Annotated in this window: 35 protein-coding genes and 1 pseudogene; 11 read left to right on the top strand and 25 right to left on the bottom strand. The window is 67.4% G+C overall.

The features are described from left to right. Positions 1 to 254 precede the first annotated feature (254 nt). From HYG95_RS21715 to HYG95_RS21700, 4 genes are all read left to right on the top strand, one after another. A complete protein-coding gene (locus HYG95_RS21715; protein ID WP_181700532.1) occupies positions 255 to 791 on the top strand; it encodes a hypothetical protein in 537 nt (178 codons plus the stop codon). 191 nt (positions 792 to 982) lie between these two features. Beyond that, entirely contained in the window at positions 983 to 1,492 is a 510-nt protein-coding gene (locus tag HYG95_RS21710; protein ID WP_181700530.1) for a hypothetical protein, read from the top strand. 48 nt (positions 1,493 to 1,540) lie between these two features. After that, positions 1,541 to 4,972, top strand: coding sequence for an arabinosyltransferase domain-containing protein (locus tag HYG95_RS21705; protein ID WP_370465876.1), 3,432 nt, complete (start codon positions 1,541 to 1,543; stop codon positions 4,970 to 4,972). A gap of 152 nt (positions 4,973 to 5,124) precedes the next feature. Beyond that, on the top strand, positions 5,125 to 5,286 hold the full coding sequence (locus HYG95_RS21700; RefSeq protein ID WP_157101793.1) for a hypothetical protein: 162 nt from the start codon (positions 5,125 to 5,127) through the stop codon (positions 5,284 to 5,286). Between the two features lie 71 nt (positions 5,287 to 5,357). Here the strand turns inward: HYG95_RS21700 and HYG95_RS21695 are convergent, their stop codons facing one another. Both HYG95_RS21695 and HYG95_RS24990 read right to left on the bottom strand, forming a co-directional pair. Further along, the gene (locus HYG95_RS21695; RefSeq protein ID WP_181700528.1) at positions 5,358 to 8,690 is read right to left on the bottom strand and encodes an arabinosyltransferase domain-containing protein; all 3,333 of its coding nucleotides are present in this window, start codon (positions 8,688 to 8,690) and stop codon (positions 5,358 to 5,360) included. Positions 8,691 to 9,161: 471 nt separating this feature from the next. After that, positions 9,162 to 9,464, bottom strand: a complete 303-nt coding sequence (locus tag HYG95_RS24990; protein WP_225281265.1) for a hypothetical protein — start codon at positions 9,462 to 9,464, stop codon at positions 9,162 to 9,164. Here HYG95_RS24990 and HYG95_RS24985 point away from each other — a divergent pair. The 4 genes from HYG95_RS24985 (at position 9,454) to HYG95_RS21675 (ending at position 12,592) form a co-directional block, all read left to right on the top strand. Then, a complete protein-coding gene (locus tag HYG95_RS24985; RefSeq protein ID WP_225281266.1) occupies positions 9,454 to 9,792 on the top strand; it encodes a hypothetical protein in 339 nt (112 codons plus the stop codon). The two genes, HYG95_RS24990 and HYG95_RS24985, sit on opposite strands and share 11 nt — an antisense overlap. 643 nt (positions 9,793 to 10,435) lie before the next feature. Then, positions 10,436 to 11,083 carry a hypothetical protein gene (locus tag HYG95_RS21685; RefSeq protein ID WP_181700524.1) on the top strand — a complete coding sequence of 216 codons (648 nt, stop codon included), beginning with the start codon at positions 10,436 to 10,438 and terminating at the stop codon, positions 11,081 to 11,083. A gap of 234 nt (positions 11,084 to 11,317) precedes the next feature. Then, positions 11,318 to 11,815: a peptidylprolyl isomerase gene (locus HYG95_RS21680; protein WP_181700522.1), complete on the top strand. Its 498-nt coding sequence runs from the start codon at positions 11,318 to 11,320 to the stop codon at positions 11,813 to 11,815. 213 nt (positions 11,816 to 12,028) lie between these two features. Then, positions 12,029 to 12,592 (top strand): Uma2 family endonuclease, encoded by a 564-nt coding sequence (locus HYG95_RS21675; protein WP_181700520.1) that lies wholly within the window; start codon positions 12,029 to 12,031, stop codon positions 12,590 to 12,592. A gap of 116 nt (positions 12,593 to 12,708) precedes the next feature. On the opposite strand, the gene HYG95_RS21670 is transcribed toward HYG95_RS21675, so the two are convergent. From HYG95_RS21670 to HYG95_RS21570, 21 genes are all read right to left on the bottom strand, one after another. Further along, positions 12,709 to 13,290 carry a Uma2 family endonuclease gene (locus HYG95_RS21670; RefSeq protein WP_181700518.1) on the bottom strand — a complete coding sequence of 194 codons (582 nt, stop codon included), beginning with the start codon at positions 13,288 to 13,290 and terminating at the stop codon, positions 12,709 to 12,711. Between the two features lie 112 nt (positions 13,291 to 13,402). Next, a complete protein-coding gene (locus HYG95_RS21665) occupies positions 13,403 to 14,947 on the bottom strand; it encodes an acyl-CoA carboxylase subunit beta (protein WP_067494870.1) in 1,545 nt (514 codons plus the stop codon). 5 nt (positions 14,948 to 14,952) lie between these two features. Continuing rightward, positions 14,953 to 20,157, bottom strand: coding sequence for a polyketide synthase Pks13 (pks13, locus tag HYG95_RS21660; RefSeq protein ID WP_181700516.1), 5,205 nt, complete (start codon positions 20,155 to 20,157; stop codon positions 14,953 to 14,955). A 94-nt stretch (positions 20,158 to 20,251) separates the two neighbouring features. Then, the gene (gene fadD32, locus HYG95_RS21655; protein WP_181700514.1) at positions 20,252 to 22,165 is read right to left on the bottom strand and encodes a long-chain-fatty-acid--AMP ligase FadD32; all 1,914 of its coding nucleotides are present in this window, start codon (positions 22,163 to 22,165) and stop codon (positions 20,252 to 20,254) included. Positions 22,166 to 22,378: 213 nt separating this feature from the next. Continuing rightward, positions 22,379 to 23,398 carry an LLM class F420-dependent oxidoreductase gene (locus tag HYG95_RS21650; protein WP_067494879.1) on the bottom strand — a complete coding sequence of 340 codons (1,020 nt, stop codon included), beginning with the start codon at positions 23,396 to 23,398 and terminating at the stop codon, positions 22,379 to 22,381. A gap of 153 nt (positions 23,399 to 23,551) precedes the next feature. Continuing rightward, on the bottom strand, positions 23,552 to 24,541 hold the full coding sequence (locus HYG95_RS21645; RefSeq protein ID WP_181700512.1) for a cutinase family protein: 990 nt from the start codon (positions 24,539 to 24,541) through the stop codon (positions 23,552 to 23,554). Further along, entirely contained in the window at positions 24,541 to 25,044 is a 504-nt protein-coding gene (locus HYG95_RS21640) for a DUF732 domain-containing protein (RefSeq protein WP_067494883.1), read from the bottom strand. Before HYG95_RS21640 ends, HYG95_RS21645 begins: the two co-directional genes overlap by 1 nt. Positions 25,045 to 25,157: 113 nt before the next feature. After that, positions 25,158 to 26,924 (bottom strand): alpha/beta hydrolase-fold protein, encoded by a 1,767-nt coding sequence (locus HYG95_RS21635; RefSeq protein ID WP_181700540.1) that lies wholly within the window; start codon positions 26,922 to 26,924, stop codon positions 25,158 to 25,160. A 216-nt stretch (positions 26,925 to 27,140) separates the two neighbouring features. Further along, on the bottom strand, positions 27,141 to 28,178 hold the full coding sequence (locus HYG95_RS21630) for an alpha/beta hydrolase family protein (protein ID WP_255495612.1): 1,038 nt from the start codon (positions 28,176 to 28,178) through the stop codon (positions 27,141 to 27,143). 333 nt (positions 28,179 to 28,511) lie between these two features. Continuing rightward, positions 28,512 to 29,570 (bottom strand): alpha/beta hydrolase family protein, encoded by a 1,059-nt coding sequence (locus HYG95_RS21625; RefSeq protein ID WP_181700510.1) that lies wholly within the window; start codon positions 29,568 to 29,570, stop codon positions 28,512 to 28,514. A 301-nt stretch (positions 29,571 to 29,871) separates the two neighbouring features. After that, positions 29,872 to 30,942, bottom strand: a complete 1,071-nt coding sequence (locus HYG95_RS21620; RefSeq protein WP_181700508.1) for an alpha/beta hydrolase family protein — start codon at positions 30,940 to 30,942, stop codon at positions 29,872 to 29,874. 157 nt (positions 30,943 to 31,099) lie between these two features. Further along, the gene (gene zomB / locus HYG95_RS21615) at positions 31,100 to 33,001 is read right to left on the bottom strand and encodes a flagellar motor control protein ZomB (protein ID WP_370465877.1); all 1,902 of its coding nucleotides are present in this window, start codon (positions 32,999 to 33,001) and stop codon (positions 31,100 to 31,102) included. A 4-nt stretch (positions 33,002 to 33,005) separates the two neighbouring features. Next, positions 33,006 to 33,938 (bottom strand): decaprenyl-phosphate phosphoribosyltransferase, encoded by a 933-nt coding sequence (locus HYG95_RS21610; RefSeq protein ID WP_067494894.1) that lies wholly within the window; start codon positions 33,936 to 33,938, stop codon positions 33,006 to 33,008. 26 nt (positions 33,939 to 33,964) lie between these two features. Beyond that, a complete protein-coding gene (locus HYG95_RS21605; RefSeq protein WP_181700534.1) occupies positions 33,965 to 34,477 on the bottom strand; it encodes a phosphatase PAP2 family protein in 513 nt (170 codons plus the stop codon). Positions 34,478 to 34,548: 71 nt separating this feature from the next. Then, positions 34,549 to 36,474: a glycosyltransferase gene (locus HYG95_RS21600; protein WP_181700506.1), complete on the bottom strand. Its 1,926-nt coding sequence runs from the start codon at positions 36,472 to 36,474 to the stop codon at positions 34,549 to 34,551. Further along, positions 36,471 to 37,709: a UDP-galactopyranose mutase gene (gene glf / locus HYG95_RS21595; protein ID WP_181700503.1), complete on the bottom strand. Its 1,239-nt coding sequence runs from the start codon at positions 37,707 to 37,709 to the stop codon at positions 36,471 to 36,473. The genes HYG95_RS21600 and glf overlap by 4 nt, the downstream gene beginning before the upstream one ends. Positions 37,710 to 37,869: 160 nt before the next feature. Continuing rightward, positions 37,870 to 38,490 (bottom strand): hypothetical protein, encoded by a 621-nt coding sequence (locus HYG95_RS21590; RefSeq protein WP_181700501.1) that lies wholly within the window; start codon positions 38,488 to 38,490, stop codon positions 37,870 to 37,872. A 48-nt stretch (positions 38,491 to 38,538) separates the two neighbouring features. After that, complete coding sequence (locus HYG95_RS21585; protein ID WP_181700498.1) at positions 38,539 to 39,084, bottom strand: hypothetical protein; 546 nt, start codon at positions 39,082 to 39,084, stop codon at positions 38,539 to 38,541. 24 nt (positions 39,085 to 39,108) lie between these two features. Then, positions 39,109 to 39,519 carry a hypothetical protein gene (locus HYG95_RS21580; protein WP_181700496.1) on the bottom strand — a complete coding sequence of 137 codons (411 nt, stop codon included), beginning with the start codon at positions 39,517 to 39,519 and terminating at the stop codon, positions 39,109 to 39,111. 557 nt (positions 39,520 to 40,076) lie between these two features. Further along, positions 40,077 to 40,835, bottom strand: a complete 759-nt coding sequence (locus HYG95_RS21575) for a MerR family transcriptional regulator (RefSeq protein ID WP_181700494.1) — start codon at positions 40,833 to 40,835, stop codon at positions 40,077 to 40,079. Between the two features lie 69 nt (positions 40,836 to 40,904). Continuing rightward, complete coding sequence (locus tag HYG95_RS21570) at positions 40,905 to 41,618, bottom strand: SDR family oxidoreductase (protein ID WP_181700492.1); 714 nt, start codon at positions 41,616 to 41,618, stop codon at positions 40,905 to 40,907. A gap of 106 nt (positions 41,619 to 41,724) precedes the next feature. On the opposite strand from HYG95_RS21570, the gene HYG95_RS21565 reads away from it, so the two are divergent. Continuing rightward, positions 41,725 to 42,351 carry a TetR/AcrR family transcriptional regulator gene (locus tag HYG95_RS21565; RefSeq protein ID WP_181700490.1) on the top strand — a complete coding sequence of 209 codons (627 nt, stop codon included), beginning with the start codon at positions 41,725 to 41,727 and terminating at the stop codon, positions 42,349 to 42,351. Between the two features lie 23 nt (positions 42,352 to 42,374). Here the strand turns inward: HYG95_RS21565 and HYG95_RS21560 are convergent, their stop codons facing one another. Beyond that, entirely contained in the window at positions 42,375 to 43,289 is a 915-nt protein-coding gene (locus HYG95_RS21560) for an EamA family transporter (RefSeq protein WP_181700488.1), read from the bottom strand. Positions 43,290 to 43,393: 104 nt separating this feature from the next. Between HYG95_RS21560 and HYG95_RS21555 the strand changes: the two genes are divergently transcribed. After that, the gene (locus HYG95_RS21555; RefSeq protein ID WP_181700486.1) at positions 43,394 to 43,894 is read left to right on the top strand and encodes a MarR family winged helix-turn-helix transcriptional regulator; all 501 of its coding nucleotides are present in this window, start codon (positions 43,394 to 43,396) and stop codon (positions 43,892 to 43,894) included. Between the two features lie 224 nt (positions 43,895 to 44,118). Here HYG95_RS21555 and HYG95_RS21550 read toward each other — a convergent pair whose 3' ends face one another. Beyond that, positions 44,119 to 45,732 (bottom strand): SpoIID/LytB domain-containing protein, encoded by a 1,614-nt coding sequence (locus tag HYG95_RS21550; protein WP_255495611.1) that lies wholly within the window; start codon positions 45,730 to 45,732, stop codon positions 44,119 to 44,121. Between the two features lie 269 nt (positions 45,733 to 46,001). Between HYG95_RS21550 and HYG95_RS21545 the strand changes: the two are divergent. Further along, positions 46,002 to 46,306: pseudogene (locus tag HYG95_RS21545) on the top strand (cold-shock protein); the annotation flags it as partial.

The following is a 46,306-nucleotide window of genomic DNA, read 5'->3' as shown; positions in this document are numbered from 1 at the left end:
AAGCGTCAGATACGTATAAGAGACAGCCCGTCGCCTCCCCCACCTTCACCACCACCGACATCGGCCCCTTCACTCTCATCACCGTCAACCGCTGATCCGCGAAAACGAGTTCGCGCAACCCTGTCTTCCGGGTGGGGCGGCGCACTACACTTGGCGGTGCGGAACGGTCGTCGTCGGTGGGGGTCGGCGGATGGCGAAGGTTATCGATCCTGCACGTTGTGGGTCCGGGTGGCCCGTTACCGGAGGAGGACTTCATGTCCGATCCGTTGCACACCAGGGTGTGCCTCACCGGAGTGAATTGCATCTGTCCGAGTATCAGTGTGTTCGTGGTGCCCGAGCCGCTGGTCAGGGGTGGGCAGATGCTGCATCTGCTGGAACAGGCGCCGGTGGCCGAACGGGGGCCCGAACCCGATCCCGACCTGATCGACCTCATCGAGGCGGTGCGTACGCCCTTGGATCTGCCCGGGCTCGCCCGGATGCAGCGCGTGGCGTTCACCGGCCCACGGCACGATCCCACCGCCGCGCGCACAGTTCTGCACGACCATCTGATCGAGGAATCGGCGCCGATCGGCCTCGATATGGACGATCCGGCGGAGCTCACCCGGCTCTCGATGCTGCCCGAACACCGGATCGGACCCCGGCGCATCGACGACTTCCAGGCGCACTCGGTGCGGCAGGCGATGGCGGCGGTGTACCAGTTTTTCGGCGTGGACCAGCGGGTACCCCTCGTCTACCACGGTTTCGCCGACCCCGGCGACGGCTGGTTCGCCCTGCGCGCATCGGCAGCCTGACCGGACATGTGTCCATAGACACCCGGTAGCTACTGGTGTGCGGAGCACCGATAGACAACAATATGTGCGGTTGCAGCGAACAAACCGCACAGTCCGTCGGACGGGGCGGGTACGCTGCGAAATGTTGACAAGTTCGGCCGACCGAAATCAGTTTTGGTAGCGCTGATCGGTACGGATGCAGAGGTATAGCTATGACGCTCAGCAGACCGGAGCGAATCGATTTCCTGATGCGGGAACATCGCCAGGACGCCGAACCTGCGCCACGGGAACAACTGCACTCACTCGGCGATATCGAGAAGTTCGTGGTCGATGCCGCGATCGCCATGCTCTCCCCCGGTCAGAAGTTCGCCTTGCTGTGGTCGCTGCAGGTCGGCGGGCATCTGGTGGCGGGCGTTCAGGTCAAGGAGCGCGACGGGTCGGTCACCAATATGGTGCCGCCGACCGAGGTCGTCGAATACCTGGCCGACCACAAACGCATGTCCTACGACCCGGCGGTCGGCGCGTGGCTGAGTGCGGAGATCTTCATCGCCGGACCCACCCGTTTCAAGGCCACCTACTCGGCGGGCACCGTCGCCGACTGGATGCCCGAGGTGTCGGTCGACGATCTGCGCGCCGAGTTCGTGGCCTACCCGCGTCCGGCCGCGGAGATTCCCGATTGGGCCCGCTCGCAGCTCGATTGGTCGAACAGGATGACCGGATAGGACGCGGCGCCCCCGCACGATCGGGTCGGGTGGCTAGCATCAACCCCCGTGCGACCGGACCGATCTGAACGAGCGTTCACCCGATACCGCCTGATCGCCCTCGTCTGTGGGCTGCTCGGGTTCGTGCTTGCCCTGCTCACACCGCTGTTGCCGGTGCGCCAGGACCGCGCGAGCCTCGACTGGCCGCAGGCAGGCGCGACGAGTGTGCAAGCACCACTCGTGTCGTACGTGCCCCAGCAGGTGAACGCGCAATTGCCGTGCCCGGTGCTGCGCGGACTGCCGGGCGGTGACGTGCGCGGTCCCGAGGGCGAGAACCCCACCCCGCAGCCGACGACCTTGCTCACCACGATCCCGGCCGAATCCGGGCAGATCACCAAGGGTCTGAGCGTCGTCGCGCGCGAGGGCGTGCTCACGGTGCAGGCCCGCGATGTGCCGATGCTGTCGGCGCCGATCGAGGAGATCGCGAACTGCGACCACATCGCGGTCGACTCCACCATCGCCGCGACGACCGTCGAGTTCGTCGGGGTGACCCGGGCCGACGGTAGCCCTTTCCGCAACACCGTCACCGTCGACAAGCGCCCGCAGATCGTCGGGGTGTACACCGATCTCGACGAGAACCAGCTCACCGGCGCCCGGTTCCACGCCGATATCGACTCCCGCTTCACCTCCACCCCGACGCCGCTGAAACTGGCCGTGATGATCGTGGCCGCGCTCGCCACCCTCGCCGCGCTGGTCGCCCTGCACCTGCTCGATCGCGCCGACGGCCGCCGCGCCCGCCACTTCCTGCCCCGGCACTGGTGGCGCATCACACCGACCGACGTGGTCTTGGTGGCGACGCTGCTCGGCTGGCATGTGATCGGCGCCAACACCTCCGACGACGGCTACATCCTGAACATGGCGCGCGCCTCCGGCCCGTCGGGCTACATGGCGAACTACTACCGCTGGTTCGGGGTGCCCGAGGCGCCGTTCGGATGGTCCTACGAGCTGCTGGCCTGGATGACGAAGATCTCCGACGCCAGCCCGTGGATGCGGCTGCCCGCCCTCGTCGCGGGCCTGGTGTGCTGGGCGGTGATCAGCCGGGAGGTGCTGCCCCGCCTCGGTGCCCGGGTGCGCCGCGACAAGGTGGCGCTGTGGACGGCGGGCCTGGTGTTCCTCGCCTTCTGGCTCCCCTACGACAACGGTCTTCGCCCCGAACCGCTCATCGCGGCCGGCGCCCTGCTCACCTGGTGCGCCATCGAACGCGCGATCGCCACCGCCCGCCTGCTCCCCGCCGCCCTCGCGATCCTCATCGCCGCGTTCTCCCTCGCCGCAGGACCGACCGGACTCATCTGCATCGCCGCGCTCATCGCAGGCACGCGACCGGTCATGCAGATCATCATCAAGCGCGCCCAAGGTCTACGTCCTCGCGAAATCGCGGCTGACAGAGACGGACTCGACGCTGCCGCCGAGGACAGCACAGCCGGCGCACCCGCCCCGACAGAAGCGCCGATCACCGATGGCAAGCTCGAGGCCCGGAGCACAGCCGACGGCGCCCACGCATCGGGTCGACTTTCCCTGGCCGCCAAGATCTTCCGCTACGCCGCCCTCCTGGCACCGGGCATAGCCGCAGGCACCCTGGTTCTCATCGTCGTCTTCGCCGACCAGACCCTGGCGACCGTCATGGAAGCCACTCGCGTGCGCACCCTGGTCGGCCCCAACGCCGCCTGGTTCGACGAACGCACCCGCTGGGATTCGCTGTTCATGCTCTCCCCCGACGGCTCGCTGGCCAGGCGTTTCGGTGTCCTCGTGATGCTGCTGTGCCTGCTGGTGTGCATCCTGCAGGTGTTGCGCAAGGGCCGCATCCCGGGCACCTCACGCGGCCCGTCGGTGCGCATTCTCGGCATCGTGTTCGGTGCGCTGCTGCTGATGATGTGGACGCCGACGAAGTGGACACACCACTTCGGCGTGTACGCGGGCCTGGCCGGGTCGCTTGCCGCACTGGCCGCTGTCGCAGTGGGCGCCAACGGTATTCGCGCACCTCGCAATCGCGCTCTGTTCACCGCGGCGGTCCTGTTCCTGCTCGCGCTCACGTTCACCGGCTCCAACGGTTGGTGGTACGTGTCGAGCTTCGGGGTGCCGTTCTGGGACAAGGCGCCGATGGTCGCGGGCAAGGGTGTGTCGACGCTGCTGCTCGGGCTCAGCGTGCTCGCCCTGCTCGTCGCCCTGTACTTCCACCTGCGCGACCCGTACCGCAAGCCTTCACGCCCAGCCCGTTTCGATCGTTTCGCCACCATGCCGTTGACGATCGCGGCCGCGCTGCTCGTGGCATTCGAGGTGGCCTCGATGCTGAAGGGCGCGGTCACGCAGTATCCGGCCTATTCGATCGCCAAGTCGAATATCGAGTCGCTGCAGGGCGATACGTGCGCCCTGGCCAACGACGTACTGGTGGAGACGAATACGGCCGATTCCTTGCTCACTCCCATCACCGGCGCTCCCGCCGACGGACTGAGCACCGAATCGGCGGCCTTCACCCCGAACGGTGTGGCCGCCGACCTCACCGCCGACGCCGACGAGACCGTGGTCGGCGGGGCCAACTCCGTCGACAAGGATTCGGCCAACAAGACGACCAACACCACCGGGGCGGGCACCGGCGGCGGCACGAGCACCGAGGCCGGTATCAACGGCAGCACCGTCGCCCTGCCGTTCGGCCTCGACCCGGCCCGCACGCCGGTACTCGGCTCCTACCAGGACGGCGTGCAGCAGCAGGCGAAGCTGACCTCGCAGTGGTACGGCGCCGATGTCGACGCCGTGCGCGACGATCCCGCCTACCAGGCGCTGGTCGTCACCGCCGCGGGCCGTATCCGCTACGTCGACAACGACGGCGTCGTGCACTACGGCCAGGACCTGGTGGTCGAGTACGGCACCCGGGCGGAGGACGGATCGGTGCAGGTCACCGGCTCGATCCAGCCCCTCGACATCGGTCCGTCGCCGTCGTGGCGCAACCTGCGTGTGCCGCTGGACCGCCTGCCCGCGGGCGTGAACGCGGTACGCCTGGTGGCCACCGACAACGACATCACCCAGAAGCAGTGGCTCGCGGTGACCCCGCCGCGCCTGCCGAAACTGGCCTCCCTCGACTCGGTGGTCGGGCACACCGATCCCGTGCTGCTGGACTGGCACGTCGGCCTGGCGTTCCCCTGTCAGCGCCCGTTCGAGCACCACGACGGTGTCGCCGAGGCGCCGAAGTGGCGGATCCTGCCCGACCGGGTGGGTTCGGACGCGGCCAACGCCTGGCAGGACGACATCGGCGGCGGCCCGCTCGGCTGGACAGGTCTGCTGATGAAGGCCGAGACTGTGCCCACCTATCTGGATAGTGATCTCGGTCGCGACTGGGGCTCGCTGGAGCGGTTCACCCCGTACGAACCGGCGCCGGCCGCCGACATCACAGTGCGGGTGGTAGACCAGTCCGGACGGGCGAAGGAGCCGGATATCCGCGCGCGGTAGAGACTGGGGCAGCGCATGGGCAGTGATCGGGCAGTTGCGCTGCTGTTTCACGAAAACCCTAGTGTCACTGGACATTTCGGTTCGGTGAAAGACCCGTTAAGGAGCGGCTCAACTTGGCCCGTTCTCAGGTTTGGGCACGTACCCTGGTGGGTATGACAGGAGCCTTCGATGACATGGACCTGCGGGATCTCGTCGACCTGCTCAGCGACGACGAGAAGAAGGAACTACGACCTGCCGTGATGCGGGTGCTGGAAAGACTGCCCTCCCAGGAGGTATTACGCCGCGATCTCAACCGTCGCTTGCTGAACGTCTGACTACCCGACCACGACATACAAACCGAAGGCGGGGACCACGATGGTGGTCCCCGCCTTCACGCTTTCCCGCCTCAGAACACCCGAAGCGGTCCCGGGCTCCAGAACCCGTCGCGACCGGTCGTCGCGGTCTCGAGCTGAGCCGGTTCGGCCTGGATGTGCTGGTCGTAACGTTCCAGCGAACCCCAGTCGCGGGCCCAGTCGTCCTTCAGATAGGTGGGGATGGTCACCCGGGCGGCCAGCATCTGCGTGAAGCCGAGCGGGCCACCGAACTCCTGGGCCTGCCAGGTGTCGGTCGAGGAGATGGCCAGCGGGCGGTCGGGCAGGATGCGGTAGTTGGGCACCTCGGCCACGCCGTTCTCGTGCGAGAACGGACGCTGGCACGGGAACTGCAGGCCGACGGCCCAGTCGAGCAGCACCGGCTGGGTGCGGCCGATGAAGCTGTCGAGGCTCTGCAGCTTGGGCACCCGCGGCGGGGTGAACGCCAGCCACTGGTCGCCGATCAGGATCGGGTCGTTGGCCAGGATGCGCACGGCGTCCGCCTCGGGCGCCAGCTCGGCCAGCGGCACCCGCAGGTTGCGCCACGACGGTGCCGGGCCGATATCGCGCGGCTGGTAGGTGCCGAGCGGGGTGACACTGCCGTCGGGGTTGCGCGTGCCGTACTCCACGAGCAGCGACTGACCGTACTTGTCGGCGCCGGTGTCGTCCTTGGAGGCGATGCGACCGGCCGCGCTGATGACGACCAGCGGCGACTCCTCGGTGCGCGGGGGCAGCCCGTACCAGGACGACTCGAGGCGGGCGCGCTGCTGCATGCCCTCCTGGTAGGAGCCGAGCACCGGCGTCTGCGCTGGATCGAGGCCGAACGGCAGGGCGACGGTCGACCCGTTGACACCACGCGCACCCTCACCACCGCCGGTGCCCGCGCTCTCACCTTCGGCGAAAGCGGCGCCGACCGACTGGTTGCTGGTGTTGCCGGTGCCCGGCTTCACCTCGACGGCATCGGCCGACAGGTCGCCCGGCACGCCGTTGGGGCTGAACCCTTCGGCCAGCGTGCCGCGTAGCGGGTCGGCGGGATCGACCAGCGGGCGCGACGGGTCGACGATCGGGTCGAGCCTGCCGCTGTTCGGGTCGGCTTCCACCAGCACGTCGCGGGCCAGGCCGCAGCTCTCGCCACCGAGCGCGTCGATGTTGGAGCGGGCAAGCGAGTACGCCGGGTACTGCTGGGTGGCGCCCTTCACCAGCGAGAGCACCTCGAACGCGACCATCAGCCCGACCACGACGGTGAGCGGGATAGCGGCGAACTTGCGGATCCGCCTGCCGCGCTTGGTCTTCGCCGACGGCTGCGGTTTCACATAGTCCTCGCGCAGCGCGTACCAGCCGACCAGCGCCAACCCGACACCGAACAGGATCAGCATCACGGTGTTGGAGTGCACCCCGCGCAGCGAGATGGTCTTGTCGAACCACGGCACGCCGTAGCTGGACACGTACCAGTACCCGTTGATGCCCGAGAACGACAGCGCGAGCACGAACAGCAGCCCGGCGAGGAAGATCGCCCGGTTCTTACGCGAACGCAACGCGCTCTGCGACACGGCCACGGCCGTCACCGCGGCCAGCGATCCGGCGATGCCCGCGTACGCGCCGAAGTGGTGGGTCCACTTCGTCGGGTTGAACATCATGAAGAAGATCGTGCCGAACACCACGGCCATCAAACGCCAGGTCGGACCCGACGCGATACCGGGCACCTGACGGCGGCGCAGCAGCACCAGCAGCGTGGTGAACAGGCACAGCAGCATCACCAGGAAGGCGAAGCGGCGGGCGAGCGAGCCGTCGACGGTCTCGACGAACATGTAGTAGTAGCGCAGGTAGTCCTCGTACCAGGCCAGGTTCGGTCCGGTGGCCTGGCGCACCCGGTTGGCCTCCTGGATACCGGCGAAGGTCTGGTCGCTGTAGACCACGGTGAGCACGAGCAGGCCCGCCGAGGCGATCGGCGCGAGCAGCGCGGCCGTGCCGAACTGGCGATGACGACGCACGATGATCCGCACCAGCGGCCGGATACCGGCGAGCAGCGCGGCCACACACATCAGGCCGGTCGGTGCCGCGGCCAGCGTGAACGCGGCGACGAGCACCGCGATCCCGGCGGGCAGCAGCCGGCCGGTGGCGATGGCGCGTTCGATCGAGACCCAGGTGAGCAGCGCGCCGAGGGCCACGATCGGCTCCGAGCGCAGGCCGTTGTCGAAGGGCAGCCAGAAGGCGAGGAACACCAGGCCACCGGTCCACAGCGCCACCTGGCTGCGCTTGACCGCGTTGCCGAGGCGGGGCACCACCTCGCGGCTGATGACCATCCAGCACAGGATCGCGCAGATCAGGGCCGGGACGCGCACCCACGGGCTGGCCGTGGAGACCTCGGCGAACACCTGGATGACGTAGTAATACCAGCCGAACGGCGCCTCCGGCACGCCGTACCAGCGGAAGTAGTTGGCCATGTAGCCCGCTTCGGGCGCCACCCGGACCATCGAGAGGATGTAGCCGTCGTCGGAGGTGTTGGCGCCGACGAAATGCCAGACGAGCAGCGTGCCGATCACCGCGCCGTCGGCCCAAGTTGGCTTGAGCCAGTTCTTCGGCAGGAACCGGCGGTGCCCACGCCCGTCGCTGCCGTCGAGCTGGGCGAGCGCACCGAGTGCCAGCAGGGTGCACAGCACGGCCGCGATGATCGCGATGAGCTTCACCGCCGACGGGCTCGACGAGAACCTGGTGTCGATGGTCGAGGTGAGCGAGAGACCCTGGGGTACTTCGCCTTCCAGATCGGAGAACACGCCGACGATCTGCGGGCGCAGGTCGCCACCGAGCTCGCCCTCCACCGGGACCAACACCGTCTCCGTCGCGCCCGGCTGACCGGGGATCGGCCGCTCGATCTCCGTCATCAGGCCGTCGAACGAGGCTCGGGTGCGGTGCTGGTCGGAGGCGATGGTGATGGTCGAGCAGCCGCCCATCTCCGAACGTGGCGCCGAGGCGACCACCGCGTTGCGGTCGACCACGTCGACGGCGGTGTCGGAGACGCGAACGAACAGCGCCTCGAGCGCTGCGCCGTCACCCTGGGGCGGTGCGGTGGCCAGCAGCATGCCGCCCTGGGCGGGCAACCGGTCGACCGCAGCGCACGGAATGGTGGCGTTCAGGTCGATCGGCACCTGCGACATCAGGGGCGCTTGCAGATTGCCGAGCTTGCCGTTCTGCGGCCAGTTCAGCTGCGCGGTGGTCTGGGTGACCGGCAGGAACGGCGTCGCCACCGCGAACACGGCTCCCAGGAGTCCGGCGATCAGCGCGATCCATCGCGCGATGCGGAAGTCCTTCGCGGAGGCCACCGGTTCTGCGGGTGGCTTGGAGAGAACAGCGGTTGCGGCGTCTGGCACGGTTCGACATGGTATCTGCTGGGTTGACTCAGCGTTGGTGCGCGCGAGTCAGCGGCCGTGAAGTCGTCGGAGTACCAGTGTGAAGTTCAAGTATTTCATTAGGTTTAACCTGGTAGAGCCCGTGCCGCTCCCGCCGGCCCCACTTGTTTCGCCATGATGCATATCGGCTATCGATCCAGGTCCGTTCCGCATGACAGGAAGTGACCGAAGAAGGCACAGGAGTTATCCGATGATATCAGCGCGAGTTCTTCGTGTTGATAAAAAATGCGGTAACTGTTACACGCGGTAACGTCGATGCATTCTAAGGCCGGAATCGGCGCAAACGCACCCTTTTCACGAAAGTTTCCGCACGAAATCGTCGCGATGAATCGAGCGCTGTAAACAATTCCCATTCGTACTCTTGAACGTGACAGCTTTCATCCCGAAAGTCTGTCGGCTTCACCTAGGAGTACGCATGAGCCATACCAATTTCTATACGCGTGCAGCCCTGGCTTCCGTGAGTTGTGCGGCAGCCGCAATTGCCTTCGGAATGGGGCCGGCGCACGCCGCCGGGTCCACCACCGTTTCGCCCGCCGGGGCGAATGTGTCGGCAACCAATTCGGGGACGGTGAAGTTCGTGGCGGGCAGCGTCACGGTGACCTGCACGACCTCGAGCACCACCGGCGCGGTACCCGCCGCGCCGAACAACTCGAACCCGAGCGGGCCGGTGACGGTTCCGATCGCGGCACCGAGCATTACCGGCTGCACCACGAGCATGTGGGGTGTGAGCGCCACCGTCACCACCAGCGGCAGCTGGGCGATCACCGGCCAGAACGGCTCGCCCATCACCGGCAGCCTGGTGATTCCCACCGGTGGCGCGGTGATCAAGACCTCCGGTCTTGCCACCTGCACCGCCGTTGTCGCCCCCACGGCACCGGCGAATGTGGCCGGTTCGTGGACCAACGGGTCACCCTCGACGGTGTCGCTGACCAACGCCTCGGCGCCCATCAAGGTGACCGGTGGATTCGGCTGCCCGACCAGCTCGACCACCGGAACGGTGACGGCCACCTACAAGGTGAACAACACCACCAACCCGTCGGTGCCGATTACCGTCGGCCCCTGATTTCAGGGTGGATATTCCGGTGACGGGTAACGCGACGATGTCACCGCGAATCAGGTGAAGCACACCGGTGTGCAATAAATAACGGCCCGCATGCGTCCGATGACGCATGCGGGTCCCTGTATTACCGCGGCGAGGATTGTTTCTCGTACGCGGTTTTGTCATGCTCGCGCCCTGATTCGCCGGTTATCGGCTACGAGATCACCGCTGTGGATATCCGATCTGAACAGCCGATTCGGATAGACCACGCCTGCCGAATCCTTGAGGTGTGGAGTTCAACCGTTTTATTGTGTTTAGAACCGGCAACTACCGAATATGCAACGGTTCAGTTGTTTGTTTCATCACGATGCCAAGTAACTATTACAGCAGGTCAGTGGCGACTCGCCTTCGGCGTCTGCAGCTTGACACAGAGATAGCTGCCATACTACCGGTCAACTGTGCGGCCGTTAATAAGAACGGTGGTAACTGTTATACCTGGTAACGGCTGGGCATTCTAAGCTAATCGAGCCGTATTCGGACCTCGAACGGCGAGCGATTCCCGATGAAATGGTCGCCACGAAACACACGACATGAACAATGCGGATTCGTACTCTTGCTCCTGACAGCTTTCATTCCGAATGCTCGTCGGCTTCACCTAGGAGTACGCATGATCGAAAATAAATTCTGGACACGCGCCGCCTTGGCAAGCGTGAGTTGTGCGGCAGTCGCCGTCACTTTCGGCATCGGACCGGCCAACGCTGCCGGCTCCACCACCATTTCGCCCGCCGGCGCGAATGTGTCGGCGACGAATTCCGGGTCGGTGAAATTCGTTGCGGGCGGTGTCACCGTCACCTGCACCACCTCGAGCACCACCGGCACGGTACCCGCCGCGCCCGGCAACACCAATCCGAGTGGGCCGGTGTCGGTGCCGATCGCGGCGCCGAGCTTCGCCGACTGCACGACGAGTCTGCCCGGCACCAGCGCCACCATCACCACCAGTGGAGATTGGGCGATCACCGGCCAGAACGGCTCGCCCATCACCGGCAGCCTGGCGATCCCCACCGGCGGCATGGTGATCAAGACCAGTGGCATCACGGCCTGCACCGCCGTGGTCGCGCCCACTGCTCCGGCCGACGTGGCAGGTACGTGGACCAACGGGGCGCCCTCCACGGTGGCGCTGTCCGATGCGCCGGCACCGATCAAGGTGACCGGCGGGTTCGGCTGCCCGACCAGCGCGACCAGCGGCACGGTGACCGCCACGTACAAGGTGGACAACACCACTGATCCGTCGGCGCCGATCACGGTCGGCCCCTGATTACAGGGGTGATATTCCGGTGACGGGAATCGCGACGAAGTCACCGCGAATCAGGTGAAGCACACCGGTGTGCAATAAGGCCCGCGTGCGTTCGATGCGCACGCGGGCTTCTGATCGATTATGTCCCCCGACAGGGTATTTCCCGCTCGGGGGCACCCTCCTGCCAGGAGTAGTTTTACCGGCGCGCCGGACCCCGGTCACTTCCTGACCCCTCCCCTCCCTAGACTCGACCGCATGACCAAGGTGAATCTCGTAACAAACTACGGACCGATCGTGCTCGAGTTGGACGACCAGGCCGCGCCGAACACGGTCGCCAACTTCGTGAACTACGTGAACTCCGGCCATTACAACGGCACCGTGTTCCACCGCGTCATCCCCGGTTTCATGGTGCAGGGCGGCGGCTTCGAGCCCGGCCTGAAGCAGAAGCCCACCCAGGCGCCCATCCAGAACGAAGCAACCAACGGCCTCAAGAACGACAAGTACACCGTCGCGATGGCCCGCACCAACGACCCCCACTCGGCCACCGCCCAGTTCTTCATCAACGTCTCCGACAACGCCTTCCTCAACCACACGGCCCCCCAGGGCCAGGGCTGGGGCTACGCCGTCTTCGGCAAGGTCGCCGAGGGCACCGAGGTGGTCGACAAGATCGCCGCCGTCCCGACCGGCAACGCGGGCCCCCACCAGGACGTCCCCCGCGACGACGTCATCATCGAATCCGCAACCGTCGCCTGATCTTCCCGACGCTTGCCCCGGGCCGCCACCATTCTTTTCGGTGGCGGCCCGTTTTGCGGCGCAGTCTCCGGTGGCGCCGGGCACGCCGCGCCGCAGGCGATGTGGCTCGGTGATGCTGACCGCCTGTCGGGAGTACCCCTGGTACTCGGAGTACCTCGAGTACACTGAACCGGCGGGATCGGGCCCGCTCAGAGGCGTCCGAGAGGAGCGTGCGTGACTGCCGAGACAGCGCCCGCGTGGATGCATGAGCAGATCACGGCGGAGGTCTACGACTCCTGGTCCGAGGAACAGTGTGCGGGTATCGAGATCGTCGACGGGATGGTTGTAGTGAGCCCGAGCGCCTCCAAGCGCCACAACCGATTGGCTCGTGTACTGGCGAACGCGCTCGATGCCGCCGCAGGCGATGACTGGAACGCCGATACCGACTTCGACGTGCGGCTACAAGACGTTCCACTGACCAACCGTCGGCCGGACGTGGTGGTGTACCGAGCGGAAACCATCGACGTAAACCCCACCCGCCCCGAGCATGTCCTCCTAGTGGTCGAAGTTGTCTCCCCGGGTTCGGAAACAACGGATCGCGTGGTGAAAGTGGATCAATACGCCAAAGCGGGCATCGCGTTCTACTGGCGAATCGAGCAGGCCGCCAACGGCATTCCGCTCATTTACACCTACATTCTCGACCCGGCCACACGGACATATCGAACGGGTGAAATGTACACCGGCACCGTCAAGTCCTCGGTGCCGTTTCCGGTAGAGATCGACCTCGGTCGAATCTAGACTTTCAAGGTTGAGTGGATGTTCGCACTCGTCTGCACAATGGAATTGGTTGCATTGTGCGCGGTGATCGCGCTGGGAATGTGGCGGAGCGGGGATAGTGCCGCGCGGGCAGTTTCTCAGGCGACCCAGGCTTTCAGCGGCTCGGTGTCGAGCGTGATGCCGACCGGGTCCGGAATGGGGACCTGCGCACCGAAGGGCTGGATGAGAATTCGTTCGTACTCCCCGTCGACCGGGTTGCTCCGCACAACGACGGAACCTTTCTCGCGGTCGATCAGGAGATACACCGGAATGCCGGTCCTGGCATAGGCGCGCGGCTTCTCGCAACGATCGCGGCGATCGGTGTCCTGATCGTGCGAGGTCACCTCTACGACCATCAAAACCGGCGCAGGGTCAGCCCATTCGGGTTGGCCCGCGAAAACACCTGTCGGAGCGAGCGCACCATCCGGGCGCGCCCGACCGGTCCGATAGGAATCGACCTTCAATCCACGTTCCGGGAACAGCCACAGTTCGGGCCGCAGGACGAGCAGCACACGCATCAGCCACTCGAGCACGCAGTCGTGATCCCCGTCCGGCACGGCCTTGGCCCCCAGTTTCCCCTCGACGAACTCCAGCCGGACACCCTCGGACACCTGACCGGCGACGCGCGCGAGTTCCTCGAACTCGCCGGTCGTCATGAGCGGCTCACGCGCTGCGGTCATATGCCAACGATACCGAGTGCTATCGCTCTACGAAGCATCGTCGAGCCAGACCGTGCCTTCCGCCGCAGTGCAACGGCCGCCGCAGGAAAGTCGCGACGGCCGTTGGCGGGGACTACAGGGGCAATACGTGGTGTTTGCGGGGGTTGCGCTGGAGTTTCTTGTCCTGGAGGAGTTTCAGGGCTCGGCGGAGTTCCAGGCGGGTGGTGGCGGGTTCGATTACCGCGTCGATGAAGCCGCGTTCGGCGGCTACCCAGGGGGTGGCGATGTTGGCGTTGTAGAAGTCGATCAGGTTTTGGCGGATGGCGGCGCGCTGGTCTTCGGGGGCCGCGGCGATCTGGGCGGCGCCGAGGAGGCTGACGGCGCCCTCGGCGCCCATCACGGCGAGGCGGGCGGTCGGCCAGGCGAGGTTGATGTCGGCGCCGAGCTGCTTGGAGCCCATCACCGCGTAGCCGCCGCCGTAGGACTTGCGGACCACCAGGGTGATCTTGGGGACCGAGGCTTCCACGTAGGAGAACAGGAAGCGGCCGCCGCGCTTGATGACGCCGACCTTCTCCTGTTCCACACCGGGCAGGAAGCCGGGGGTGTCGACGACGAAGATCAGCGGGATCTCGAACGCGTCGCACAGGCGCACGAAGTGCGAGGCCTTGTCCGAGGCGCGTGCGTCCAGGGCGCCGGCCGAGGCCAGCGGCTGGTTGGCGACCACACCGACGCTGCGGCCGTCGACCCTGGCGAAACCGGTGATGATGTTGGGGCCGGTGCCCGCGCTGATCTCCTTGAACTCACCGTCGTCGAAGATGCGCAGCAGGATGTCGTACATGTCGTAACCGGCGTTGTCGGAATCCGGCATGATCGTGTTCAGCTCACGATCGGAGTCGGTGATCTCGGGCTCGATGCCCGGGTTCACGACCGGCGGGAGCTCCTGGCAGCTGCTCGGCATGTAGGCGAGGTACTCGCGCACCCACTGGAACGCGGCGGCCTCGTCGACGGCCACGTGGTGGATGTTGCCGTACTCGGCCTGCGTCTTCGCACCGCCGAGCTCCTCGAGGCTCACGTCCTCGCCGGTGACCTCCTTGATGATCTTCGGGCCGGTGACGAACATGTGCGCCGACTCGGTCGCCACCACCACATCGGTGCAGATCGGCTGGTACACCGCGCCACCGGCGCAGTTGCCGAGGATCACCGACACCAACGGCACCATGCCCGACAGCGGCTCCACATTGGTCGCCATCCACGCGTACCAGGCCAGCGAGCTGATGGCCTCCTGCACGCGCGCGCCACCGGAATCGTTGATGCCGACCAGCGGGATACCGACCTTGGCGGCGTACTGCATGATCCCGCACAGCTTGCGGCCGAACGCCTCACCGACCGAACCGCCGTACACGGTCTGGTCGTGCGAGAACACCGCGACCGGACGGCCGTCGACCTGCCCGTGCCCGACGACGACACCGTCGCCGTAGAGGGCGGTCGGGTCGCCGGGCTTGCGGACCAGCGCACCGATCTCGACGAAGGTGCCCGGATCCATCAGCATGTTGATCCGGTCGCGGGCACTCGGAATGCCCTTACGCGCCCGCTTTTCGATACCCTTCGCGCCCGCGGGCTCTTTCGCGAGCTCGAGCCGCTGGTTCAGATCGGCAAGCTTTTCGGCGGTCGTGCTCAACTAACTCAATCTCCCTTTGCGGAAATCGCGGCCAGCTTGGCGGCGAGGTCGGCACCGATCTGGCCGATCCGCGGTTCGTCGACGATCTGCAGGTGGTCGCCCGGAATGTGGACGATCTCCAGGTTGGGAATGTATTCGTCCCAGCCGCCGTTCGGCTTGCGATGGGCGAAACGCGGCTCGAGTTCGATCGCGCCGTCGTGGTAGCGGTCGGCCAGGTACAGCACGACGTCACCGTCGTACTGACGCGGCGAAACCTGCTGCAGCGCACGGTTTTCCAGCCATGAGGTGCGCTGATGTTCGAGCACACCGCCCGGAATCTTCGCACCGGAGAGCTTGATCAGGTCACTGATCATCGCGAACTGCTCGGAATCCGTCGCAGCGGCGAGTTCCTCGATCTGCTCCCGATCGAGCTCGGCGGGAACGTTGTAGGTCTTCTTGGCGAAGGCCTGGTAGCGCTCGAGGCGGCGCACACGCTCCTCGGGGCTGTTGTCCTCGTCCTCGACGGTCATCGCGAGGTCGATCAGGCCGACGTAGCGCACGTCGGCGCCCTCTTCGCGCAACATCTGACCGACCTGGAGTGCGAGCACCGCGCCCAGCGACCAACCGGCCAGCACGTACGGCCCGTCGCCCTGGAGTTTGCGCAGCTCGGGCAGGTACTGGCGGGCCCGCTCCTCGATGGAGCCGTCGACACGCTCGAAGCCGTACATCGGGGTGTCGGCGGGCAGACGCTTGAGCAGCGGCTCGTACACGAGCGTATTGCCACCGGCCGGATGGAACACGAACACCGGCACGGCGTCGGAACCTTCCGTGCGAGCCCGCAGCGGACGAACGAACCCGTCCACATCGGCCCCGCTGTCCTGCAACCCGCGCACGATGTCAGACAACTGCTCGATCGTCTCGCAATCGAGCACGTCGTCGACGGTCACCTCGGCACCCACCCGCTCGGTGAGGCGGGCCGCCATCTTCTCGGCGACCTCCTCTTCCAGAATCGGCAGGGTGTTGAAGATGCCGCCGGGCGAGGCGCCTGTGACGACAGCCCAGGTGGCGTAGGTCAACCGCTCGGCCGCGTCACGTGGCGGAACGTTGTCCTCGTCGGCACCGGCGTCGGCGAAGTAGTCGATATCGGCGACGGCCTCCGAAACCGGCTCGGCCACAGCGCCGTTGGCGACAGCTGCGGCGGTCGCGGCATCAGCCGCAGTGCCCGCACCATCACCTGCGGCGTCCGAAACCGTATCTGTGGCAACGCCATCCGAGGGCAGCTCGGCGCCGGCCTGCCTGGCCGCGGCCAACGGATCATCCCCCGCCGCGATAGCGGCCCGCGCAGCCTCGACGAAGTTCGCGTCGACCCCGAGCTCCACATCCTCGCCCGCGGCCCGCGCGGCAGCCTGCTTCTCCGCCATCGCCGCGACCTCGTCGCGGTGCTCGATCGCGTAGCGCAGCACCTTGGCCACCTCGTGCAGGCTGGCATCGCGCACGGCCGACACCTGCAGCTGCGGGATGTCGAATTCGTATTCCACGCGGTTCTTGATGCGCATGGCCATCAGCGAGTCGAGCCCGAGTTCCATCAGCGGGATCTCCATGGGGAGGTCCTCGACGGCGTAACCCATGGACTCGGCGACGATCACGCACAGGCGCTGCTCGACGGTCTCGCTGCCGTTGGGGTCCCAACGGTCGCTGGTGGCGACGGCGATCTCGGCGGCGGAGGGCTCGGCAGCCGGAACAGCAACGGGCGCAACCGGTTCGGGCAGGGCCGCACCGGAGGTGACGACCGCGTCGAACAGCAGGGTGAACCCGACCGGCGTCTTGGCGTGCACCTGCACCGACGCCCCACCGAGGTGCGGCGTGAGGGTGGTTGTGAGGGTGCCGGCGGTCGGCAGCTCGGCGTGCGGGTGCGTCACTGTGACGGCGACATCGGACAGCACCTGCGTGGCAGCGGCCTTCACCAGGGCGGTGAGGTCGTTGACCGAGGCCGCCTGGACCTCCCAGGCGTGACGGCCGTCGGGCATCGCGACGTGCGCGCCGGGCACACGGGTGTTGCCCGAACCCGACGACATCGTGACCTTGGGCCAGTACTCCTTGCGCACGAACGCGGTACGCGGAACATCGGCGTAATCACCTTCGGGCAGCAGCGAACTCAGGTTCACCGCATGACCGTGCACGTAGAGCTGGGCGAGCGCGCCGATGACCCCGGCCGACTCGTCCTCCTTGCGCTTCAAGGTCGGGATGAGCTGCGCGTCGTGCACACCGGCCGCGAAGGTGGTGCCGAGAACCTGCATCAGCGCAACGGAATTCGGCGCCAGCTCGAGGAACGTGGTGTGCCCGGTGTCGACGGCAGCCTTGACCGCGTTGGTGAAGTACACGCTGTGGCGCATGTTCTTCACCCAGTACGGCTCGTCGTGGATCGGGTCGGTGCCGGGCTTGAAGTACAGGCCCTCGTGCACGGTGGAGTACAGGCCCACCTTCAGCGACGTGGGCTCGATGCCGGCGAGTTCGGCGGCGAGCTCGCCGAGCAGCGGATCCATCTGGGAGGTGTGGCCTGCGCCGCGGGTCGGGAGGATGCGGGCGAACTTGCCCATGCCCTCCACCTCGGCGACGATCTGCTCCACCTGATCGCGCGGACCACCGATCACGGTGTTCGTCGGCGCCGCGTACACCGCGCACTCCACATCGGGGAAGCGCGGCAGCAGCTGGGCCACGTCGTGGGCGCTGAGTTCGACCAGTGCCATATTGCGCACGTCGTCCTCGGTGATCATCTGCTCGCCCTCGCCCATCAGGCGCGAGCGGGCGCAGATCACGCGCACCGCGTCCTCGATCGACAGACCGCCCGCGATGTAGGCGCCGGCGACCTCACCCATCGAATGACCGACCACCGCGGCGGGTTCCGCGCCATGTGCGCGCAGCACCGCGGCCAGACCGAGCTGGATGGTGAAGATACCGACCTGGCAGGTACCGACGTCGTAGTCCTGCTCGTCGTCGAGGAACATCTCGCGGATCGAGTAACCGGCCTCGTCCTGCACCAGCTCGTCGACCTCGTCGACCGTCTCACGGAAGATCGAGTTCTCGGTGTAGAGCTGCTTGGCCATCTTGCGGTGCTGGGAGCCGAAACCGGCCATCACCCACACCGGACCGTTGGACGCGGGCGAGTCGGCGGTGAACACACCGGCGCCCGGCTTGCCCTCGGCGATCGCGCGCAGACCGGCCACTGCCTCTTCGTGCGTCTTGGCGACGACGACACCGCGCGAACGCTGGTGGCTGCGCTTGGCCAGCGAACGGGCCACGTCGGCCAACGGCACATCTTTGCCCGCACCCTCGAGCCAGTCGGCGAGCCGGGCGGCGGCGCGCTTGCGGCGCGACGGCAGGTAGGCGGATACGGCGAGGATCACCGGCAGCGGCTCCGCGCGGTCGCCGTCCCACTCGAGCGGGGCGGGCTCGACGGCGGCCTCGGTGATCGCGACGGCCTCGGCGACCACATCGGTGGTCTCGGAGCCCTCTACCTGCGCGGCGGCGACCTGCTCGGACGTCACGTCCTCGACGACGGGCTGCGACGGCACGTATTCCTGCAGCACCACGTGCGCGTTGGTGCCACCGAAACCGAAACCGGAGATACCGACGGTGGCGACACCGCTGTAGCGGGGGAACTCGGTCGGCTCGTCGACGACCTTGAGGTTGGCCTGCTCGAACGGGATGTACGGGCTCGGGCCCGCGTAGTTGATGTTCGGCGGAATCACGTTGTGCTGGAACGACATCAGCACCTTGGCCAGAGCGGGCACACCCGCACCGGACTCGAGGTGACCGAAGTTGGTCTTCACCGAGCCGAGCAGGGCGGGCTTGTCGGCCTCGCGACCACGGCCGATGACGCGGGCCAGCGCGTCGGCCTCGATCGGGTCACCGATGGGGGTGCCGGTGCCGTGCGCCTCGATGTAGTCGACCGAGGAGGGGGCGATGCGCGCGTCGCGGTAGGCGGCACGCAGCACGTCGACCTGGGCGTCGGGGTTGGGGGCGAACAGGCCGTTGGAGCGGCCGTCGGAGTTCACCGCGGAACCCTTGATCACGCCGAGGATGTTGTCGCCGTCGCGTTCGGCGTCGACGAGGCGCTTGAGCACGACCAGGCCCGCGCCCTCGGAACGGACCATGCCGTCGGCGTCGGAAGAGAACGCCTTGATGTGCCCGTCCTTGGCGACCGCGCCGTTCTGGTCGAAACCGAGCGTGATCACCGGGGCGAGGATCATGTTCACGCCGCCGGCGAGCGCCACATCGGCCTCGCCGTCACGCAGCGCGCGCACCGCCTGGTGCACCGCGACGATGGTCGAGGAGCAGGCGGTGTCGACGGTGATCGACGGGCCACGGAAATCGAAGAAGTACGAGACACGGTTCGCGATCACACCGGTCGACGCGCCGAGCAGGGCATAACCCTCGGCCGACACCGGCAGATCCGGGTCACGATCGCCCAGACCCAGCGAGGCGAGCAGCTGGAAGTCGCTGGTGGAGGAGCCGACGAACACGCCGACCTTGCCGCCCTTGAGGTCACTGGCCGGAATGCGCGCGTGCTCGAGCGCCTCCCAGGTGAGCTCCATCATCAGCCGCTGCTGCGGGTCGACCCGCTCCACCTCGACCGGCGACATCGCGAAGAACTCCGCGTCGAAGCCCTTCACCACGTCCTGGTCCAGGTAACCGCCGAGGGTGTTGCCCGCCTCGATGGCCGCGGCGACCGACGGGTCCGCGCGGAACTCGTCCCAGCGGCCCTCGGGCAGCTCACGGATGGCGTCGCCGCGACCCATGATGAATTCCCAGGTCGACTCGGGGGTGTCGCCCGCGCCCGGCAGCCGTGTCGACAGGCCGACCACGGCGATGTCGTGCGCCTCACCGGGGGTGAAGCTCGCGGTGTACTCGTCGGCCGACTCCTCGACCTCCTCCGGCTCACCGTTGACGATGATCTCGGCCAGCGACGCGATGGTCGGGTGCTGGTAGATCACCGTGGGAGCCAGCGAAACGCCGGTGCGGTCCTCGATGTCGCCGCCGAGGGCCAGCGCGTCGCGCGAGGCCAGCCCGAACTCCTCCATCGGCCGGTCGACGGTGATCGCGTCGATCGACTGGCCGGTCGCCTCGGCGACCCAGCGGCGCAGCCAGTCACGCAGCTCGGCGACCGAGAGTTCGGTCTGCTCCGCGGGGAGGTCAGGGTTCTGGGTGGGCGTGCCCTCGTTGTCAGCCATCAATTCCTCAAGCTACCTGTCTGCGTACAGGGCGCGCCGTGGATTGACGCCCGGTGTGGTCGCACCGGGCGTCAGCTCCGAGCCGGTCGGCCGATTACTCTTCCGGTGCATCGGGGAAAGCCTGCTGGGTGTAACCACCGCGCAGCGTTCCCTCGAGGTAGGCGGCCTTGCAGGCGCGCCGGGCGATCTTGCCGCTGGACGTACGCGGGATGGAACCTGCGGGCACCAGCAGCACGTCACGCGCGGTGACGCCGTGGCGCTGCGAGATCGCCGCACGCACCGCGTCGGCGATCGGGCCCGGGTCGGCCTTACCGGCGCCGGGACCGCGTTCGGCCACGATCACCAGCTGCTCGGACGCGTCGTCGGCGTCGAACTTCAGGCCCGAGTGGCTGTCGGCGGCGAACACTTCGGCGGGCAGCTGGTTGGCGGGCACCGCGAAGGCGGCGACGAAACCGGGGCGCAGCGCCGTCGAGGCCTCCTGGGCGGAGTACTCGAGGTCCTGCGGGTAGTGGTTGCGTCCGTCGACGATCACCAGGTCCTTCACGCGACCGGTGATGTACAGCTCGCCCTCGAAGTACACGCCGTAGTCGCCGGTGCGCATCCAATCGGCACCGGGCTCGGTGCCCTCGGTGTGCCCACCCGGCTGCGCTTCGGCGATCTTGTTGCGGAACGTCTTGGCCGACTCGTCGGGCCGACCCCAGTAGCCGATGCCCATGTTCTTGCCGTGCAACCAGATCTCGCCGACCCGGCCGTCGGGCTGCTCACGGCCGCCCTTGGGATCGTCGATCGACTCGGGGTCGATGATCGCGGCCCACTGCGACAACCCGACGTAACCGCAGGAGACCTGCGCGATGGCGTTCGGTGCGGTCGGCTCGACCCGAACCATCCGGCCCGCGTTCAGCTCGTCGCGGTCGACGTAGATGTACTTGGCTTCGTCCTCGGCCTTGGTCGCCGAGACGAACAGCGTCGCCTCCGCCATGCCGTAGCACGGCTTGATGGCCGTCTTGGGCAGACCGAACGGCGCGAACGCCTCGTTGAACTTCTTCATCGAGGACACGGTCACCGGCTCGGACCCGTTGATCAGGCCGATCACGTTCGACAGGTCGAGCGACTCGCCCGCCTTCGGCACACCACGCGCGGCGGCGTGCTCGAACGCGAAGTTCGGCGCGGCCGCGAAGGTACCGGCACCGTCGGAGACGGCGGCCAGCTCGTTGATCCAGCGCGAGGGGCGGCGCACGAACGCGCTCGGCGACATGATGGTGATGAACTTGCCGCCAACGGCGGGCAGGATCACGGTCAGCAGGCCCATGTCGTGGAACAGCGGCAGCCAGGTGACGCCGCGCGAGTTCTCGTTCATGTTCAGCGAGTTGATCATCTGCAGCAGGTTCGTCCCGACCGCACGGTGCGTGATCTCCACGCCCGCGGGGGTGCGGGTGGAACCCGAGGTGTACTGCAGGTAGGCGATGTCGTCGATCGCGGTGTCGGGCCGGACCCACGAGTCACCGAGGGTGTCGGGGATCGCGTCGACGGCGATGATGCGCGGGCGCTGAGCTGCGGGCAGCGAACGGAAGAACTGGCGCACGCCTGCCGCCGAGGAGGTAGCGGTGAGGATCGCCGACGGCTCGCAGTCGCCGAGCACGGCGTGCAGCCGGTCGGTGTGGCCGGGTTCGTCGGGATCGAACAGCGGCACCGAGATGGTGCCCGCGTAGATCGCGGCGAAGAAGGAGATCACGTAGTCCAGGCCCTGCGGCGCGAGGATCGCGACCCGGTCGCCCGGGTTGGTCACCTGTTGCAGGCGAGCGGCCACCGCGCGCAGCCGAACTCCGAACTCCTGCCAGGTCAGCTCGTGCACCTCGCCGTCGCGTTCCCGCGAATAGTCGATGTAGCGGTACGCGAGCGTGTTCGCATCGTTACGGGTGTGCTTCTCGACGTGATCGACCAGGGTCCGACCCTCGGGAATAACGATGTTCCCGGTCTCGTCCAGGTAGTCGTCGAAAGTCTCTTCCATTCCTTCTTCTCCTCCGAGGCCGAGTCACCGGTGAATTCGTCCAACGCATTTCGACGTTGACGCCGGTGCGGCCACGACTCGCTATCGCCACCGGCCCCCGGAGCACGCCGGAGCGTGCATCCTGACAACCTGCGGATTTTCGAGCGGTCTGCGCGGTAGACCGCTATCGGCTAGATGTTCTCAAACCAGAGTCATGTTACAGAGAACCCCCGCTCAGTCCTCCCGCAGCAGCGGAATGACAGGCGCGAACGCGTCCATCTGGGTGGGAAAGATGCCCACATACGACATCGACGTGAGTTCGCGCACACGCTTGATCTGTTCGGCGATTTCCTCGAACGTACCGATCGCGACGTAGGGCGAGTTCAGAATATCTTCCACCGATAGTTCCACGTCGACCTCGAGGTCCGGGTGCAGGCCGCGATCGATCGCGCGCAGCGCCATCTCGGCGGTCTTCTCCCGGTCGTCGGTGATGACGATGGCGGTGATGGCCCAGTTCAGTTCGATGTCGGCGAACCGGTCACCGGCAGCGGCCTTGACGATGTTGACCTTCTCGATCGTCTTCTCGAGCGTGATGCCCGAGAGCAGGCCCTTGCCGTTCTTGGTCGTCTGCGGCACCACCGAGACGATGTCGGCGTGCTTGGCCGCCAGGGCGAGCATCTTCGGGCCGCCACCACCGGTACACAGCGGCGGACGCGGGCCCTGCCTCGGGCGCGGCGTGCCCTTGATGCCGCGCACCTGGTAGTGCTTGCCCTCGAAGTTGCATTCCTGGCCGCGCAGCAGCGTGTCGAGAATGGTCAGCGACTCGTCGAGCTTCTCCAGGCGCACGCCCGGACGCTCGTACGGGATGCCCGCGTTCTCGAACTCTTCCTTGATCCAGCCCGCGCCGACGCCGACTTCCAGCCTGCCCTTGGACAGCACGTCGATGGTCGCCAGGTCCTTGGCGAGCACGACTGGATGGCGGAATCCGTTGGCCAGCACCGAGGTGCCCAGCCGGATCTTGCTCGTGGCCTGCGTGAGTGCGCCCAGCGCGGCGATCGGGCCGATCTGGTCACCCAGGTGATCGGGCACGACGAACGTGTCGTAACCCATCTCCTCGGCTTCCTGTGCCGTCTGGACGAACTTGCGCGCGCCACCCTCCTGCTTGTTGCCCTCGCCCGCCGCGGCGAAACGGAACGGACGCAGCGGCGTACCCAGCGCGGTCAACTCACCGACGGGTGCCCCAGCTTCGGTCATGAACTCTTCGCTCCTGGCTCTCCGGTGTGTTCGGGCGCAATCACCAGCGCACTTTACAGCGTGCGAGCGAACAGTACTGCGGATGTCACAGCGAGGCATGAACCACGCCAAACATGGCGCCCCTGTGACTGTGACAACCTCGTCTTGCGAAACTCAGGAATGCGGTGGATGGGGGGCGTTCTGGATGAGTTCGCTCGCCCAGTTCACCGTCCACTGGGTGGCGGTGGTGCCCTGTCCGTCGACGGTATTGCTCGCGTAGAGGGCGTGCACCGGGTTGCCGGCCGACCGGATCAGCGCCGCGAGACTGCCCAGCGCGTTCACCGGATTGAGGGCCTCGCGTGGCGCGTCGCAGATCATGTCGCCGGGGGCGCAGATGGAGAACACCTTCGGTGCCAGCTCGCCGAAACCACCCTCACGCGGGCCGGTCATCGTGATGCCCGGCACGTTCACCCCCCGCAACGCGACTTCGGCACCCTCGCCCGCGGGCGGCGGGTCGCCGATCTCGGTCGGCTGGCCGGGGCCGGTGTTCGCGGTGCGGCGGCCGTCGGCGATCACGGTGACGCCGAGTACCCGGTCGGCGGGGATCGGGCCGTTGCCCGCGCCGATCTGGGCGGCCACGTCACCGGCGATCACCGCGCCCTGGGAGAATCCGGCGATCACGTAGGTGGTGAGCGGGCACTGCTGGTGACGCTGAGCCAGGATGTCGGTGGCCCGCGCGGTGCCCTCGGTGCGGCTGTTGTTGTAGGAGGCCTGACCGTCGGGCGGGATGGCGATGGGGTTCGAGAACTGTGCCACGTAGGGCACGGTGTACACCTCGAGCCGGTTGTCCGGGAACTGGGCGCGCAGCGGGTTGGAGATGCTGAGCATCAGCGAGATCGGGTTGGCCGTCGGGTTGTACGGGTCGTCGTTGCTGGCCGACTCCCAGGTACCGGGAATCGACAGCAACATCACATCGGGACAGTCCGCCGACTGCGACGTCGGTGGCGGGGGCCCGGGCGGCGTCGGCCCCGGCTCACGCAACCGGCCCGCGAGCAGGTACCACAGCAGCACGATGACGATGATCGCCAGGACGAGCAGCGCGAGTACCGTCAGACACCCCGCAGGCCAGAGCCTGCGGGTACGTCGCGTCGGTCGGGGATTCATCAGCAGTAGGTGGAGTTCGCGGCCGCGATGTAGATCTCGGCGGCCTTGTTGACGTCCATCTTGGCCGGGTCGAACGCGGCGTCGGTGCCCGCCATCGCGGCGACGAAGGTGGCGATGTCGGCGTCACTGGCGCCGGTGCTCTTCGCCGAGCAGATGTAGGTGGCGGCGGTGATCGCGCTGGTCTGGTCGGCCGGATGGATGCCGTTCTTGCCGAGCTCGTCGAGGAACGCCTTGTCCTTGCCGGTGGCCGGGGTCTCCTCGACGGTCGGCGCGACCTGCGGCTGCTCGGGAGCCGAGGTCTCGGACTCCGGCGCCGCCGAGGTGGTGTCCTCGGCCGCCGAGGTGGCGGGAGCCTGCGTGGTCGCCGACGCGGCGGCGCTCGCACTCGACGACAGGGTCGGTGTCTGCGAGGCGGTCGAGTCGTTGTCGCCGCAGGCGGACAGCAGGGCGACGGCCGCGAGGGCCGCGACCGATCCGGCTACCTTGCCAGGGATCCGATGCATGAAGATGTCTTTCCTCGATCGTTAGTCAGGGGAGCGGTCGCTGCCAAGGCTAGCCGGACACACGGGTGGTCCGGGCGCCCCGGCACGAACCTCAGCGAGTTCTCAGCCCGAGCTCACACACCGTGCACTTCGGATCTGCCGTCCCGCACCACGATGAACCCGGTCTGAAAGTTCTGCTGCACACCACCCGGAACGGTGAACTCGTCGCTCACCGGATACCCCAGACGACCGTTCTCGAAGCCCTGTGCGGCCCAGGCGTCGGCCAGCGGGCCCGGTCGCACCACGAAGGCACCCGAGAGCGGGCTCCAGTAGATGGTGCCGCCCTCGAACCGGGTGGCCCGGCCGAAGTCCTTCAGCGGCAACTCACCCGACACCGGGAACCCGAGCGGGCTGTTCTCGAATCCGAGCTGGGCATACCTGTCGAGGATGAAACCCTCCACGCGGTGCGCGCCGGTGGCGGCGCTGTGGAACATGGTGCCGTGTTCGAAGGCCTGCACCGCACCGTCGCGGCTCGGCGTGCGCGCCTCGGCGGCCAACGGGTAGCCCGCGGGTCCACCCTCGAAGCCCTGCCTGCCCCATTCCTCGAGGAATGCGCCGCGCACCACCTGCGCGCCGGTCTGCGGCGACCAGTAGATCGAGCCGCCCTCGAAGGTCTGCATGCGGCCGCGCCCGTCGGGCAGGCCGTGCTCGTCGCCGGTCGGCAGGCCCAACGGCGAAGCGGCACCGCCGATTCCGGCGTAGGTGCCACCGATCCGGCCGCCGACGGCGTGGGTGCCGGTCGCGGCCGAATGGAACACCCGGCCGTTCATGAAGTCCTGCACCACTCCGGCGCCCGCCGCGTACTCCCCCGTGACGCACCCGCCGAGCCAATTCGCCACCTGCACAACCGAACCGATCGCCCCGCCCGCCGTGCACTGCGCCCCGCCGGGCTCGGTGCCGAGTGCGGCCGCGGCTTGCGGCCACGACTGACGCATCTCGAAATCCCAGTACGGCCACGAATGTGTGCCCGCCGGACGGTAATTCGCCTGCACCGGGATCGCGAGCTTCTCCAGCTTGGTCACGAAGTTCTGCGTCGACAGGCGCGAGAGGATCTCCAGCCCGGTACCCGCCCAGTTCTCGCTCAGCAGCGGGATCTCGCCCGCCTGATCATGGCTGCCCGCCAGCCCGCTGCCGCTCGAGACATACATGCTCACGCCTTTGAGCTTCTCGGCGAGCAGGTACGGGTCGTGGGCCGCCCACTCCGGGCTGCCGGGCGGACCCCACATGGCCGAGGACTCGAACCCGCCCGCGTCGCGCACCGCGAATTCGATCGCCTGCGGCATACCGAGCGTCGTGGTGGTGAGCAGGCCCGAGTACGAGGCCACGTACTTCATCAGGCCGGGATTGCGGCCCGCCAGGTTCATCGCGGCCGTGCCACCCATCGAAAGCCCCTGGACGCCACGCACATCCGTTGTGCGCCAATCACGTTCGAGCACCGGCGGAAGTTCCTTGGTGAGGAAGGTCTCCCACTTGTACACATGGCCGTTGTTGGGCTCGAGCCAATCGGAGTAGAAGCTGGACTGACCGCCCACCGGCAGCACCACGTTCACGTTCTTGTCGGCGTAGAAGCCTTCGGCGTCGGCGTCTTTGGTCCAGCCGTTCTCGTCGTCCTGGGCGCGCAGGCCGTCGAGCATCAGCATCATCGGGAACGCGGCGTCGGGCCGGGCGTGCCAGTCGCGGGCCAGCAGCATCTGCACCTGGATGGGGGTGTTCATGGCGGGTGAGAAGACCGTCAGGGCCACTCGTCGGTCCGTCAGCCACTCCACCCGTTGCACCGACGCCACCGCGGCCTGCGCGGGCGTGGGAACGGTGAGCGCGGGACCGAGCAGGGCGGCGGTCATGGCCGCGATTCCGAGGATCCGCCGAATCGGCGCCCGGAGACGATGTTTCTGCAACACGCGCGACCTCCTATCCCCACCCTGGGACACAGCCTCCGTCACGTTGTACCGCAGTACCGGCCGATAACCGGGGAAGACACGCGAAGCGCCCGCACAGCAAAAAGACCGGCCCACCCTGCGGGTGAGCCGGTCTTCTCAGCGTTGCTGTGCGGAAACTACTCAGGCACCGAGCGCGCCGAGGATCTGCGGGCGAGCCTTCCACAGCTGGTCTTCCCAGTACTTCCACGAGTGGGTACCGCTGGCCGGGAAGTCGAAGGTGGCCGGGATACCGAGGCTGGCCAGACGACGCTGGAACGCCAGGGTGCTCACGAACGAGATGGCCTCGATGCCCATCGCGTTGGCGGTGTTGTACACCCCGCCCAGACCGGCCGGACGATCGTGCTGACCGGGCAGGCCGTTGGCCGAGGAGATGAACATCGGCAGACCACGCAGCTCCGGCGCGAACACCATCGGGTCCATCCGCAGCCACGCCGGGCTCCACGGAGCGGCCATGGAGTCGACGTTGAAGCGGCCCGCGTCGAGCATCATCACGCGGATCGCCTCACGCATGCCGGGGGCACCCCAGTTCAGCGGGCCCGACAGCGAGGAAGCGTGCTTGAACTGGTCGCGGTGCAGGGCGGCCAGCCGCAGCGCGGCCGGACCCGACATCGACAGGCCGAGCACCGCGTTGTTGTGGCGGGAAACGCCGTAGCCCTCGAGGAAGGCGGGGAGCTCTTCGGTGAGGAAGGTTTCCCACTTGTAGGTGGTCTTCTGACCGTTGGTGTTGGACGCGGCGGTCCAGTCGGCGTACCAGCTGGACTGGCCACCGACCGGCATCACCAGGGTGACGTTGTCGTTGGCGAACTGCTGCATCGCGTTGGTCTCGAAGGACCAGGCGTTGCGGTCGTCGCGGGCGCGCAGACCGTCGAGCAGGTACAACGCGGCATTGCCGCCGTTGCGGGCCCACTGAACCTGGACCTTCACCGGACCCATCTTCGACGGGACCATCAGTTCTTCGTAGCCACCCGCGGGCGCACGCAGTGCGACACCCGGAACCGGCGCGGCGAACGCAGTCGGGGCCGCCGCACCCGCGGCGATCGGCAGCACGAGGGCTGCTGCGCCGACAGCTAGAATTCGATTACGCCAACCACGAGGTGCTGTGCCCCGGGATGTACCCGGCTGGTCACCCTTCGGCGCGACGGCCTTGCCGAAACGCATGTGAATTCCGCTCTCTTTCTGCTGTTATGGCATGCCAGACACGTCGGTGTCGACAACCGGATCCCGACAGTCCGGTCGTCAGAAGAGATGAAACAACGATCTGGTCACACTTACGCTCGCTGGAGGATATTCGACCGGCGAATTAACTGCAAGGGCAGGGATATTGGCGGCTGGCGCCGCTGGGGTTCTCGGCCCTGAGGGCCTCGCACCCGAAGGGCGATACTGCGCCTGCGGCGTTACGTCTCGCCCTTCGGGTGCGAGGCGGCCGAAAACCCGTTGTTGTCCGGACACACGAAACCGGCGCCGAAATGTTCGGCGCCGGTTCATGTTTTGTCAGCCGATATTGTTCGACAGGTCCGGGATCATGCGCAGGGCCTCGTCGTTCCAGGTGTTCCAGGCGTGGATGCCGAAGGGCGGGAAAGAGTAGGTGACGTTGCGCGCGCCGAGGGTGGCCATGCGGACTTCGAAGGCGCGAGTGTTCGCCAGTGCCAGCGCTTCCAGCGCCATTCCGTTGACGGTGTTGATGTTCGGTCCGTCGGAACTGGTCGGCAAGCCTGAGCCCGCCGCTATCCACAGGCGGGTGTTGTTGCGGACCAGGTTGGGGGCGAACACGAACGGGTCCATCCGGAGCCACTGTGGGCCCCACGGCGGGGCCATGGAGTCCACGTTGTAGCCGCCCGCGTCGATCATGCCGAGGCGGATGGCCTCACGCATACCGGGCGCGGAGATGTTCAGGTAACCGGAGTAGGCGCCCGCGAAGGAGAACTGGTCGGGGTGGTAGGCGGCGAGAGTGAGCGCCGCCGAACCGCCCATCGACAGGCCGAACACGCCGTTGCGGGTGCGGCTGAAGCCGAGCCGGTCGCCGAGCGCGTTGGGCAGTTCCCTGGTGAGGAAGGTTTCCCATTGGTACCGGTAGCTCTTGCCCGGTCCGCCGGCGAACGCGTCGATCGCGCCGGAACCGGTGGCGGGACCGTTGCCGGGCACACCGAAGAAGCTGCTCGGGGAATTCCAGTCGGCGTAGAAACTCGACATTCCACCGACCGGCATCACCACGTTGATATCGGCCCGTGCGAGCGCGTTGGGGATATCGGTCTCGATTTCCCAGCCGTTGAGATGCTCGGGGGCGCGCATACCGTCGAGGACATAGACCACTCGATTGGTGTTGCCGTTGGCCGCGCGCAGAATGCGCGTCTTCACCGGGCCCATGCCGGAATCGACCCAGAAGTCGAACGCGGCCGGGTTGAAGCCCGCGGCGGCCGGCGCGGCGGTGCCACCGACGGCCGTGGCGAGCGGGACGAGCAGAGCCATGGATACGCCCGCGGCCCATCGCCGCACCCACGATCCGCGGGTGGCGGTCTTCACGGGTCCACGCTCGCGGCGCAGTGTTCGCATTCGACTAGACCTTTCTCGGCAGACCGATAGCGCAAACCCCGAGCTACGCAGTCGGATTCCTCATCGGGCGCCGAAATGTGATCGAACCAGGGCAAAACGGACGATTCAACCTCGACGCATGCTCACTGAGTATCAAACGCTTCACGAACGCTTACATGTTGCTGGAAAGTGACCCGCAACACAACTCTCGGTGATCTGTCGCACATGATTCGTCACCCTCTCTGCCTCGGATCGTGACGCGAAAGCACAAAACCGCCCGGGTGCGAATGCACCCGGGCGGTTTCGCGTGAAACCAGCCGACTCAGCCGATATTGGCCGAAAGGTCGGGGATCATGCGGTGGACTTCCGCTTCCCAGTTGCGCCAGTTGTGCACGCCGGTGATCGGGAAGTCGAAGGTGGCGTTGCCGCCGCCGAGGGTCGCCATGCGGACCTGGAACGCGCGGCTGTTCACCATCGCGAGCAGCTCGAGCGGAACGCCCTGCACGATTTCCATCGGGTTGGACACATCGCCGGCACCGGGGATACCGCTGGCGGCCGAGACCCAGACGCGGGTGCCGTTGGCGACCAGGCGCGGGGCGAAGACGAACGGGTCCATCCGCAGCCACTGCGGGCCCCACGGCGGCGCCATCGCGTCGATGTTGAAGGCGCCCGCGGAGATCATGGCGGTGCGCATCGCCTCACGCATGCCCGGCGCGGAGATGTTCAGGTAGCCGGAGAACGAACCGGCGTAGCTGAACTGGTCGGGGTGGTAGGCGGCCAGGGTCAGGGCGGCCGAGCCACCCATCGACAGACCGAAGACACCGTTGTTGTTGGGGTTGAAACCGAGCCTGCTCGACAGCGCGTTACGCAGATGCGTGGTCAGGAAGGTTTCCCACTTGTAAGTGTTCTTCTTGCCCGCCACCTGGGCCGGAGCGATCGACGAACCGGTCATCGACGAGCCGGTGGCCGCCGAACCGGTGGAGCTACCGCCCGAACCGGCGTCGAGGCCGAAGAAGTTGCTCGGCGCGTTCCAGTCGGCGTAGAAGCTGGACTGGCCGCCGACGGGCATCACGACGTTGATGTTGGCGTCCATCAGCGCGCGGGCGACGTTGGTGTCCTTCTCCCAGCCGCTGAGGTCGTCCTGGGCCCGCATGCCGTCGAGCGCGTACACGACCCGGTTGGTGTTGCCGTCGGCCGCACGGAAGATCCGCGACTTGATCGGGCCCATTTCGGAGTCGACCCAGAAATCGAAACCACTGGGATCGAATGCCGCCGTCGCGGTGCCGGTGGGACCTGCCACCGACGCCCCGAGCGGCAGCACGATCGCCAGCGAAACCAGCACCGACCGCTTGAGCCAGCCGGCTCCCCTGGTTCTCAGACGTCCGCCACGCATTCTGTGTTGGGCCTTTCCTCATGCGGTTCACGCGGAACCGCGGTTGCAATGACCGCCGACTGACATCCGGCACACCAGTGCGCCGACGGAATTTCCTCGTTGACCCTATCGCTACATCGATAGCCTGGCGTTACCAAAAAGTAATTATGTGATCGATTCAGCGCTGTGGCTCGGGGTAGGGATTGACCAACCCACACCGCTGGATCTCGTACTTCGGGACGCGGTCGATGCGGTACTTCGCGAAGGTCATCGCATTGCGGAGGTTGTGCTTGAACCGATCGAGGGTGAGCGGGTCGCGCACGGAGATCATCAGGGCCTGCGTTTCGGGGCACGACATGGCGGTGCGTGCCTGGGTCACCCACTTCTCGTCCATGAACCACGGCATCCACGGATGGATGTCGACCATGCCCGAATCGACGACCACCCAGTCGGGGTACAGGCTCTTGTCGTGGCCGATGCGGCCGTCGACGAGCCGGTCCGAATGCGCGGCCAGCGGGTAGGCCAGGCCCATCGGGTCGATCACGCGCACGCTCAGCGGCACGTTCATGCTGGTCATGCCGAGGTTGAGGAAGTACACGGTGTGCCCGGCGCCGCCTTCGGGGATGGGCTGCGGCGGCGGGTCGAGGTACCAGAAGGTGAACGACGGCGAGTTCAGCAGCAGGCCGCCGTTGGGGTTGTTCGCGATGTCGTTGACCATGGCCCGCATGCGCGGGTAGTCGAGGTAGTCCTCGGCGCGGATCGGGTGGTCGTGACCGGTGTTGAGCACGTAGTACACGCGCTCGTCGACGATGCCCGAGGCGGAGATCTTGGTTCCGGTGGTGATGGCGGTGGTGCTCGCCGCGTACAGCGACCAGCCCGCCGTGCCGAGCAGCGCGACGAGCAGCACCGCGAACGACCAGTCCCTGGCCGCGAACGCCCGCACCGGGATGGGGACGACGGCCACCGGCAGCAGCAGCAGGAACAGCTGGGTGAGCAGCATCCGGCCGTGCATGAAGTCACCGCCCACGCGTACCGCGTACACGGTGAGCAGCACACCGCTGACCAGCACCATCACCACGACCGCGCTCGGCGAACGGAACCACGCGCGAATCGCGGCGATCGACCAGGTGGGCTTCACCCGGAACCCGTGCGCCATGGCGGCGAGCACGCCCGCGACCAGCAGCACCAGCAGCGGGATCCACAGGTAGTAGGGCCCGACCAGATCGGCCAGGTACTTCAGGCCCTGCCCCCACTTGGCACCGCCCGCGTCCTTGGCGACGGCGGTGTTGGGATAGGGCAGGCCGTAGTAGCCCATGCGCCAGATCTGGTAGGCGACCGGGACCAGCCCGGCGACGAGAACGATCAACGCGCGCAGCACCACGGGCCCGAACCGGAACTGCGGCATCGGCGCGAGGAAGATCATGCCGAGCGCGAGCACCCCGATCAGGGTGGCCTCGGGCCGGACAAGGGGTGCGAGCCCGGCAAGGAACACCAGCCCGAGCAGGCCGGGAACCCGCACGACGGCGGCTTGGCTCCACCGGATCATCAGCCACCACAGCAGCCCGACCCAGCAGATCACCAGGCCGCTCTCCAGCCCGGAGGTGGCGTAGTCGCGGGCGGGCGGCAGCGCGATGTAGACGAGCACACCCGCCGGGATCAGCAGCTGACCGGTGCTTCCGCCCCACAGCCGCGCGGTGCCGAGCATGGCGAACACCATCGCGAGCACCGAGACGACCAGGGCGACACCGAGCACCACGTATTCGAGCCTGGCCTGGGTGACCCAGCTGAAGAACCAGACGATGTAGGTCCAGGCGGTGCTGGTATTGGTTTCGACCCGCTCGTCCATGTTGAAGACCGGGCCGTTGCCCGCGAGCAGGTTGCGCACTGTGCGAAGGACGATGAGCCCGTCGTCGGCAATCCAGCGCCGTTGCCAGGCACCGATCGCGAACAGCGCGGCGGTGAGCACGACCCCACCGACGAATGTGGCCCGGGACGCGGCTGCGAAACGCGCGGCCGGGCGCACCTGTTCGGCGCTGCCCAGCCGTTCGTCTTCAGATGATTCCCGCTCCGCTACCACGATCTCGTCAGGTGAGATAGACAGCGACACCTACCGCTCCGATCCAGGCAATAGCGAGGAACTGCAGGATGCGGTCCCCCAGCGCGATCTCTTCGGGTTCACCGGCCTCGCCACCATCGACGTCGACCGCGTAACGCAGGACTGCGATGGTAAACGGCACCATCGAGATCGCGTACCACTGGGTGTCACGGGCCTCACCCTGCTGGAACGCCCACAGTCCGTAGAACACCACGAGCGCGGTGGCCGCGAGCGTCCAGACGAAGCGCAGGTAGGTCGGGGTGTAGTACTGCAGCGACTTGCGGATCTTGGCGCCCGTGTCGAGCGCGATCTGCAACTCGGCGTAGCGCTTGCCCGCCGCCATGAACAGCGAACCGAACGCCATGATCAGCAGGAACCATTGCGACAGTTCGATATCCGCGGCCGCACCACCGGCGATGGCGCGCAGCAGGAAGCCCGAGGACACGATGCAGATGTCGAGCACGGCCTGGTGCTTGAGCCCCAGGCAGTACGCCAGCTGGATGCCGATGTACACGGCCATCACCACGGCGAGATGCCAGGACGCGAGGAACGAACCGGCGATCGAACCGACCAGCAGCACGGCGGCCAGCGCGTAAGCCAGGTTGACAGGAACGACGCCCGCCGCGATCGGCCGGAACCGCTTCGTCGGGTGGGCGCGGTCGGCCTCGACGTCGAGGGAGTCGTTGACCAGGTAGATGCCCGAGGCCGCCATGCAGAACACGACGAACGCGATCGCCACGTGCGCGAGGATCCCCAGGTCGCTGACGGCTTCGGGGCCCGCGGCGAGCGGCGCGGCGAGCACGAGCACGTTCTTGACCCACTGACGTGGGCGAACGGCCTTGACGAGCCCGCCGGCCAGGGTCTTCGGCGGGCCCTTCACAGCAGCCTCGTCCAGGACGGCGGCGGACGGTTCTTCGCTCATCTCAGCCAGAGTTCTTTCGGTAGCGGTCACGGGCGGCGTCTCTTTTCGGCGGCGAGCACGGCGGCGGCCGACGCGGCCCCCAGTGCGGAACCGGCGAGCACATCGGAAGGGTAATGCACCCCGAGCAAGACCCGGGACAACAGCATCGGTGGCACGAGCACCGCAGGCAAGGGTAGCCCGGTGAGCCTGCCGAGCAACACCGCCGCCGCCGTTGTGGAGGTGGCGTGCGAGGACGGGAAGCTCAGCTTGCTCGGCGTCGACACATTGACCTGCACCGACGGATCGTTCGGGCGCGGGCGGCGGACGATGCGCTTGATGACGATCGACGCGGCGTGCGCGCCGACCGCGCCGACGGCCACGCCCGCCCACTGACGGCGGCGCGGTTTGTCGACCAGCCAGCCCGCCGCCGCGATGCCGACCCAGCCGAGCGCGTGCTCACCGAAGTGCGACATCGCCCGCGCGGCCGACACGACGGCCGGGTTGGTGCCGATGGTGCCCTGCACGGCGTTGAGGATCGCGACCTCGACGGGCACCTCCACGTACTCGCCACTGCACGCGCAGTCGCCGCCGCAGCCCTCGTCGAGGAGTTCCAGTTCCGGGTTGATCGCGTTCACTTGCTTGTTCCGTTCAGGCCGAAGGTCTTCTCCCACGCCGCCGTGCTTGTCAGCTCGGCGTGCGCGGCCCGGTAGCGCTGCTGCATCTCCGGGAAGCGGGCGGTGAGCTCCTTGCGCAGGCGCAGAGCTTCCTTGAGCAACTCCGCCGCCTTGCGCGGGTCGCGCTTGCGGTACACCACGCCACGGCCGTCGGCGGTCGTCACGGTCACGCCGTCGACCTGCGAGAGCAGGAACCAGCGCGCGTCCAGCGTCGGCACGTTGAGCTGCGGTGTCTCGTGGGCGGCCGGGTCGGCCTTGCGGAAGTTGTGCACCACACCCTTGGCCAGGCGCGCCACCTTGGCGATGGGGTTGCCCGGTTCGCCGACGGCACCGACACCGTGGCGACTGGCCAGCGGCAGTTCGGTCGAGGACGGAACCACCACGGCGTCCGGGAATTCCTTGCGCATCGCGTGGATCTTGCCCAGCGCGCTCGGCAGCAGGTCGAACAGACCCTCCGGCCCGGCGAGGAAGTCGCGGATCGCCTCGTTCTGGATGGCGACCGTGGAGTACTCGAGGCACAGCAGGTGCTTGAGGGTGGCCTTGACCGTGTTCAGGATCATCGGCTTGCCGTCGCCCGGCAGGTGCAGCGAGGCGACGACCAGGCGGTTGCGCAGGTGGAAGTAGGCCTGCCAGTCGATGGCGTCGTCCTTGTCGGACCAGGCCATGTGCCACACGGCGGCACCGGGGAGGGTGACCGTGGAGTACCCCGCGTCGCGAGCGCGCAGACCGTATTCGACGTCGTCCCACTTGAGGAACAGCGGCAGCGGCTGCCCGATCTGCTCGGCGACCTTGCGCGGGATCACGCAGGTCCACCAGCCGTTGAAGTCGACGTCGATGCGCCGGTGCAGCAGCTTGGAGTTGTCGCGATCCTTGAGCGGATACTTCGAGAAGTCGTGGTCGTACTCGACATTCGGCGCCGAGGACCACATGAAGATCCCGCGATCGACGACCTCACCCATGCTGTGCAGGTGCGAGCGTTCCTGCAGGTTCAGCATCTGCCCGCCGACCAGCAGCGGCGACTTGGCGAACCGGGAGAACGCCAGGGCGCGCAGGATCGAGTCGGGCTCGATCTCGATGTCGTCGTCCATGTAGACGATGAACTCGGCGTCGGTCTTCAGCGCCTCGTACATGACGCGGCTGTAGCCGCCGGACCCGCCGAGGTTGGGCTGGTCGTGGATGCTGAGCCGGTCGCCCAGCGTCGCGGCGGCCTCGGTGAAGCCGGGCTCGTCGACGACCTTGCGGTTGCCCTGGTCGGCCACGATCACCGCGGCGACATTGCCGAGCACCAGCGGGTCCGAGCCGAGGGCGGCCAGGGTCTTGACCAGGTCGGTCGGCCGGTTGAAGGTGGGCATGCCGACGGCGATGCTGCCGGTGCCCGGCGCCTCCTGCGGTGCGTACCAACCACCCGCGAGCAGGGTGACCGCCGTGTCGGTGGTGATGTCGAACCAGATCCAGCCGCCGTCCTCGAACGGGCCCAGGTCGGTCTCGAACTCCACCGACACCGAATCCGCACCCTGCGGAACGGCGAACTCCTTGCCCTGCACGTGGATTCGCGAACCGTCCGCCTTGGAGCGGTACACGTCGACGCGACCGTGCCCGGCCAGTTCCAGGCGAAGCACCACCGACTTCAGCACGCTCCACCGACGCCAGTAGCTGGCGGGCAGCGCGTTGAAGTAGGTGCAGAACGACACCTCCGACTCCGCGCCGATCGACAGCGCGGTGCGGCTGGTCGCGTGCGCGCGGCGGGCGTTGGTGGTGGATTCCTCCAGGTAGAGGGTCCGCACGTCCAGCGGCTCACCCGGGCGCGGCAGGATCACGCGCTGCAGCAGGGCCTTGGCGCGCGTCTCGGTGGTCACGTCTTCGAGCATCGGTTGCGCGCTCATGCCTCGTCCACCAGGGGCGCACCCGACTCGAGGTGCGGACGGAGCACGTTCTCGAACATGCTCAGCGCCGAACCGATCGCCATGTGCATGTCCAGGTACTGGTAGGTGCCGAGGCGGCCACCGAAAAGCACCTTGCGCTCGGCGGTTTCGCGCTTGGCGCGCTCGCGGTAGGCGAGCAGCTTGGCGCGGTCCTCCGGGGTGTTGATCGGGTAGTACGGTTCGTCGCCGGTCTGGGCGAAGCGCGAGAACTCGCGCATGATGACCGTCTTGTCGGTCGGGTAGTCGCGCTCCGGGTGGAAGTGGCGCGGCTCGATGATGCGGGTGAACGGCGCGTCGGCGTCGTTGTAGTTCATCACCGAGGTTCCCTGGAAGTCGCCGATCTCGAGCACTTCGGTCTCGAAATCAATGGTGCGCCAACCCAATTCACCTTCGGCGTAGTCGAAGTACAGGTCCAGCGGACCGGTGTAGACCACGGGCGCGTCGGGATTGGCGGCGCGGACCTCGTCCCGCACGTCGAACCAGTCCGTGTTCAGGCGCACGTCGATGAGGTCGGAGGCGGCCATGTTCTCCAGCCACTTCGTGTACCCCTCCTTGGGCAGGCCCTCGTAGGTGTCGTTGAAGTAGCGGTTGTCGAAGGTGTAGCGCACCGGCAGGCGGGTGATGTTGCCCGCGGGCAGTTCCTTCGGGTCGGTCTGCCACTGCTTGGCGGTGTAGTCGCGGATGAACGCCTCGTAGAGGGGCCGGCCGATCAGCGAGATCGCCTTCTCCTCGAGGTTCTGCGCGTCGGCGGACTTCACCTCGGCGGCCTGCTCGGCGATGAGCTTGCGAGCTTCCTCCGGCGTGAAGTAGCGGCCGAAGAACTGCGAGATCAGCCCGAGCCCCATCGGCAGCGGGTACGCCTGGCCCTTGTGCAGGCCGAACACGCGATGCTGGTAGCCGGTGAACTCGGTGAACTGGGTGACGTAGTCCCACACCTTCTTGTTCGAGGTGTGGAACAGGTGCGCGCCGTACTTGTGAATCTCGATTCCGGTTTCCGGATCGGGCTCGGAGTAGGCGTTGCCACCCAGGTGGTAGCGGCGGTCGATCACCAGCACCCGCTTACCCAGCACGTTCGCGGCCCGCTCGGCCACGGTCAGGCCGAAGAAGCCGGACCCGACCACGATCAGGTCGTACTGGTTTGCCTGGCTGGCGGAATCTGCGTTGACGGAGTTACCCGAGGACGATGCGGCGGTCACGGGTGCCCAGCGTATCGGAAGACGCCGGATTGTCCCGGCGGAGTCCATGACCGACTCCTGACCTGCGCTTTTATCAGCCACTACCCGGACAGGACCGGATCGATGCCGATGCGTACGGCACCGTCGGGTGTGAGTCGCTGTTCCGAGGCGGAGTCAGGTGTCAGTAGTGGGGATATGCGGTCGGTCGACCGGCGCGGATCCAGCGGCCCGTCGACGGTGCCGCGGCCAGGATGAGGATCAGCAGCGGGAAGAACGAGATCACCGCCGCGCCCAGGAGCCCGGGGGCGATCTCCGATGACGGGACCTGACTCACCGACATGGCGACCGAGATCCAGGTACCACCCAGGGCGAGGACGGACAGCAGGATCAGGAGCACGCGGCCCGCGGTCTTGCGACGGAACAGCAGGATGGAGCCGAGGAACCACAGCAGGCTTGGGACGGCGGCGATGGCGAGGCCGATGGTCACCTCGGACCGGCCCGCTTCGTCGGTGGCGCTGGTCGGCTCGGTGGCGAAGATGAAGGCCGCGGCGATTCCGAGTCCGCCGAGGGCGATCAGCGACAGCAGCAGTGAGATGACAGCAGCGGTGATCGCCGTTCCCCCGCCGGGGCGTGGTTGTCCGTAGCCCGGCGGGTACTGGCCGTAAGCAGGTGCGCCGTAACCGTATTCGGCATACGGCTGGGCACCGTAGGGCTGGGCGTAGGGGTCGGGAGCGTAACCCGGTTGTGCGTAACCCTGTGCCGCGTACGGGTCGTAGCCCTGTGGGCCGTGCGGATACCCCATCGTTCCCCCTCCTGATGAGCTGTGTGCCCTGGTGCTGACCAGCTGAAACTATACGACCGGTCCGACAAGGCCTTTCGGGCGTGCGCGCGTGTAGGCCGCCGTCCACGGCAGGAGTGCCATGAGCAGCACGATCGCGCCGAGCCCGGTCGCGGTGGCGGCGGCCGTCCAGTTGTGGTTGACGATCGCCGTCACCGCTCCCGGCACCCCACCGAGACCGACGAAGATCGAACGCAGTACCGATTGGTCGGCGAACCAGTGGATGCCGTACCCGGAGTCGTAGCCGATGAGCGTGGCGAGCAGGGCCAGCAGCCCGAGGCCGAGTTGCGCTGCGGCGGCGACGATCAGCACCCAGCGGCCGGTGTCGTCGCGGCGGGCGAGCAGCAGCGCGCCGTAGCCGAAGGCGAACGCGGCGGCCAGCGCGCCGAGAGTGCTGAAGAGGACGAGCGAATCGTCGAGCAGCTCCGGGTCGCCGAAGAAGGTGCGCAGCACGTACGCCGCGCCGAGCAGATTCGCCACGGCGGCGAGCGCGCCGAGGGCCACGGCGACGACGGCCGTCACGTCACCGAGAGTCGTTGTCTTCTCCTGCTCGAGCATGGTCCGACCGTATCCCGTCCGCCGCTATCGCGTCGCGGTCCAGCGTCGCGTCGGCTCGATCACGCTGAACGCCACGATCACCACATTGAGCCCGAGCCAGCAGTCCAGCGGCCCGAACCGCCAGCCGTGACTCGCCCCGTTCAACACCACGACCAGCCCCGTCGCCCCCGCCATCACCGCCGCCATCGTGAGCAGCACTCGCCTACCGAGCATCCGGCGCCGCAGCAACAGCACCGCGCCGAGCAGGTACACCACGCCGAGCCCGCCGACGATCCCCGCGCCCACATAGTCGAGATCGATCTGACGCCCGAGCGTCCGCAATACCGCGGTCGCCACCCCGACGACGATCCCCGCCACGCCGACCAGTACCCCCAGCCAACCCGCGATCAGCGCGGTCACCGCGCGCGAAGGCCCCTCCGGCCGCACCTGCTCCACACTGTCCCCGCTACTTGTCGTCGTTCGGAGTCAGTTATACGGGGCTTGCGTGATCTGCGCCGGGGTGTGCTTGGGTTGCGGTCCCAGCTGTACGGAACTACCTCGGTGTTTTGTGCACCACAAAGGTATTGGGCTGTATTTTTGGAGCGCTGGCGCGCTCGAGCGCGGCCCCTGAGGGGCCGCTGCGCCGCTTCGCGGCGTTCCCTCCTCGAGGTCGGGAAGGGGCGGGGTTGGAGTGCGGTAGGTGGCTCAGCCGAGTAGTTCCGTACGACGTGGAACGCCATAGCGGTCAGGCGGGAGGATGCCGTGGAGTGTGGCGTGTAGCGGCCTACCGTGATCCACCATGCGAACGGCTTCACCAGCAGTCCGCCATGACCGCACTCCCAACCCCGCACGACCCGACCCCGAGGAGGGTCCGCCGCGAAGCGGCGTAGCGGCCCGGCGCAATCCAAAAAGAGTCGGCTACCCCACCCCGCAACATCCGCACCCAAGGCCGCGCCCGGGCGATATCCACCCGAGCGCGGCCCCGCCACATCCCGGCGCGCGCCGGCCAACCCCTACGCCGGATGCGCGGCGGCGTACGCGCGGAACGCATCCCGGATGTACTCGGCCGTGTTCTCGCCGTGCACGTCGTAGTTCTTCCGGAAACGCGGATCGGCGACGTACATCTCGCCGAGACCGACGAGATATTCGTTGGTCACCGGCCGGCCCTGAGTCCCGTCACCGAGCCAGGCACGGTGACGTTCGACGATGGCCTGCACCGTGTCGCCTTCCACGGGAAGACCTGCGGCGTGGGCCTTTCCGAAGTCGGCCGCGATGTCGAGCTGGGTCTGCAGGAACTGCTGCTTACCGTCTTCGCTCAGCGAACGCCACCAGCGGTCGCCGCTCTCGTAGGCCTCCTTGCCCCAGCGCTGGGTGACTTCTTCCTTGTACTGGGTGTGGTCGAAACCGTCGAAAACCTCTGCGGCCATGAGCGGTTCACCTCTTTCCGTCTTGTGCAATGTGGTCGACACCGAGTCGATCTGCCGGGCGATCCGATCCTGTTGCTGCCGAAGCAGTTCCAGGTGGGTGCGCAGCGCGTCGGTGGTGTTCTGTTCACCGGCGAGAACCTCGGCGATCACCGGAAGGCCGAGCCCGAGTTCGCGCAGCAGCAGAATGCGCTGCAGGCGGACCAGGGAGTTCTGGTCGTAGTAGCGGTAGCCGTTGGCGCCGATCCGGCTCGGCTCCAGCAGCCCGAGCTGCCCGTAGTGGCGCAGCGTGCGGCTGGTGGTGCCCGCGGCTTTCGCGAGGTCCTGAATGGACCATTCACCCGCCATGACCAGCTCCTTTCCCGTCGATGAGACCAGTCTGCAAGTTGACGCTACGTCAAGGTCAACCTCTAAAAGTCAGAACCCGATCTCGACCTCGACGGTGTCGCGTTCGGTGTACATCCGCCAGTACTCGGCGCCGAGTTCGGCGTTGCCGATGCGCGGCAGCACCATCCCGGCGGGGATCAGCTCAGGATGCGCGTCGACCTCGTGCTGCACCGCACTGTTCTCGATGAGCGAGCCGATGGCGAGCAGTCCGGCGTAGACGCCGGTGCCGTCGAGTTCGGCGGCCAACTGCCGGACATAGGCCCGCTGCGCGCCGAGCGCTACTCCCATATTGGCCAGGTAGGGCTGTAGGTTCGCCTCGGACGCGCCGGAGGAGAACAGGAGCGCGCCGCGCCCGCGACCGAGCATGCCGGGCAGGAGTTCGCGGCTGAGCTGGATCGACGAGTACACCTTGAGCGCGAACGGCAGCTCCAGCGCGGCCCGGTCGACCTCGCGGGTCGACGCGCTGCGCACCGATATCCCGGCGGCGGCCGCGTGCACCGCTACTTCGATCGGCCCCAGCTTCTCCTCGACCCGCGTGATCACCTCGGTCAGCTGGGCAGGATCGGTGATGTCGGCGGTGAAGGGCTCGGCGGCGATACCGGCCGCACGCAACCCCGCCACTCGCTCGGCGGCCGCGTCGGGGTCTCGCCCGACAGCCGCGACCCGAAAGCCGTTGCGCCCGAATGCCTGTGCCGTTCCGGCGCCGAGGCCTGGTCCATATCCGAAGATCGCGAGTGTGCTCATCCGACTACCTCACTAAGTTGAGCGTTGGTTCAAGTTATCGGCAAACTAGCATCAACTTGAACCAGGGCTCAAGATATTTCGGCGGGTCGATTTGTAGGATCGGCGAATGCCCGAGGACAAGCCGTTGCGCAGCGACGCCAAGCGCAATCGCGACGCCCTGGTCGCCGCGGCCCGCGAACTCTTCGAGGAACGCGGGCTCGACGCGCCGCTCAAGGACATCGCCACGCGGGCCGGTGTCGCGATCGGCACCCTCTACAACCGCTTTCCCACCCGCGACGACCTGATCGCCGCCGCCGTCGACGACCGGCTCGGTGCGGGCACCCGCATCGCCGAGGAGGCGCTGGACATCGACGATCCGTGGGAATCGTTCGTCTTCCTGGTCGAGAACATCTGCGCGCTGCACGCGAACGACCGCATCCTCGGCGAACTGGCCCTGCGCGCTCCGCCGAGCCCGGCGCTGGAGCGGGCCAGGGCGCACGGGCACGACCTGATGCGCCGGATCGTGACCCGCGCACAGGAAGCCGGTGCGCTGCGCGCGGACTGGATACTCGAGGACATCGCCTTCATCACCTGGTCCCACACCAGTGTTGTCGCCGCGACCGCGCACGTCGCCCCCGACCTCTGGCGCCGCAATCTCGCCCTCATCCTGGACGGTCTGCGCGCGAAAGCCGCGCACCCCCTGCCGGTTCCGGCCCTCACCGAGGACCAGTTGATGCAGGCGATGCGCGGCTGACGTCGCAGATCCCGCAGATGGATCTATCGACCCGCGACGACCGGTTCCCGCGGCACACTCGCAGCGGGCCCGGTCTTTGCCGGGATCTGCCCGAGGACGGTGCCGGCCAAGGCGATGACGAGGCCGAGGACCTGTAGTGGGGCCAGCGCCTCACTCAGCGCGATCCAGCCGATCACCGCCGCGGTGACGGGGCTGAGCAGGCCGAGGAACGAGACCGAGGTGGCCGACACCCGGGCGATGCCGCGGAACCACAGCCAGTAGGCCAGCGCCGTGCCGATGACGCCGATGTAGAGGTAACCGCCGACGGCTTCGGCGTCGAGGGCGGGCGGGGCGCCTTCCACGAACAGGGCCAGCGGGGCGATGAGCAGGCCCGCCGCGGTGAGCTGCCAGCCGGTGACGGTGAGTGGGCCGACGCCGGTCGGGTGGCCCCATTTCTTGGCGAGCACCGTGCCCGCGCCCAGGGAGGCAGCGGCTGCGAGGCCCGCGAGTACGCCGACGGTGTCGAGCTCGACAGTGCCGCGCAGGACGACGAGGCCGACCCCGAAGACTCCGATCAGACCGGCGAGAACCTTACGGCGAGTGGGGGTTTCGGCCAGCAGGACGGCGGCGAAACCGAGCGCGAACATGGGTGCGATCGCGGCGAGCACGCCCGCTACACCGCCGGGGAGCCGGTAGGCGGCGAGAAACAGCAGAGGGAAGAAGACGCCCATGTTGAGCGTGCCGAGCACGGCTGCGCGGCCGATCCAGATGCCGCGCGGGAGGGTGCGGGTGATGGCGAGCAGGACGAGACCCACGGGGAGCGCCCGCATGAGGGCGGTGAACAGCGGCCGGTCGGGCGGGAGGAATTCGGTGGTGACGGCGTAGGTGGAGCCCCAGGCGATGGGGGTGAGTGCGGTGAGCGCGAGGGTGCGGGCGTCGCCGTGGGTTGCGGTCGTCATGTTCGCTCCTGATTGATAATCTCAACGTTGAAATATCTACTCCTGGCGATGCCTCAGCGTCAAGTAGATGAATGTTGAGATATTCAACGGAGAGAGGAGCTCGCATGTCCGATGCCGTGGACTCGATCGTCGAACACTGGAATCGCGAACGCCCCGACGTCGACGTGTCGCCGATGGCGGTGATCGGCCGCATCACCCGCCTCGGCCGCCTCTTCGATCAGGAACTGCGCACGTTCTTCGCCCAGCACGACCTGGAACGCTGGGAATTCGACGTGCTCGCCACCCTGCGCCGCTCCGGCGGCACCCAGGGCCTCACCGCGGGCGCGCTCAACCGTGCCGCCATGGTCACCTCCGGCGCGATCACCAATCGCATCGACCGACTCGCCGCGAAAGACCTGGTCCGCCGCGTCCCCTGCGCCGACGACCGCCGCTCGATCTTCGTCCAGCTCACCGACAAGGGCACCGAACTGGTCGACTGTCTCCTGCCCCTCCACGTAGCCAACGAGCAACGCCTACTCGCCTGCCTCACCCCCGAAGACCGCGACAACCTCGTCGACCTGCTGCGCACGCTGTCGATCGGCCTGGGCGACACGTCGATCAGCTGACGGGCCCTGAGCAGGGGAAATACCACTTCGGCGCCCCGACCGGCGCTCGCCCCATACGCAACGAATCTGGACACACGATCACCACGCTCTGGCGGCGGGAGCTACTCGGCCGATGCCGCCACCAGAGCGTGGTGATCAAACATTCAACTGGTGCCCGAGCCGTCGGACGGGGATAGCACCCTCGCCGCGACCTGGACGCACGTCGTGTGGACGCCTGGCGTGCGCTATTCGGTGGGGACCGCGTTCGGCTGCAGCGGTGGCGGGACGGCACCCGGGTCCGGCTCGAGGATCTGTTCCGGCGCGAAGTTCGGGTCGACCCCGCTGCTCATCTCCGGCCCGGGGGCGGCGTCGGTCCCGCTCGCGTCCGGTGTGGCCGCAGCATTCGGATCGGTGCTGACGCCTGGGCCTGTCGCAGCACCCGGACCTGTTGCGGCGCCCGGGTCTGTCGCGGCGTTCGGGTCAGGCGCGGCGTTCGGGTCGGGCGCCGGACCGACATCGGCGAGGTCGGGCAGCTGGGGTGCGCCCTCGACAAGTGGGTCACCCTGCGCCCCACCGGGTTTCGGTCGTGATCCGGCTGACCCGGGAACCTGGTCACCGACCTCGGGCACCAACTGGAGCAGGGTGGAGAAGTCGACCACTTGGGCGCCGAGGGTTTTCGTCGCCACGATGACGCCGTTGGTGTACAGGCGGTAGGTGCCCGCGCGTTGGGGCAGCAGCATCTCCGGGCCGATGGGGGCACCGATCGAACTGCCGGGACCACCGAGGCGGCGGTATTCGGTGTCGATCACCGACTCCCCCGCGAGTGCTTCGATGGTCGGGCCGGGATCGGCGGGGAGCTCGGGAAGTGCTGGGATGGGCAGGGATTCGACGAGGTCGCCGGGGGCCGGGCCGACGGCGAAGGTTTCGATGTCGGCGGGTCGGCCGCCGTCGGGAGCGGCGGAGTACTCCGAGCGCAGGATCAGGCCGTCGCGCAGCAGCACCGTGCCGACGGTGGCGGCGACGGCGTCGGTGGTTCGCGCGTCTTCCTTGACTGTGCCCGGGTAGACCTGGCAGTCGGTGGTGTCGCAGGTCTGCGCGTACGGGTAGCGGTCTTCGGCGAGGGCGTAGGAGCGGGCGGCGATGGCCTGTGCGCGCAGCGCTTCGAACGCGCCCTGATCGGCCCAGTTGGCCTGCATTTCGGCGGGCAGGACGCCGGCGAGATAGTCCTCGATATCGACCTGGTTCACGGTCCGGTACGAGCCGTTCTCCAGTGCGACGCCGAGCGCGCCGCGATAGGCGGTGCCGCCGCAGAGAGTGAGATGTTCGTCGGCGGGGCGGCCGGGTCCGGCACCGATCGGGTAGACGTACGGGTCGTCGGTTGCGCTCTGCCACAACACTTCTCCGTCGCAGCCCGCGGTCACCACCACGCTGGCGCCACCATCGGGCATGGGGGTGAGGTGGGCGGCTTCGCCGGGTCCGATCATCCGGCCCGCGACCTGCGCGCCCGCGGCGGCATAGGTGTCGAGGGTGGCGTCGTCCTGGGCTTGCAGGCGTACGCCGATGGTGGTTGCTCCGATTTGGCCGAGTTCCGCCCCGGGGTAGTAGTGGCCGAGGATCTCCTCGGCGTTCCAGCCCGCGCGAGCGTTGTCGAAGGCGCCGACCTGACTCATGCCGCGACCGTGCCCGGCCCCGACTGTCGGCTCGACGTCCGGCAGCAGTTGCCACAGCCCGAGTGCCCCGGTGAGCACGAGCGCCGTACCGCCAACCAGCACCGGAAGTGGTGGCGTCGCGAGTATCGGAACCGCTCGGCGGCGGGTGCCGCGACGGGTCTTGCGGGCGATCGAGGTATCCGCTCTCATCCTGCGCTCCCACGGTTCGGGGGTTCTACCGGCGGAGCTCGCGTCGGCATGTCGTCCGCACCGAGCGGGTTCCGAGGGCTACATTCGAGCAATCACATAACTCTCGAGTTGAGGTTTAGATGTGTGACGTATGTTAACTAGTGTGGTGTGTGAGGCAAGAGGAAGCAAGCATCACTTGCCGGTGATCTGCCGCTAGGGATGACACTGCTCGACCCTGATTGGAGAGGCACGTGCGATACCGAAAGCCGAAACGTTCCTACGTGCTACCGGTGGTCACGACCCTCGCGGTCGCCGCGCCGATCGGCGCGTTCGCGCTCAGCGATTCGACCGATTACCGCAGCGCGAACAATTCCCAGTTCGCGGCGGTGCAGCCGGAGCTGTCGGAGGTCGCGCTCACGTCGGTCCCCGACATCACGATCCCGCTGCGCGATCTCACCGGCCTCGACCTGCCCGACCTGCACCTGTCGGATCTGCGCATGCTCGGGCTGCCGTCGTCGATCCCGATCCCGCCCGGAATCCCCGCGCCGCCGGGCGGGATCGGGATCGACGACGGCAGCCCGAGCATGCGCAGATC

Source organism: Nocardia sp. GTS18, assembly GCF_013839555.1.
Lineage (GTDB): Bacteria > Actinomycetota > Actinomycetes > Mycobacteriales > Mycobacteriaceae > Nocardia > Nocardia rosealba.
The sequence above is the reverse complement of the archived record's forward strand: the minus strand, read 5'-3'. Positions and strand labels throughout refer to the sequence as shown.

Bases quoted from the DNA above. Each gene is read 5' to 3' on its own strand.
- HYG95_RS21570 (WP_181700492.1), bottom strand. From the start codon at position 41,618: ATGAGCACACTCGCGATCTTCGGATATGGACCAGGCCTCGGCGCCGGA.
- HYG95_RS21650 (WP_067494879.1), bottom strand. From the start codon at position 23,398: ATGACCGAAGCTGGGGCACCCGTCGGTGAGTTGACCGCGCTGGGTACG.
- HYG95_RS21700 (WP_157101793.1), top strand. From the start codon at position 5,125: ATGACAGGAGCCTTCGATGACATGGACCTGCGGGATCTCGTCGACCTG.
- HYG95_RS21560 (WP_181700488.1), bottom strand. From the start codon at position 43,289: ATGACGACCGCAACCCACGGCGACGCCCGCACCCTCGCGCTCACCGCA.
- HYG95_RS21600 (WP_181700506.1), bottom strand. From the start codon at position 36,474: ATGAGCGCGCAACCGATGCTCGAAGACGTGACCACCGAGACGCGCGCC.
- HYG95_RS21590 (WP_181700501.1), bottom strand. From the start codon at position 38,490: ATGGGGTATCCGCACGGCCCACAGGGCTACGACCCGTACGCGGCACAG.
- HYG95_RS21610 (WP_067494894.1), bottom strand. From the start codon at position 33,938: ATGAGCGAAGAACCGTCCGCCGCCGTCCTGGACGAGGCTGCTGTGAAG.
- HYG95_RS21575 (WP_181700494.1), bottom strand. From the start codon at position 40,835: ATGGCGGGTGAATGGTCCATTCAGGACCTCGCGAAAGCCGCGGGCACC.
- fadD32 (WP_181700514.1), bottom strand. From the start codon at position 22,165: ATGGAAGAGACTTTCGACGACTACCTGGACGAGACCGGGAACATCGTT.
- HYG95_RS21625 (WP_181700510.1), bottom strand. From the start codon at position 29,570: ATGCGAACACTGCGCCGCGAGCGTGGACCCGTGAAGACCGCCACCCGC.
- pks13 (WP_181700516.1), bottom strand. From the start codon at position 20,157: ATGGCTGACAACGAGGGCACGCCCACCCAGAACCCTGACCTCCCCGCG.
- HYG95_RS21635 (WP_181700540.1), bottom strand. From the start codon at position 26,924: ATGACCGCCGCCCTGCTCGGTCCCGCGCTCACCGTTCCCACGCCCGCG.
- HYG95_RS21685 (WP_181700524.1), top strand. From the start codon at position 10,436: ATGATCGAAAATAAATTCTGGACACGCGCCGCCTTGGCAAGCGTGAGT.
- HYG95_RS21630 (WP_255495612.1), bottom strand. From the start codon at position 28,178: ATGCGTTTCGGCAAGGCCGTCGCGCCGAAGGGTGACCAGCCGGGTACA.
- HYG95_RS21670 (WP_181700518.1), bottom strand. From the start codon at position 13,290: ATGACCGCAGCGCGTGAGCCGCTCATGACGACCGGCGAGTTCGAGGAA.
- HYG95_RS21550 (WP_255495611.1), bottom strand. From the start codon at position 45,732: ATGAGAGCGGATACCTCGATCGCCCGCAAGACCCGTCGCGGCACCCGC.
- HYG95_RS21565 (WP_181700490.1), top strand. From the start codon at position 41,725: ATGCCCGAGGACAAGCCGTTGCGCAGCGACGCCAAGCGCAATCGCGAC.
- HYG95_RS21555 (WP_181700486.1), top strand. From the start codon at position 43,394: ATGTCCGATGCCGTGGACTCGATCGTCGAACACTGGAATCGCGAACGC.
- HYG95_RS21715 (WP_181700532.1), top strand. From the start codon at position 255: ATGTCCGATCCGTTGCACACCAGGGTGTGCCTCACCGGAGTGAATTGC.
- HYG95_RS21640 (WP_067494883.1), bottom strand. From the start codon at position 25,044: ATGCATCGGATCCCTGGCAAGGTAGCCGGATCGGTCGCGGCCCTCGCG.
- HYG95_RS21645 (WP_181700512.1), bottom strand. From the start codon at position 24,541: ATGAATCCCCGACCGACGCGACGTACCCGCAGGCTCTGGCCTGCGGGG.
- HYG95_RS21710 (WP_181700530.1), top strand. From the start codon at position 983: ATGACGCTCAGCAGACCGGAGCGAATCGATTTCCTGATGCGGGAACAT.
- HYG95_RS21585 (WP_181700498.1), bottom strand. From the start codon at position 39,084: ATGCTCGAGCAGGAGAAGACAACGACTCTCGGTGACGTGACGGCCGTC.
- HYG95_RS21620 (WP_181700508.1), bottom strand. From the start codon at position 30,942: ATGCGTGGCGGACGTCTGAGAACCAGGGGAGCCGGCTGGCTCAAGCGG.
- HYG95_RS21680 (WP_181700522.1), top strand. From the start codon at position 11,318: ATGACCAAGGTGAATCTCGTAACAAACTACGGACCGATCGTGCTCGAG.